A 57528-nucleotide genomic window follows, 5' to 3' on the forward strand; every position below is an offset into this window, starting at 1 on the left:
CGGGTGATCCGCCCCGGCATATCAGAACCTTGGCGCATGGCAGTATCGGCACGGCCGATTATGTCCCACAGCACAGAGCCGATGCAAAGTATGTCTGGTACGTCCCTCATGGCGCACCTTGTGCCCAGACCAGGCTGGTTGCGCAAGCCCCGTTAGGGGATGGGTTGTACGGCAGAGCGCAGCGGTGGTGTGGTGCGCTGTAGCGACAAGGCGCGCAACCGACTATTTCTGGGGAACCGCGAAAGTCAGGGATGCCCAAAGGCTTTCCCATTGCGGACTGTCTTTGGTCTTACCCACATCGGGGGCAGGGCGCAGCACGACTGAATCAACCATGTAAGTCATGCCAGGGACCACCGGAAACGTCGCGTGGCCGTTATCATCGGTACGGTATTTGGTAACCGTGACCTGTTTGTCGGCATCACGTTCGTAGACTTCGATCTGCACGTCCTGGCGGGGAGCCTGCTGATAGGTCAGAGCGATTTCCATCTGATCGTTAAAATCCGCGTCGTAGGGGTTGGTGATTGCCGTCAATTCGGTTTCCATACCCATCGCGCTGTCGTTGCCCCGCCCGTCGCCGACCGCGATCAGCGCTTTTGAATAGCGGCTGTAGCGTTCGCGCACGTGGTCTTGCGGATATCCCGCTGCCTGGTGTTCGGCGACGGCGGTTCTGAAGTCCTTGTGTTCGGTGAAGCCGACAAAGGTTTCCCAGTCGTCGTACACCAGAGAGGTCGGCGATGCCTCGTGAACCACGGTCAGCAATCCGTCGCGCGGCGGAGCGATAATACGCAACGCGGGGATGTCGCCCAGACGACCCGCGACCGGCACGACCTTGCCTTCAAAGCTGAGATCGAACCGGTTGGTGCGATTGGGAAAATACGGGAGCTTGGCCCCGTCGAAAAGCTGGCCGTTGCGCAAGTCGGTTGTCATTTCCGCACCGGGCTGTACTTGATATGCGGGTGCCTCTAGCCAATATTCGTGCGCCGTGGCCGCGGAAGCTGATACAGCACAGACGACTGCGATAACAAAACGGGATAAAAACATGCGCAAGACCTTTTCTAATCTGATGGTAAAGCTGACCTATGCGCTGATTTTGTCAAGTGCCGTGTTCGCGGGGTCCGGCGGAGGCGTCCGCGCGCATGAGGTCATGCCAACCATCGCGGACCTGTCGGTTTCGGACGGGAGCGCCCATTTGACGCTGCGCATCAACCTCGAAGCGTTTCTGGCCGGCATCGACCTGGATACGGTGGTCGATACAAATAACGCTGAAAATGCAGGGGATTACGACAGTTTGCGGGCGCAGCCCGCGGGCCAGATCGCGGCGCGTGCGCCTGAACTGCTTGACACCTGGAACAAATTGCCGGTGCTGCGGGCCGACGGACAACCCGCGGTGCTGGAAACAGTGTCGATCACCATTCCCGAAGATGTGAACATGAGCCTGCCGCGTGTCGCGCAATGGGAACTGTCGGCACCTGTGCCCCCCGCGACAAACGGCATCGTGGTATCCTGGCCAGCGGGGGCGGGGGCGCTGGTGGTGCGCCAGCAAGGCGTCGAGGAACCCTATACCGGGTATCTGGAGGGAGGGAGCCAAAGCCCCGAGATCGTTTTGGGTGGCGGTGGCCAGCAAACTGCATGGCAGGCTTTCACGACCTATATCCCTGTGGGCTTCGACCATATTGTTCCCAAGGGCCTGGACCATATCTTGTTCGTTTTGGGACTGTTCTTTCTCTCGAGCCATATCCGCCCGTTGCTGTGGCAGGTGTCGGCTTTCACCGCTGCCCACACCGTCACGCTGGCACTTGGTGCCATGGGCTGGGTGGCGGTGCCTGCGTCGATTGTCGAGCCGCTGATAGCCGCGTCGATTGTCTATGTCGCAGTCGAGAATATTTTCACTTCCAGACTGTCGCGGTGGCGTCCTTTGGTGATCTTCGGATTTGGCTTGCTTCACGGGCTTGGCTTTGCATCGGTGCTTGGCGCGTTCGGTCTGCCGCAAGATCAATTCATTCCGGCACTGATCGGCTTTAATATCGGGGTCGAGATTGGCCAGCTCACGGTCATCGCGATCATCTTTCTTTGTGTCTGGCAGGCACTGCGAGTGGCGCGGGGACAAGGCGCGGAGCGGATGGCGAAAGTGTTGTACCTGACGTTGGCCGCTGTGGCCCTGGGGCTGAGCCTGATGCCGATGCCGCGGCTCGCCCAAGTACTGGATGCGCCGGTCACACTGTTCCTGATCCCCGGGGCTTTGATTTTCGGCGCTTGCTTTCTGTCGGTACAGTTTCGGCATACCGCAGAGCCATATCGACGTTTCGTGGCCGTGCCGGCCTCGATCGGCATCGCGCTTGTCGGAGCGTATTGGTTTGTCGAGCGGGTGTTCCTGTAACACCCGCCGCGAGGCTTAGTTCATCGCGGCGATGAGATCCGCCAAAGCCGACACCGGGTCGTCAGTGTTCCAGATCTCTTCTCCGACACCGAAAAAATCCGTGTAGGGGCCGAGGCTGCGGATCAGGTCTGTATCCAGGCCGCCTTCGGCAACAACCGGCACTTCGATCACTTCGGACCACCACTGAAACAGGTCCAGTTCAGCATGGCTTCCGTCATCCAGCGCCGAGGCGAGCACCGGGCCGAAGCTGATATAGTCGGCACCGGCTTCGCCAGCGGCCATGCCGTCGTGCCGCGAGCCGCCGCAAAAGCTGCCGACAATCGCGTCTTCCCCCAAGGTTTTGCGCGCATGACGGACAGAGCGCGCAGCATCGGTCAGGTGTACACCGTCAAGCCCGATCCGTTCAGCAAGCAATGTGTGATCGGCTATCACCAGAGCAATGTCACGGGCATCGGTCACCCCCCGCATGGCGTCGGCCGCGCGCAGGAGGCGGTCTTCGTCGCGGGTGCTGAGGGCGAGCCGCACGCAGGCAACCGGGTGCACATCCAAGACGCGCGCCAACAGGTCGGGAAAGGCGGAGAGTTCGATCTCGGGCGGGGTAATAAGGTAAAGCTGCGGTTGATCGGGCGTATCCATGGCGGGCTGTCCTTTGCATTGTTGCGCGTCAATTAGCGGATCGGCACGGGAAAGAAAAACTTTTATGCCTTCGGCGAGGATTTTTTACCATTTGGAACAGGCCGGCCTGCTTGCGACGGCTGGTGGTGGGGGATATGAGGCGAAAATGGAAAACAGTTTGGAAAATCCCAAGATACCGGCGTTTGTGTTGGTGCGCCCGCAGATGGGTGAGAATATCGGTGCCGCTGCGCGGGCCATGTGGAACTTTGGGTTGGACCAGATGCGGATCGTTGCACCGCGTGACGGCTGGCCGAACCCGTCAGCCGTGGCGCTGGCGTCGGGTGCCGGACGATTGCTGGACCAGGCTGTGATTCATGATGATGTGGCGCATTCGGTGGGCGATGCGGCATTCGTGTTCGCGACAACGGCGCGGAGTCGTGATTTGACCAAGCCGGTTTTCAGCCCTGAAGCGGCGATGACCAGGGCGGCGGAACTGATTTCCCAGGGTCGAAGGGTGGCGGTCTTGTTCGGGCCGGAGCGGGCCGGGTTGGAGAATGATGACATAGCGCGCGCCAATGCCCTTGTTTCGGTACCTGTGAACCCCGAGTTTGCGTCGCTTAACCTTGCGCAATGCGTTTTATTGATGGGCTATGAGTGGATGCGGGCACAAGGTGCGGTCGTTCCCGAACAGGTGGAAATGGCCGGTACTGTGTGGGCTGAAAACAGTGAGATCGAGCATCTAGCGCGGCATTTTGAAGACCGGCTGGATGCGGCCGGTTTCTTTTACCCCGAGCACAAGGCCGCCAGCATGAAGGTCAATCTGCGCAATATGTGGTCACGTCTGCCACTGACGCGGGCGGATGTGCAAACGCTGCATGGTACCCTGCGACAGATGGTACGTTGGAAAGAGCGCGGCTAGACCTTTGGGGGCTTGTGGCTTAGTTCTGCGTAGAAACCAGCGGATAAGAGGCAACATGGCCGAGAAACGTAAGCTTTTCGAAGAAGTAGGCGACGCGCAGGTCGTGCGTCCGCCCGCAGATACCGGGATGATCGACAGGGGAAGAGGAGGAGCGCGGGGCGCCATTCGCCTGTGGCTTTTCGTGTTGTTTGCCCTTGTTTTCGTGATGATAGCGGTTGGCGGGTTGACGCGGCTGACCGATAGCGGGTTAAGCATTACCGAATGGAAGCCATTTACCGGAGCCATGCCCCCCTTGAGTGAGGCCGATTGGCAGGCGGAGTTTGCGAAATACCAGGCGATCGACGAGTTTCAGGTGCAAAACTCCTGGATGCAACTTTCTGATTTTAAGGCGATTTACTGGTGGGAGTGGGGGCATCGCCAGCTTGGCCGTCTGATCGGTATCGTTTGGGCGCTCGGCTTCCTGTGGTTCCTGGTGCGGCGGCAGATACCGGTCGGCTGGACCGGGCGGTTGCTGCTGCTGGGGGGGCTTGGCGGGCTGCAAGGGGCGATTGGCTGGTGGATGGTGTCGTCCGGGGTGACCGTTGGCCAAGCGGTTCTTGACGTGGCGAGCTATCGGCTTGCCACCCATCTGGGTCTGGCGTTCATCATTCTGGGGGTAATCACATGGTATGCATTACTGCTTGGGCGGACCGAACGGGATCTGATGCAGGCGCGCCGTACGAAAGAGCGCAGGCTGTTTGGCATGTCCACCGGGTTGCTGCACTTTGCTTTTCTCCAGATACTTCTGGGCGCTTTGGTGGCAGGTATTGATGCGGGGCGGTTTTTTATCGATTGGCCGCTCATGCAGGGACAGTTTTTTCCACCCGATGCGTTCAATATCGCTCCGGTTTGGCGAAATTTCTTTGAAAATCCGGGACTTGTGCAATTCATGCATCGCATGACGGGGTATCTGTTGTTCGCTTTTGCCATCGTGGTCTGGTTAAAGGGCCGAAAGTCGGCGCATGGCACAACCCGGGCTGCGTTCAATCTGATGCTGATCGCGATGGTCGCGCAGGTCGCGTTGGGCATTGTGACTGTTTTGAACGCGGCACCGGTACATATCGCGATTGTGCATCAGGCGCTTGCAGTTGTGGTGTGGGTTTTGATCCTGCGGGCCAGATTTTTGAGCGGTTATCCCGTTCCAACATCCCTGAGAGGACATAAACGATGACTGCCTTTGATGACCTGATGGCGTTCCAGCGCGAAACCGAAGCTTTGGCCCAGGTGGCAGGCCGCTTGAGTTGGGATCAGGAAACCGTGATGCCGCGCGGCGCAGCCCCGCAAAGAGCAGAAGAAACGGCAGCTTTGGAAACCGTACTGCATGCACGGCGGGTCGATCCGAAGGTTGGGGAGTGGCTTGCGATGATCGACGAAGCGCATCTGGACGATGTCGGGCGCGCCCAACTTCGCCACATCCGCCGCAGTCGCGAGCGCGCCATCAAGGTACCGGCGGCTTTGGCATCTCGCCTCGCGCGCGTCACATCGGAAGCGCAGGGTATTTGGGCCGCAGCACGGGCCGCCGAAGACGTTCAGGCCTTTGCGCCCACGTTGTCAGAGGTCATTACCCTGAAGCGTGAAGAGGGGCTGGCGTTGGCCGCGGGCGGCGACGTCTACGATGCAATGTTGGATGACTATGAACCGGGTGCAACCGGCGCGGAGCTTGAGGCGATGTTTGGTGCGTTACGGCCCGAACTGTCACACTTGCGCGAAGCCGTCCGAGAAGCTGAGGCACCCCCCCAGTTGGCGGGGCGGTTCGACGAAGCCGCGCAGATGAGGTTGACGCGACAACTGGCCAAGACCTTTGGGTATGACATGAGCATGGGGCGCGTGGATAAAGCCGTGCACCCGTTTTCTAGCGGGTCTGGGCTGGACGTGCGGATTACCACACGGACCAATGAGGTTGACCCCTTCAATTGCTTCTATTCCACGATCCACGAGGTCGGACATGCATGCTACGAACAAGGTATCGACAAAGCTTATTTACTGACACCGTTGGGGGCTGGGGTGTCGATGGGGGTCCACGAAAGCCAAAGCCGGATATATGAAAACCAGCTGGGCAGGAGCCGCGCCTTTACCGGCTGGTTGTATGGTCAGATGCGTGACGCATTTGGTGATTTCGGCGTGGCAGACGAGGATGTATTTTACCGCATCGTCAATAAAGTTTCCGACGGCTATATTCGCACCGAAGCTGATGAATTGCAGTATAACCTGCACGTTTTGTTGCGCTTTGACCTCGAGCGAGCGTTGATGCGGGGGGACCTTCAGGTAAGCGAGCTCGAGGCCGCTTGGAATGATCGCTTCAGCGCTGATTTCGGTTTTGAGGTCGACAAGCCGTCAAACGGGGTGCTGCAGGACGTACACTGGTCTGTCGGTTTGTTTGGTTATTTCCCGACATATACATTGGGGAATGTTTATGCTGGATGTCTCTATGATGCGCTGCGGGAGGAAATCCAGACGTTGGACGCCGATTTGGCCCGCGGAAACACGTCTGCCGCAACGGGGTGGCTAAGGCAAAAGGTGCAGGTTCACGGCGGTTTCCACGAACCCCGGCAATTGATTGCGCAAGCGGCCGGAAAGCCCGTCACTGAGGCGCCTTTGCTGGCATATTTGCAACGCAAGTTCAGCCAGCTCTACAGCCTTTAATACGCCAGCTTTATCTGGCGAAAGGTCGACCCAGATAATGCAGGTTTCTAGAGAGCTACACGTGTTTAAATCGCCTAAATCCAAATAATCACAGGTTTTTTTTGTGTACTTTGATCAGTTTTGAGATTGCGAACTCTCGAAATGACTTGGCATCCCGGGAAGAGAAGTGTAAGGCTGGTTTAAGAACGTTCCAAGTTACCGTAAATTCCGATGCAGATCGCGTTTTAGGTATTTGCCATGGTGGCTTGACTATGTAATATTAGAGCTAATATGTATTTGATTATAATCTGGAGATCAAAAATGAAACGTTTTACAGCCTTCGCAGCAGCCCTTTTGATGACGGCAGGCGCGGTTTCCGCGCAGGTTACAACACAGGTAGATGCTTCTATCGGTGCGTCAGGTGTTGCCGGTTACCCTGATACTGTTGTCGGTGCAAACGGCATCACATACGCATGTGCCCCTGCGACTACTATCGATGGTGTTCTGGCCCGTCGTTGCATCCAACCAGGTGCTGCCGGTTTTAATGCCATGAGCCCTGCCGCGATCGGCGTAGCCGCAGCAGTTGTAGTAGCTGTTGGCCTGATTGCAAACAACGATGATGACGCAACCACCACCACAACGACTACACCGTAATCCGTTAGTCTTTCAGTTACGTTAAGCCATATTTAAGATGCGCCGCTTGATAGCGGCGCATTTTTTTTGCCTTGCATTTTCATCCCCTGAGAATTTTCCTCTACAAATGAAAAAGCCGCGCAGTATTACAACTACGCGGCCTTTTTACGGTTTTTGCGGAATGCCCTAGGCGTCGTCTGCATCCGTTTCGACGGTCGCATCGCCTTGGTCAGCAATACGGGCCACACTTACCACGACTTCCCCGCGGCCTGTGTCAAATACCTTTACACCTCCTGCGCTCCGTGACCGGAAGGAGATCCCTTCTACTGGTACACGGATCGACTGGCCTTTGGACGTGGCCAGCATGATTTGGTCGTCCAGTTCGACCGGGAAGGAAGCGACGATGTCGCCGCCGCGCATTGCCCTGTCCATCGCCGCGACACCAAGCCCGCCTCGGCCACGTACCGGGTAATCATGGCTGGACGACAATTTTCCCGACCCTTTTTCGCTGATTGTCAGAAGAAGATTTTCCGCAGCAGACATCTGCGCATAACGTTCCTGCGAGATCGTGGCATTTGCATCTACTTCCTCATCCTCGGCAGGCGTGTCCGCATCGTCGGCAAGCCCGGCAACTGCCCGCCTCATCTTGAGATAGGCAGAGCGTTCGTCAGAGGTTGCGTCGAAGTGACGGAGGATCGACATGGAAACGACCTTATCGTCGCCGTTAAGCTTGATACCCCGGACACCGACCGAGGCGCGGCTGTTAAAGACGCGCACGTCTGTCGCCGGAAAGCGAATCGCCCGACCCGAGTTGGTAACCAACATGACGTCATCATCATTGGACGCGATGCGGGCATTGATCAAAGTGGTTGTTGCGTGATCATCTTCGAATTTCATCGCGATCTTGCCGTTGCGCATGACGTTTGTGAAATCCGACAGCTTGTTTCGGCGCACTGTACCTGCCGAAGTCGCGAATACGACCTGCAAATCATCCCAGTCTTTCTCATCACGATCAACCGGCATGATGGCGGCGATAGATACACCGACCGGAATCGGCAGGATGTTGACAATCGCTTTGCCTTTTGATGTGCGGCTGCCCTGCGGCAAGCGCCAAGTCTTGAGCTTGTAGACCATGCCATCCGTAGTGAAGAACAACAGCTGCGTATGGGTATTGGCGACGAAGAGGGTGGTAACGACGTCCTCTTCCTTGGTCTGCATGCCCGACACGCCTTTGCCACCGCGACGTTGGCTGCGGAAGTCGATCAACGGAGTCCGTTTGATATAGCCACCGGACGTCACAGTCACGACCATGTCTTCGCGGGCAATCAGGTCTTCGTCGTCCATGTCCCCGGACCAATCAACGATCTCGGTGCGCCGCGGAACGGCAAACTGATCTCTCACCTCGGCCAGTTCGTCCGAAATGATGCCCATGATCCGGTCGCGGCTCCCCAGAATTTCAAGGTATTCCTTGATTTTCTTGGCAAGCTCTTCCAGTTCGTCAGTGACTTCCTTGACGCCGATCTGGGTTAACCGCTGCAAGCGCAGCTCCAAAATCGCGCGGGCCTGCGCCTCGGACAGGTTATAGGTTCCGTCGTCATTGGCCGTGTGGGTCGGGTCATCGATCAAGGCGATGTAGGGCAGGATCTCTTCCGCGGGCCAGCGACGGGTCATCAGCTTTTCGCGGGCTTCGGCCGCATCGGCAGATGATCGGATCGTGGCGACCACTTCGTCGATATTTGTCACGGCGACGGCCAAACCACACAGGATGTGACTGCGCTCGCGTGCCTTGCGCAACAAGAACGCCGTGCGCCTTGCCACCACATCTTCACGGAAATCAATAAAGTAGGTCAGGAACTTGCGAAGGGTCAGCTGTTCTGGTCGGCCACCATTCAACGCAAGCATGTTACAGCCGAAATAGGTTTGCATCGGAGTAAAGCGGTAAAGCTGGTTCATCACGACTTCGGCTGTCGCATCGCGCTTCAGCTCGATCACTACCCGCACGCCATTACGGTCAGATTCGTCCTGTACGTGCGCAATCCCGTCGATCTTCTTCTCGCGCACCTGTTCCGCGATTTTTTCGATCATGGTGGATTTATTCACCTGATAGCAAATCTCGTCGATGATGATCGCAAAGCGGTCCTTGCGAATTTCCTCGACCCGGGTCTTGGCACGCATGATTACACTGCCGCGCCCCTCAAGATAGGCTTTGCGCGCGCCGGATCGGCCCAGCATGATGCCGCCGGTCGGGAAGTCAGGGCCGGGGATATACTCGATCAGCTCTTCCGACGTCAGGTCGGGGTTTTCGATCAAGGCTTGGCAGGCATCGATTACTTCGCCCAAATTATGCGGCGGGATATTCGTCGCCATACCCACGGCAATACCACCTGCACCGTTGACCAGCATGTTCGGGAAACGTGCAGGCAAAACAGTGGGTTCGCGTTCCTTGCCATCGTAGTTGTCGATGAAGTTGACGGTTTCCTTGTCCAGATCGCTGGTCATGAAAGACGCGACCTTGTCCAGGCGCGATTCCGTATAGCGCATGGCCGCAGCGCTATCGCCGTCCATTGAACCAAAGTTACCTTGACCATCAATCAGCGGCAGTGACATCGAGAAATCTTGCGCCATGCGCACCAGGGCGTCATAAATCGCACTATCCCCATGCGGGTGATATGAACCCATGACATCGCCCACCGATTTCGCGGATTTGCGGTATGTTTTGTCGTGGGTGATGCCTTTTTCATACATCGAATAGATGATGCGACGATGAACGGGTTTCAGGCCGTCACGCAGGTCGGGGATGGCGCGCGAGACGATGACGGACATCGCATAATCCAGATAGGATGTGCGCATCTCATGTTCGATCGTAACAGAAGGCCCATCATACACTGGGCGCTCTGCCGGAATTTCATCATCATTTTCAGGGGGTTCGGGCGTGTCAGTCACGTAATCTGCCTAGCTCTTGCTGGTTCTATATCTTGCGGTTTTATATAGCAGATGGGGTACATCGGGTGCAATGCCTGTGGTCTTTACACGGGACGTTGATCGCAGTTAATCGGACAAGCCCTTGATATCAAACAACACTAATTACGAGACCTCGGCCATGCCTCGGCGACCGGACGGGCAAAACGAAATCGGGGCGCGGTTTGTCAAGAAACCGGATACACAATGCATCCCGCATATCCGGGATGACTCCATGAACCCAACCTTTTGGATGAGCCCGCTGTTCCGCTGGCTAAGGCCCGACCAACCTTGGACCGGGGGAACAGACGCCAGCAGTCTCCATACGCGAAGGCGCGGTTGAAAACTGTCAGGCCGAGCAGCTTGCGCCGCCCAACACGCAGAACTTTGCGCAATGGGGGTGGTTAAGGGCAACATCCTTTTCGGCGGCTTCCAAGCTATCGCCCAGTTCAAATTCCGGCGTGTAGGGCAGCAAGGTACAGGCAAGGACCGAAGGTTTTTCCGCGCCCTTACGCTTGACCACCATGCGCGAGCTTGAGCACATGACGGCTAGCGGCGACTTTCCCAGGATGTCCCAGCAGGCCGTAGTAATCTCTGGGACTTCGACGCTTTGGTCCATTTCGGGAAAGAGGACCGTCATTCCGGGGTCGTTCGCATCAATGTCGAAACCATGCTCCAAGAAAAATGCGTTATATCCTGCGCGGCTGTCTGCATCGCTGTCGCCAAATACAGATCGGCCCGCCACCGCCATGCGTATCTTGTTGTCTCTTAGCCAGCGCATGCCCGTGAGAGTTTTTTCAAATGCACCGGCACCGCGTTCGGCATCATGCAGTTCGGCTTTGTAGTGATCGACCGATATCCGCAGGGTCAGCTTGTCCGGATAGGCTTCGTTCAAACGGGTCAGCCCCGCGAGAACCGATTTACGCATCATCGGACGCATGGCGTTCGTCAGAATCAACACCTCGTATCCCGCGGCAAGCGACGCTTCGCAGATCTCTATCATTTGGGGGTTCATGAACGGCTCACCGCCGGTGAATGCAATTTCGGTCACTGGCCAGTTTCGTTCGGAAATCTGCCCCAGATAGTCGCGTACCTCAGCCGCAGAAATATACACCAGGGCGTCGTTTGTCGGGCTCGATTCGATATAGCAGTTGACGCATTCGATATTGCACAATGTGCCGGTGTTGAACCAAAGGGTTTGAGGGTTGGTCAGGCTGACGGTAGCGCGGCGTTCGCCATTGACAGTCACCAAAGGGTTTTGAAATTTGCCGATATTGGCATCAAGACCATCTTTCATACGAAACCAAACCTTACTAATTTAATCTATCGAATTATGTATGCGAAGGTCGGTGGCAATAAAACCCTGTGTAATGCCGTGCACACACTTGTGAAACGCGGAAATATAAGTATGTTTGCGCTAACATTGTTTTTGGCAAGATAAACGTCGTAGTGTCGCGGCAAGGAGCTTACCCATGGTATCACGCGTCATTCCGGTTGATCCTTTCGACTTGGTAATTTTCGGCGGCACCGGTGATCTGGCGCGTCGCAAGATCCTGCCGGGCCTGTTTCGCCGCTTTTGCGCAGGTCAGATGCCCGACACTTCCCGGATCATCGGCGCGGCCCGGACAGAAATGGACAAAACCGGCTATCGTGAGATGGTTCGCGAGGCGATCGCGGAATTCAACGCGGACTTCGCGCATGAAAAACACCAGCTTGACGCATTCCTTGAACGGTTGGACTATGTCGCCATCGACGCCAAGGGCGAAGACGGATGGGCAGCGCTGCAACAGCTTATGGCCGGGTCGGATCGTATTGAAGCATACTATTTTTCCGTGTCGCCCTCGCTGTTTGGCGATCTTGCCGAAAGATTACAGCAATGGGGTATGGCGGACGCGCAAAGCCGTATCGTAGTCGAAAAACCCTTCGGACGCGATCTGCAAACTGCCAAGGCGCTGAATGCAACGCTCGCGAATTATTTCGACGAGGGTCAGATTTACCGAATTGACCACTATCTTGGTAAAGAAACCGTGCAAAACCTGATGGCGGTGCGCTTTGGCAATATGCTTTTCGAGCCGCTCTGGAACAGCCAGTATGTCGATCACATCCAGATCACTGTCGCCGAAACCGTCGGCGTCGGGGGCAGGGGCGAATACTATGATAAGTCGGGTGCCATGCGCGATATGGTGCAAAACCACCTGATGCAATTGCTGTGCCTGATCGCGATGGAGCCGCCCGCGCGGTTTGACCCCGACGCGGTACGCGATGAAAAGCTCAAGGTGATCCGCGCACTGGACCCGGTGCTGCCGCATCACATCGCGCGCGGTCAATACCAGGCCGAACCATGTAACGAGGCCGAGCAACCCGGCTATCGCACAGCGGTCGGTGACCCGCGGTCGCGAACCGAAAGCTTTGTCGCGTTGAAAACCCATATCAGCAATTGGCGGTGGGCAGGGACCCCATTCTATCTGCGCACCGGCAAACGGATGGCGACGCGATCATCCGAAATTACCGTCGTGTTCAAAGAAACTCCGCATTCGATTTTTACCGAAGACGCCGGCCGCCACCGCAATGTGTTGTCGATCCGTCTGCAACCGAACGAAGGCATCACGCTTGGTGTGACAATCAAGGAACCCGGACCTGGCGGGATGCGTTTGGTGGATGTGCCCTTGGATATGACCTTTGCCGAAGCATTGGGGCCGGAAGGCTCTGAACAGGTAGACGCTTACGAGCGTCTGATCATGGATGTCATCCGGGGCAACCAGACCTTGTTCATGCGTGGTGACGAAGTGGAGGCCGCGTGGGCATGGACCGACCCGATCATTCAGGGATGGGAAGCGCGCAATGACGTGCCCAAACCCTATGACAGCGGTTCGGATGGGCCGACAGACGCAAACGAGCTGATGCGGCGTGACCAGCGACAGTGGCGGGAGTACTCTACATGAATTTGATAGACTATGCTGATCGCGAGATCCTCGCGATGGATGTTGCCAATCTGATCGCGGGGGAGTTGAAGAACGCCCTGCTGGCCCATGACACGGTCAGCTTTGCCGTACCGGGGGGGACAACCCCGGGGCCGATCTTTGACAGTCTCAGCGGGGTCAATCTGGACTGGGCACGCGTCCAGGTCATGCTGAGCGATGAACGCTGGGTCGCATCGGACCACGAGATGTCGAACGCCCGGCTGTTGCGCGATCGCCTGCTGGTCGGGCGCGCGGCCGACGCGTCATTCACCCCGTTCTATATCGACGGTCTGACCTCGGCCGAAGCGGCTGAGACGCTCTCCCCCAAAATCGAAACCCAGCTGCCTTTGTCGGTGCTGTTGCTGGGCATGGGTACGGATATGCACACGGCCTCGCTCTTCCCCGGGTCAAACGGGCTGGAGGCCGCGATGGTACCCGACGCGCCGGCGGTCTGTCCGATCGATGTCGACGGGCAGGACATCGGGCGCATCACCCTGTCGCGCAGGGTGCTTGAAGGCGCAATGTCAAAGCATCTCGTGATCTTTGGCGATGAAAAACGCGCAGCGGTGGAACAGGCGCAAAGCCTGCCGGCCCTTCAGGCCCCCATCGGCGCAGTATTGAACGAGGCGACAGTACATTGGGCACCATGACAAAATTTGACGAATTGATCCGTATGCAGGCCGCGGTGCAAGACCGCTCTATCCTGTCCTTGTTCGACATACCCGACCGTGTCAGTCAGTTCAGCGCGCAGACCGGCGACATGCTGTTCGATTTTTCCAAAACCAACCTTGACCGCGACACGATAGATGCCTTGTTGGCGCTGATCGACAGCGCGAACGTGCCCGCGCGCCGCGATGCGATGTTCGCAGGCGAAAAGATAAACGAGACCGAAGACCGCGCGGTTCTGCACACAGCGCTTCGCAACCTTGACGGAGGGCCGGTAACCGTAGAGGGCGTCGACGTCATGCCGGGTGTTCTGGATACGCTGGACCGCATGCGTGGCTTTGCCGACAGGGTTCGGGCGGGCGATATAACCGACGTGGTAAATATCGGCATCGGTGGCTCAGATCTCGGGCCGGCAATGGCGGTGCGGGCACTCTCACCCTACCACGACGGACCCAGAACACACTTTGTATCGAACGTTGACGGGGCTCATATCTCGGACACATTGCGCGGCCTGGATGCAACCACGACCCTTGTGATTGTCGCCTCCAAGACGTTCACGACCATCGAAACCATGACCAACGCGCGCACGGCCCGCGCCTGGATGATGGAAAACGGAGGCGACCCCGCGCGACAGTTGGCAGCTCTTAGCACAGCCAAGGATAAAACCGCAGATTTCGGAATAGACCCCGGTCAGGTCTTCGGTTTTGAAGATTGGGTCGGCGGTCGTTACTCGGTCTGGGGGCCGATCGGCCTGTCGTTGATGATCGCCATCGGCCCGCGCGGCTTCCACGCATTTCTACGCGGCGCGCAATCAATGGATCGGCATTTTTGCGCCGCGTCACCACGCGAAAACCTGCCCATGTTGCTGGCCGTTGTCGGTATCTGGCACAATCAGATATGTGGCTATGCGACCCGCGCGGTGTTGCCATATGACCAACGGCTCGGGCTGTTGCCTGACTATCTGCAACAGCTTGAAATGGAATCGAACGGAAAAAGCACGCAGATCGACGGGACCGATGCGCCATTCAACACCGGCCCGGTAGTCTGGGGGGCTCCGGGCACGAACGGGCAACATGCGTTCTATCAGCTTATTCACCAAGGCACGCGGATCATCCCCTGCGAGTTCCTTATTGCAGCCAACGGTCACGAACCCGACCTGACCCACCACCACAAACTTCTTGTCGCAAATTGCCTTGCCCAGTCCGAAGCATTGATGCGGGGTCGATCCTTGTCCGAAGCGTCAACGCTCATGGCAGCGCGCGGGCTGACAGGCGCAGAACTTGATCGGCAGGCCCGACACCGGGTGTTTCCGGGAAACCGGCCCTCGACAACGCTGGCATATCCTCTGCTTGACCCGTTCACGTTGGGGCAGATCATCGCACTTTATGAACACCGCGTCTTTGTCGAAGGGATAATCCTCGGGATCAACTCCTACGACCAATGGGGCGTCGAGCTGGGCAAGGAACTCGCAACCTCGCTGCAACCGGTGATTGACGGCGCTCAGCCCCCTACCGGCAAGGATGGCTCAACGGCGGCTTTGGTCAATTTCATCGCTCGCCACGCGGACTAGCGGGCATTTTCATTTTGCCAGCTAAACTCCGGGGAGTTTGAGGGGCAGCGCCCCTCATCGCCCTCAAGTGAATTCATCGCGTTCCCTAAATCAAATCAGGATGACGCCCGACACGGTTGGCCAGCTTGGCTATCGTCAGCCCCTGAACGACAATCGAAAATACCACCACGATATAGGTGCTGGTAAGGATCAGCGGCTTCCATTCACTATCGGGGAGCGACAGGGCCAAAGCGACAGAGATGCCGCCTTTCAATCCGCCCCAGCTCATGATCCGGATAACACCGCTGTCGAAATTTCGGAATGGCCGCAAGATGCTGATCGGCACGGCGACGGCAACCAGACGTCCTGCCAATGCCAGCATGATCGACGCAATGCCTGTCAGCAGTATGTTACCGTCAAAGGCGACGGCGAAAACCTCGAATCCGATCATCAAGAACAGCACAGCGTTCAGAATTTCATCGACCATTTGCCAAAAGGCATCGACATATTTCCTGGTTTCCTCGGACATACCTTTTGCGGCACCCACGTCACCAATAAGCAAACCGGCGCACACCGCCATGATCGGTGCGGACACTTTCAACGCAACCGCCAGCTCGTACCCGCCGAACGCCAGGCCCAGGGTCAACAGCACCTCAAGCGCGTAATCGTCGATACGACGCATGACGCGAAAGGTCAGCCACCCCAGCACAAGCCCCAGCAACGCCCCGCCGCCCGCTTCTTGAATAAACAGCAACAGCATATCGAGGAACGAGGTGGTTTCCTGGGCGTGCTCTCCGGGTTGGGCAAACGCAAGCCCGACAAGGATCAAGAACACCACATAGCCTACGCCGTCGTTGAACAGGCTTTCCCCGGCAATTTTCGTTTCAATCGATTTGGGCAGGTCGGCTTCTCTGAGAACGCCCAGAACAGCCACCGGATCGGTAGGAGAAATCAATGCGCCAAACACCAGTGCCGTCAACAGCGGCATCCCGGTGAGCCAGGAAAAACCGACGCCTATGACGAAGGTGGACAGTGCAACGCCAAGTGTCGCCATCAGCAGCACGGCCAGCCATTCACGCCGCAGGTCGGAGGTTTTGACGTGAAGCGCCCCGGCAAACAGCAGCAAGCCCAGCATGCCTTCCAGCAGGGTCTCCGAAAAGTCAATGCTTGCGACCATTCCCCGCACGGAATCCGCAATACCGAGGCCCGGCCACACATAGTCCACGCCCAGCAATCCGAAAGAAGTGACCAAGGCCACGATCAAGATCCCGATCGCTGACGGCAGCTTGAGAAACAGATAGTTTATCGCGCCGAAAACGCCGGCGAGTACGATCAATAACGAAGTGATTTGAAGCACGGCCATGGGTGATGCTCTCGCGATAGACTTAAAGTTTGATGTCGTAGGTTACCCAGGGCGTGCGCTTTGCAAGCTTGTCGTAAACGTCGCGCCCGCGATAATTGTCTTCGGCGGTAATCCAGCGCACCACGCCCCAACCTTTTGCCGCGGCTTCCGCCTTGACCGCCTCGATCAATGCCTGTGCCGCTCCCGATCCGCGAAACGCCACATCGACAAACAAATCATCCAGAAAGCAGTTTGTTCCGGCGCGCAGTTGACTGACAAACGGACGAAAATGCGTGAACCCGATCACCGTACCGTTGGAGTTTTCGGCCACGATACAATTGCTGCCATGGTCCGGATCCATCAGCCATGAATATACGATGTCTCGCATCTCTTGGGTTTGGGTTACTTTGTAGAACGCAGCGTATTGCGCAAAAAGCGTTTCCCACGCGTGCCGGTCATCCTTGGTCATGGCTCTTGTTGCTATCGACAATGCAATACCCTCCTCGAGGTTTAGCCTTCGCTCTTGGACATTTCGTTGGTTTCAAAATACCGTTTCAGCCTGTCGGGCAAAAGATAGCGCCCGTTCCCGTCCGGGTCGAGCATCACCAAAACGCAGTCAAAAGTTGCCCGCAACTGCCCCTCCACCCAGACTTGCTGCGCCAGACCATAGGAGGTGTTGCGAAAACTGGTACATCGACACGTCACGATATAATCCTCGCGTTCCAAAAGTTCGTGAAGATACCTGATCGAACCGGACCGGATCACCACGCGCGGGCCAGGGACGTCAAAGAGCCCCCGCGCCACAAGCTGTTGGGTGTAGCGAATGCGCAAACGTTCAAACCATTCAAAATAGACCGTGTTGTTCACGTGGTTATTGGTGTCGAGATCAGAGAATCGCACCTGATCTGCCATCGCCAAAGGCTGTGGTTCGGACAACCCGGCGGCCCGTTGCTGGTCCGCGCTAAGCGGTGTGTGGTAAATAACTGTCATGTACCCTGCGTAAGTGTCTCCTACAGCGCTTGCAAGACATGGATGTATTGTCCAGATTGCAGCCAACTTACAATCGGGAGGATGCGCCATGCTTGGCCAAATGATGAATAAACCGCTGTTGATCTCAAGCTTGATCGAACATGCACAACGGTACCATGCGGCCGGCGAGATATATTCCGTCAAGACCGGCGGGGGGATTGAAGAAACCTCGTGGGGGCAGGTGGGTGCCAATTCCCGTGCCTTGGCATCGGCGCTGACGAAACTCGGGCTGGAACCGCAAGCGCGTTGCGGCACAATCGCCTGGAACAACCGCCGCCATCTCGAGATTTATTTTGGCGTGTCAGGGGGCGGGTTTGTCTGTCACACCATCAACCCGCGTCTGTTTCCCGAACAGCTTGTCTATATCCTGAACCATGCTGAAGATAAGGTTTTGTTTATCGACAAAACCTTTGTACCGCTTGTTGCCGCCATTCGGGACAAGCTTGACCATCTCGAACACATTGTTCTGATGGAAGGCAAGGATGACGAGGCCGCGTCGCAGCTTCCGGGGCTGAAGTTTTATGATGATCTGATCGAAAGCGGCGATTCTGCATTTGTCTGGCCCGAACTTGACGAAGCGACCGCCTCGAGCCTGTGCTACACGTCCGGCACAACGGGTAACCCCAAAGGCGTACTTTATTCCCATCGGTCCACGGTTCTGCACAGCTTTGGAATCAACCTTGCCGACAGCATCGGTATCGCCGCCAAGGATGTGGTTCTGCCCGTTGTGCCGATGTTTCATGTCAATGCTTGGGGTGCCCCTTATGCCTGCGCGATGGTAGGTGCCCGCATGGTTATGCCTGGCCCCGGGTTGGATGGCCCTTCGCTGGTGAAACTGATCGACACCTATCAGGTGACGCTGGCGCTTGGGGTTCCCACGATCTGGCTCGGCCTTCTGAACGAGGCCTCCAAAAGCGGCAGCACCCTTGGCAGCCTGAAGCGCACCGTTGTCGGGGGATCGGCATGCCCGCCCTCGATGATGACCACGTTCCGCGAGAAATATGGCGTAGAAACCATTCACGCCTGGGGGATGACTGAAATGTCACCTGTCGGCAGTATCAACCAGCCGCTGGCGAAACATATGAGTTTGTCGGAAGCCGAACAGCACAAGCTGCGTGAGAACCAGGGCCGTCCCGTCTATGGGGTGGAGCTTGAAATTCTCGACGAGGCAGGCAACCCCGTGGCCCATGATGGTAAAACCCAGGGTGATCTGGTGACCAGGGGATACTGGATACTCGATTCCTATTTCCGCAAGACCCGCGAGGAAACACTGACCGGCGACGGCTGGTTCGATACGGGCGACGTGGCGACAATGGACGCCGACGGATACGTCACGATTCGTGACCGGTCGAAGGATATCATCAAATCGGGCGGCGAATGGATCAGTTCGGTAGAGCTTGAAAACATCGCGATCGCACATCCGCAGCTTTCGGATGCAGCCGTGATCGGTGCACGTCACGAAAAATGGGATGAACGCCCCATTTTGATTGCCGTCAAAACCGAAGGGCAAGATCCTTCCGAGGCAGATATCCTCGCTATTTTCGATGATAAGATCGCGAAATGGCAGATACCTGATCGTGTGGTTTTCACCGATAGCCTGCCACGGAATGCTACTGGCAAGGTTCTCAAACGCGATCTGCGCGAAGCGTTCGGGGAAGTCCTCATAGCTAAATAATTCCGATACCGGCATGGGGCGCGCTTGCGAGCGTTCCAGGGTCGGAGAAGTCAAAAGATCGCGTCGGTCCTGTCGGAAGGGTTTTCAAGGCCCTTTCGACATACAAATCCGCCAAACTACATCCCGTCAGAATGTCGGCATCTGCGGTGGCAGATTCTCCAACGTTTTCGGGCCTATCGTGGCTCGGCCACCCAAAACGCCGATTAAACGTGCGTAGCACACGTTGTCGCTTGGAAAATAACCTGAACCTCATGATGCACACAGGGGGGGGGCAGCTTGGGTCTGATCTGCGCAATTACGGCTCATCCCGCCGGTAAAACGCGTGCGAGAGTTGCAGACATGCTCTGATCGTGGAAATCTATTCCGAACGCGCGGGCCTCAAGTTCATACTAATATATTTCAATAGTTTAAGCGCGGTTTCGCGCCAAGGTTACACGCTGTTGTCGCTTTTGGATGCGTGCTTGGAGGTGTTGAAAAATTTACCGTCGGTATACGCCAACGCTATCCGGCATTAAGAGCTAAACCACAGACGGCGCACCACAAGCTCATGATATCCAAGAGAAGTATCAACGTCGATCAGGCAGGAAAGGCGGTGAATGGTAGGCCCGGCAGGACTTGAACCCGCAACCAAAGCGTTATGAGCGCTCTGCTCTAACCAGTTGAGCTACAGGCCCGCCATGGCGGTTTCGTATTCGGACGAGGCGGCGGCGTCAAGTCATAGAAAAGCCTTGAACCTTGTTAGGTGCATTGCACGCCTGCGCAGGGTGCTATAACCCGTTTTCGCAAAGGTAACAGGCGGCGGGGACGTGTCATGACCAACACCAAAAATTCAATCACCTACGCAGATGCCGGGGTTGATATTGACGCGGGCAATGCACTGGTCGAACGTATCAAGCCCGTAGCCAAGCGGACCAACAGGCCCGGCGTGATGGCCGGTCTTGGGGGGTTTGGGGCATTATTCGACCTGAAGGGTGCCGGGTATGTTGACCCGATCCTGGTTGCCGCAACTGACGGCGTGGGTACCAAACTGCGAATCGCGATCGATACCGGCAATGTGGACGGTGTCGGCGTGGATCTGGTTGCGATGTGTGTAAACGATCTGGTCTGTCAGGGCGCGGAACCGCTGTTCTTTCTCGACTATTTCGCGACGGGCAAGCTCGAGACTGAACAAGCCGCCAGAATCATCGAAGGTATCGCAAAAGGCTGCGAAGGCTCAGGCTGCGCCCTGATCGGGGGAGAAACCGCCGAGATGCCAGGAATGTACACCGAGGGCGACTTCGATCTGGCCGGGTTTGCCGTCGGCGCGATGGAGCGCGGGGCCGATCTGCCACGCGATGTCGCTCCTGGTGATGTACTGCTGGGTCTTGCCTCGGATGGGGTGCATTCCAATGGATATTCATTGGTTCGCAAACTGGTCGAAATGTCGGGCTTGGGCTGGGATGCGCAGTGCCCGTGGTCAGATGGATCACTGGGACAAGTGTTGCTGACGCCGACGCGGCTGTATGTGAAACCCGCATTGGCCGCCGTGCGGGCAGGGGGCGTTCATGCGCTTGCCCATATTACCGGCGGTGGGCTGACCGAAAATCTACCGCGTGTCTTGCCCGAAACCATGGGCGCGCAAATAGATCTGGATTCCTGGGACTTGCCCGGCGTTTTTAAATGGATGGCCGAAACCGGGAGTATTTCCGAGGCCGAGATGCTCAAGACCTTCAACTGCGGGGTAGGGATGATTTTGGTCGTTGCCGAAGATCAGGCAGAGACGCTGCAAAACTTGCTTGCCGAGGCCGGAGAAGCTGTTCACGTGATGGGTAAGGTCACGCAGGAAGCCGGAATCACCTATACAGGGCGGATGCTGTGACCAAACGGGTCGCAATTTTCCTTTCAGGCGGCGGATCAAACATGCGGGCGCTGGTTGAGGACATGACCGGGGATCACCCGGCGCGGCCCTGCGTGATCGTGTCAAATGCCCCTGAATCCACTGGGATCACCTGGGCCCAGGAACGTGGGATTCCTACGGAAGTTGTGGATCACAGGCCCTTTAAGGGGAACCGAACAGCATTCGAGGCGCAGTTGACGGCGCAACTTGAACCGCACGCGCCAGACATAATCTGCCTTGCGGGTTTCATGCGTATGCTGACACATGAATTCACCGACGCATGGGCGGGCAGGATGATCAATATACATCCTTCGTTGCTGCCGCGTTACAAAGGCTTGCATACCCATGCACGGGCCCTTGACGCGGGTGACAAAATGCACGGCTGTACCGTACATGAAGTGACGGCGGCCCTGGATGATGGTCCGATTCTGGGGCAGGCCACGGTGCCAGTGTTAAACGGGGACACTCCGGAGGCATTGGCAAAACGCGTATTGATACAGGAACATCGGCTTTATCCTGCGGTGTTGCGGCGATTTGCGGCCGGTGATCGCGGGCTTTTGATGCTGGAAAATTGACGCGGTGCCATATGGCGCTGAATTTATGAGTTTATTCATTGCCTCTTGGCAAACCACTGTTCAAAGTAGTTCCATGAAAACAATCACCACAACCGACGCGCTGGAAGCCTTTTGCCTTGAGGCCGCCAAACATGATTACGTAACTGTCGATACAGAATTTCTCCGCGAAAGAACCTACTACTCCAAGCTGTGTCTGATCCAGCTGGCGATGCCGGGTACGGACGATTCAGGTGCTGTACTGGTTGACCCGCTGTCGGACGATCTGTCGCTGGAGCCGCTTTATACGCTGTTTCGCGACGCGTCGGTGGTCAAGGTGTTCCACGCGGCCCGGCAGGATCTGGAAATATTCTTTGTCGATGCGGGCGTCTTTCCCCAACCGTTGTTCGATACGCAGGTGGCGGCGATGGTCTGCGGTTTTGGCGAACAGGTCGGGTACGAGACCCTCGTGCGCAAAATCGCCCATCAACCGCTTGATAAGACGTCACGTTTCACCGACTGGTCGCGTCGTCCCCTAAGCGAGGCGCAGGCTAAATACGCGCTGGCCGACGTGACCCATCTGCGCCAGATCTATGAATTCCTGTCGCGCAAGCTGGAGCAGTCGGGCCGGGAAAGATGGGTCGCTGAAGAGATCCAGAATCTGACCAGTCCCGAAACATATGTCACCCCGCCTCGAGAAGCGTGGAAACGCGTCAAAACCCGCACGACCAGCCCGAAATTTCTGGCGGTCGTGCAAGAGCTTGCCGCCTTTCGCGAAGAATATGCGCAAACGCGAAACATTCCGCGTTCCCGGGTCTATAAGGATGACGCCATGGTAGAGCTTGCAAGCAACAAGCCGAAAAACCATGAAGAATTGGGACGTGCGCGGCTGTTGCTGCGCGATGCCCGCAAAGGCGAAATTGCCGATGGCATTCTGAAAGCCGTGGCCGCAGGTGTTAACCGCGCGGCCGCTGATATGCCACAGCCCGACCGCAGCCGTGAAAAACTTCAGGTTAACCCCGCTTTGGCAGATTTGCTCAGGGTGTTGCTCAAGGCAAAGTCCGAGAATGCCGGCGTCGCTGCCAAGTTGATCGCACCGGCGGCAGATCTTGATGGTATCGCCGGTGGGTTACGCGATGTGCCGGCTCTCAAGGGGTGGCGCAACGAGGTCTTCGGGGAAGACGCGCTGCGCCTGTGCAAAGGCGAAATCGCCCTGACGGCAAAAGGTTCCGACGTCAAGGTTGTAGAAGTCTGACATCGCGCGCAGTCTGTGCGAGAGGCTGCGCGGTTCCGACGGCTCGGCCGCCATATGACGGATTGTCACCGGCTGGAAGTAAGAGCGTTGCGCTGGCCTTCGATGCGGATAGTGTGAACCTCGGCCAATTGTTGGTCGGTCAATGTGCGGGCGACAATGACTTCGCGCGTTGCCGCGGCCCCGATAGGGGTCTGGGACGCTGGTTCTACCCCCTCAAACCGATAGGTCAAAACCCCGTCCACCGGCAGTTCGTCTTTATTCTGGGGAACCAACTGGACGTCATACAGGCCCTGTCGGGCTGCCAAGCCAGTTGCGCGCAGCAATATGCCCCCCGGGACCCGTTCGATCGTAAGGTCGGTAATCTGATCGACGGGGCGACCGTTATAGACAGCGTTGGAGTTGCGCTTTCTGGAGAAGATGCTGGAAGTCTGTGGAATCAGGGGGTTGGCTTGGGCTGAACTTTGGGCAATCGGCTCTGATCGGGCCTTGCCAAACCAATTGAACGGGTTCACCCGACTGTCGCGCACCGTGGCGCAACCCGTCAAGACGAGGGTCGATAGCAAAAGGGCTGAGAAGGTCTTGCGCATAAGGTCCGCCGTAGAAATTACCGTGATATTTGACTAACCTATCATGCGTCCCTTGGGAAGGGGGTGGACCTTTGACAATACGCAACCTAGGTCTGTGGCAGTGGAATAGAGGGTTGAGCCGTGGCTACAGAGGCATTTGAAGAACTGGTCGAAGATTTCGAGTTTCTCGAGGAATGGGAAGACCGCTATCGCCATGTGATTGACCTGGGCAAAGCGATGGACCCTTTAGCGGAAGAGTTGCGGGTCCCAGCCACCAAGGTGGATGGCTGCGCGAGTCAGGTTTGGCTGCATGCACAATTCGATGACGGGGTGTTGCATTTTGATGGTGCGAGCGATGCGATGATCGTTTCGGGGCTGATTGCGGTGCTGCGCAAGTTGTACAACGGATTACCCGCACGGGAAGTGGGGCAAATCGATGCGCGTGCGGAGATGGGTCGGCTGGGTCTAAACGAGCATCTTTCTGCACAACGCTCCAACGGGCTGACCGCGATGATAGAGCGCATTCGCGAGACCGCGGCCCAGGAATGTGAGCGCCAATAGCACCGGTGCGTCGGGTGCAATGGTCGTGCCAGTTGAGTTTATTTGGCAAAATGAAAATTACAGGGTCTTGAGCGCGTTTTCGAGATCGCCATATCCGGTGAAGCGTCGTTCGAAAGTCAGACCCAAGGTGGCCGCACAGGCCTTTGCCTTTTCGGTCAGGTCGGGGTCGTCGGTCTGGGCCTGATAGACGAGTTTTTCGTAATTGCCGAAATACATGTCGCGCAGTTCGGGATGCTTGTCCAGACCCATGGGTTTGATGATGAACGAGTTGAACTGGCGTACTAGGAAATCTGTCAGATAAAAAGTCGTGATTTCAGTTTCAGAGGTGGCGGAGAACCGATCGTTGCCTTCGAAAAAACTGTAACAGTGCGGACCCGCGATCATCTGCACGCCGAGTTTTTGACATGCGGCATCCAGAAGCCCGCCGGTCCCGCAGTCTGCGTAAACCACGAAGAATTCGTCATATTTTTCACGATGCAGAGTTACGGTGTCGATTACCGCTTGGGTAATTTTCTCGGGGTAGAGGTGAAGCTTGGCGGGCAGGCAGGTCAGGTCAAGATGCGTCCAGCCATTGGCGGCCTTGAGGTCTAGGATCTCGCGGGCCAAAGCGCCGCAGGCGATCAGCAGGATACGCCCCTTGTGGCGTTCAAGCGGTAGCCCGGTTTCGGTCAGGTCGCTGTCAGAAAGGGTTTTCATTCATTCCTCCAACACAAAAGGCCTCTCCGGTGGGGAGAGGCCTTTGAATTCAGATCCACACGCCTAAGCTTTGGCGCTGTTGTGTTTCCGGCCCACCCACTCTTTGGCGGTTTCGACTGCAACCGCGGCGTCGCGGCAGTAAGCGTCCGCGCCGATGGCTTTGCCAAATTCCTCGTTGAGGGGGGCCCCGCCCACCAGAACGATGTAATCCTCGCGGATCCCCTGTTCAACCATCGTATCGATCACGACTTTCATATAGGGCATGGTCGTCGTCAACAGCGCCGACATTCCGAGAATATCCGGGGCTTCGGTCTCCATCGCCTCCAGATATTTCTCGACGGAATTGTTGATGCCCAGATCGACGACTTCGAATCCCGCACCTTCCATCATCATCGACACAAGGTTTTTTCCGATATCATGAATGTCACCCTTGACCGTTCCGATTACCATCTTGCCAACGCGCGGTGCCCCGGTTTCGGCCAGAAGTGGTTTAAGGATCGCCATGCCACCCTTCATCGCATTCGCGGCCAGAAGCACCTCGGGGACGAAGAGGATACCGTCACGAAAGTCGGCCCCGACGATGGTCATACCGCCGACAAGCGCCTTGGTCAGCACGTCGTAGGGTGCCCAGTCTCGGCTGATCAGGATATTGACGCCTTCTTCGATCTCTTCGCGCAGACCGTCGTACAAATCGTCGAACATCTGTTGGACAAGCTCTTCATCGTCCAGATCGGCAAGGATAATTTCGTCTTCTTCCGACATTGTCGTTCCTCATCGGTTAATGTGCCCGCGCGGGCCTGTGTTCTTTTGTCATGGAATCACCGGAAACTTCGTGCTTTTTGCGACACGGACGGCTTCAAGTGCGACGCATATATTTTGTGTCAGATAAGTCCATTTATGGCGCTTAACAATGGCTTGGCGCGGGATACTTGACGATGTTCCCAATTTGTTCCAAAAGATTCGGATGGATCATGAACACCGCAGATACAAGTTGGCCGGACGGGGTTGTTCCAGCAATCATGCCGGACGGTTTGAGGCTTTGGCAGTTGCGGCTGTCGATGACGGATGGGACGGTGATGCAGAGCCGTTTCCGGTGCTGCGGACCGAGGTCCGGCTGGAGGTGCCGCGCAGCGTAATCACCTATAACAAATCGCCTGATTTGCCATTCGACAGGTCAATCAACCCTTATCGGGGCTGCGAACACGGCTGCGTCTATTGCTTTGCGCGACCAAGCCATGCCTATCTGGGGATGTCGCCGGGGCTGGATTTCGAAACCCGGCTGATCGCGCGGCCCGATGCCCCGGACGTCCTGCGGCGCGAGTTGGCTGCAAAGCGCTATGTCGCCGCTCCGATTGCGATCGGGACCAACACCGATCCTTATCAACCCATCGAGAAAGAGCATCGGATCATGCGCAGCCTGTTGCAGGTGTTGTCGGATGCCAACCATCCGGTGGCAATCGTGACGAAGGGCAGCCTGATCGAAAGGGACATCGACATTCTGGCGGATATGGCGCAGCGCGGACTGGTGAGGGTCGGCATATCGGTCACGACGCTGGATGCGAAGCTCGCCCGGTTGATGGAGCCGCGCGTTCCGGCACCCAAGCGCAGGCTTCAGGTCATTCATGCATTGTCCCAAGCCGGTATTCCCGTGCGTGTGATGGCGTCACCGATGGTGCCTGCGTTGTCTGACCCGGAACTGGAAGCGATTCTGGAAGCCGGGCGGGACGCCGGGGCACGGACGGCGAGTTGGATCATGTTACGGTTGCCAAGAGAGGTGTCGCAGTTGATGCAGGATTGGCTGGCTCAGCACTATCCTGATCGTGCGGGCCGGATCATGGCCCGGTTGTGCGAGATGCACGGTGGCAAGGAATACGACGCCCAGTGGCACAGGCGGATGCGCGGAGAGGGACCCTATGCCGAGATCATCCAGCAACGGTTCAAGCTGGCAGTGAAAAGGCTGGGGTTGGCCACCCTGTCGCCACCCATGCGGTGCGATCTGTTTCGCCCGCCGAAAGTGGCGAGCGCCCAGTTGGATTTGTTCTGACCGCGGGGTCAGCCCCGTCGGCGACCTCGGCGGGGGGTGCGTGCCGGGCCTTCGCCGTCGGTACCGTCGCTGGCGGACGAAAACGGCCCGAGCGCCTGGACTATTTCATCCAGGGTGGGTGCATCCTTTTTGGGGCGGCTGTCGAGGGCGGCGCGCATGTGCACAAGGTGCTCTGGCATGGTACCGCAACAGCCGCCGATGATCGACGCGCCGCAATTGCGCGCCATCTCGGCGTAGTCGGCCATCAGTTCCGGGGTCCCGTCATAGTGAATGTGGCCTTCGTGGTATTTCGGGATACCTGCATTGCCTTTGGAAACGATTGGCGTTGGCTTACCCTTGGAGGCAAAGCCCAAAACGGTGCGCAGCACATCGGACGCACCGGTGCCGCAGTTGGCCCCGTATGCCAACGGCATGTTGTCCAGTTGATGCACCATGTCCACCATTGCTTCCGATGTCATGCCCATCATGGTGCGTCCCGCTGTGTCAAAGCTCATCGTGCCAACCCAATCAAGGCCGGCAAGCTTGAAGCCTTCGGCGGCGGCGCGGTATTCTTCGGGAGCGCTGATGGTTTCAAGCCAGCCGACATCGGCACCGCCCGCTTTCAATCCGTCAGCGGTCTCGTGAAACATCTCGACCGCCAGCGCATGGGTCAACGGTCCTACGGGTTCCATTATCTCGCCGGTGGGGCCGACAGAGCCCGCGACGATGACCTTGCGGCCTGCTTTGTCCGCGACTTCCCGGGCCAGTTCGGCCGAAACGCGGCTCAGCTCGTGAGCCCGCTTTTCAGCGTTATGCAGTTTCAGACGTGACGCATTTGCGCCAAACGAATTGGTCAGGAAGATGTCGCTGCCTGACTCGACCGCGCCCCGGTACAGCTTGATGATGTTTTGAGGTTGGTCGGTGTTCCACATCTCGGGGGCGTCGCCGGACATCAGCCCCATATTGAACAAATTTGTGCCAGTGGCACCGTCAGCCAAAAGCGTGCCTTTTTCCGCCAAAAGATCTGTGAGAGGGTTAGACATTGAAAAGCTCCGCGAAATGGGTGATTGGGCGTGATCTCATGATGACCAAGGTGAGACAACCTCATTATTCTCATGATCGTCATGAGGCAAGCCTACGGATGCGCCACGACGTGCGCCCGGTGCGGGCGTGTGCTTGCGTGACGGGGACGCTTGGACTATGTGACACGACAAAGGGCCGGTGATAGTCGCGCGGGCCCGTTGTCTGGAAGGGATGTGGATGGCCCGTCGCACTAAAATCTATGAAGGCAAGGCCAAGATTTTGTATGAAGGGCCTGAGCCGGGGACGATTGTCCAGTATTTCAAGGATGATACCACTGCCTTTAATGCAGAGAAGAAGGCCGTGATCGAAGGGAAGGGCGTGTTGAACAATCGCCTGTCCGAGTTCTTCATGACCGGCCTGAACAATATCGGCGTTCCAACCCATTTCATCAAGCGGTTGAACATGCGGGAACAACTGGTGCGTCAGGCCGAGATTATTCCGCTTGAAATCGTCGTGCGCAATTATGCGGCGGGCACGCTGTCGGCCCGGTTGGGCATTGAAGAGGGCATGCAGTTGCCGCGCCCCATTGTCGAATATCATTACAAGAACAATGATCTGGGTGATCCGCTTGTCACCGAGGAACATATTGCCGCTTTTGGCTGGGCGGGTCAGCAGGATATGGAAGATATCCTGAGCCTGTCGCTCCGGGTGAACGACTTCATGTCGGGCGTGATGATGGCTGTCGGTATTCGTCTGGTGGACTTCAAGATCGAGGTCGGGCGTGTGTATGAGGGTGATTTCCAGCGACTGATCGTGGCCGACGAGATCAGCCCCGACAGTTGTCGGTTGTGGGATATCGAAACCGGGCGTCACCTTGACAAGGACGTGTTCCGCCGCGATCTGGGTTCGCTGACCGATGCCTATACAGAAGTTGCCCGACGTCTGGGCGTGATGCCCAAGACATCGACACCGATAATGAAACCCACGTTGATCAATTAGGCTAGCGTGGAATATGAGTTTATTTTGCAAAGTGAAACAGGGGGACGCGCCATGAAGGCACGGGTACATGTAATGTTGAAGAATGGTGTGCTGGACCCACAGGGTGAAGCGGTGCGCCATGCGCTTGGGGCGATGGGCTTTGCCGGCGTCAACGGGGTGCGTCAGGGCAAGGTGATCGAGCTTGATCTGGACGAAGGCGCCAGCAAAGCTGATGTCGAGACAATGTGCGAGAAGCTGCTGGCGAATACGGTTATCGAATCCTATAGCGTGGAGATGATCTGATGCACGCAGCCGTCATCGTGTTTCCCGGCTCTAACTGTGACCGCGATCTGGCGGTGGCATTCGAGGCGGCGGGCGCCAAAGTCTCGATGGTTTGGCACAAGGACACCGCTCTGCCCGACGGGGTGGACATCGTCGGCGTCCCTGGTGGATTTTCCTATGGCGATTATTTGCGCTGCGGCGCGATCGCCGCAAATTCCCCGATTTGCCGAGAGGTTGCTGCTCATGCGGGGCGCGGCGGCTATGTGTTGGGAATTTGCAATGGTTTTCAGGTGTTGACCGAAACGGGTTTGCTGCCCGGGGCATTGTTGCGCAATGCCGGGTTGAAATACATTTGCAAGACCGTCGGTTTGAAGGTGGCGACCGCTGACAGCGATTTCACGTCGGGATATGACGCCGGATCCGTGATCAACATCCCGATTGCCCATCACGACGGGAATTACTTTGCTGATAGCGAAACCATTGCGCAACTGCACGCCGAGGACAGGGTAGCCTTCAAGTACACCGAGAATCCCAATGGGGCCCAGGCAGACATCGCAGGTATCCTGTCGGAAAATCGTCGTGTCCTTGGCATGATGCCCCACCCCGAACGGGCCGCTGACGCGGGGCATGGCGGGACTGACGGAACGGCGCTCTTCCGCGCATTGGCGGGAGCGCTGGTCACGGCGTGACTTGAGTGCGCGGGTGAGGTTGCGTAGATTGGACTGGTATGGACCGGTCTGCCACCTTTAATACCAAATCAGTTTCTGTCAGCTGGCGTGTCCGGCTGGCTGTTGCTTTGCTGTTGCTTATCGCCATCGCAACGATTTCCATTACCAACAAGCTGCTGACCGACCGCTTTACCGAAAGCACCCGTAATCGGGCGGAATTGCGGATCGCGTTGTACAGCGGCAACCTGTTGGCTGAACTTCGCCAAAACGCGATCGTGCCGCAGTTGCTGTCGCGTGATCCCGCGCTGATCGAAGCTTTGACGAGAGCGGATTATTCGCTTTCCACGCAGCGGCTGATTTCGTTCGTGGAGGAAATAGGTGCCGCGTCACTCGTGCTGTATGACATTGACGGGCGCACCGTGGCGGCAACAGACCGCAACCGGCTTGGCGCATCGCACCGGCAAGAAGCGTATTTCGTCGACGCCATCCGGTCGAATTCAACGGTGTTCAGCGTAATACCGCGAAGCACCGGAGGCTACCGGTTTTTCTATTCTCGCCGCATTCAGGAAGGCGGCACCACCTTGGGTGTGATCGCGGCCGAGGTCGACCTTCAGCGTTTTGAACGTGCCTGGGCGGGGATATCCGACGCCGTGATTGTCACAGACAGCACAGGCGACATCATTATGGCGACTGAACCGCGCTGGCGCGGATTGACCGAGACCGAGGCCCTGTCGAACCAGACGCCGCAAAGTGCGATCGAGCGCGCGATCAAGGCCACCGCGGACTGGACGGCTTTGCCGCCCGATGCCTACCTTCGGGGAGAGGCCGTGATGCGGTTGTCGTCGCGGATCCCGTTTCGGGGCTGGCGGATCACCAGTTACACGACCTATGCATCGGTGCGAGAAAAAGTGAACGGGGTGTTGGCGCTGGAGGTGATGGGGTTTGCCATTCTTCTCGCGTTGACGTTCTATGCGCTCAGCCGGCGCACTGCGGGCCGGGCAGCTTTGTTTCAGCGTGAATCGGCAGAGTTGCGGGCGTTGAACGTCGCGTTGCAGCGCGAAATAGCGGAGCGTAAACGGGTGCAGCAGACGCTTGCTGTGGCCGAACAGACCCTTGAGCAATCCAGCAAGTTGGCCGCTTTGGGGGAAATGTCTGCGGCGGTGAGCCATGAATTGAACCAACCGTTGGCCGCGATGAAAACGTATCTTGCGGGGGCACGGTTGCTGATGCAGCGCAATCGGCTGGAGGAAGCCCTGTCGTCGTTCGGGCGAATAGACGATTTGATCGAACGGATGGGTGCTATCACACGCCAGCTCAAAAGTTATGCCCGCAAGGGGCAGCAGCAATTTTCCCCGTTCGATATGGGCGAAGCGCTGGCGTCTGCCTTGTCAATGATGGAACCGCAGCTACGTCAACGTCAGGTACAGATAAATCGGATCCTGCCGGCTGCGCCGGTTCAGGTGATGGGGGACAGGATGCGGATTGAACAGGTTTTGGTGAACCTCTTGCGCAATGCGATTGATGCCACCAAATCAGAACGTAACCCAAAGGTGGATATTATTCTATCGGCGGGAGAAACGGCGACGTTGACAGTGCGTGACAACGGCCCGGGTATCGAAGATCTCGATGCGCTGTTCGAACCGTTTTATACCACCAAGCAACCCGGTGATGGTGTCGGGTTGGGGCTTGCCATATCGTCGGGCATCGTGACCGATCTGGGTGGCAGGCTGACAGCGCGCAATGGCCAGAATGGCGGCGCGGTTTTTGAGATGCAGCTGCCCATTATGGACAGCGCGGAAAATTCACAGGCGGCGGAATAGAAAATGGCTCAGGCAATGAAGATCGCAATCGTTGATGACGAAAAAGACATGCGTCAGTCAATAAGCCAGTGGTTGGCGCTTTCGGGCTATGACACGGAAACCTTTGGCAGTGCCGAAGATGCCCTGAAGAGCCTGGGGCCCGATTACCCGGGTATCGTCATATCGGACATCAAAATGCCGGGGATGGACGGCATGCAATTCCTCAAAAAGCTCATGGGGACCGATAGCGCCTTGCCCGTCATCATGATCACCGGTCACGGCGACGTTCCGATGGCAGTCGAGGCGATGCGCGTCGGCGCGTTTGACTTTCTGGAAAAGCCGTTCAACCCGGACCGGATGAGCGAGCTTGCCAAAAAGGCAACCAATGCGCGGCGTCTGGTCATGGATAACCGCGCGTTACGCCGGGAATTGTCAGACGGCAACCAGCTTATGAAAAAGCTGATTGGCGGTTCTCCGGTGATGGAACGTCTTCGCGAGGATATTCTGGATCTGGGCCAGGCGGATGGTCACGTGCTGATTGACGGGGAAACCGGGACGGGCAAGACCCTGGTGGCGCACGCGCTTCATGCTGTCGGGTCGCGGGCGGGCAAGAAATTCGTCCTTGTCAGTTGCGGGGCACTGGAAGAGGACGCGTTGAGCAAGCGGTTGTTTGGACCGATGATGCCCGAAGACGCACAATTGCCCGCGATCGAAGAGGCGCGGGGAGGCACGCTGGTACTCGAAGGGATCGAGGCGCTTAGCGAAACCCTGCAAGCGCGCTTGTTGAGCGCGATCAACGAGCAGGGCACGCCAGCCGAAACCCGGATTGTGGCCATATCCAACCTGCAAGAGGCCGGGCGCACGTCAGAGGATGCTTTGCGGTCGGATTTGTTTTACCGTCTGGCTGCGTTGCGCATTACCGTGCCGCCACTGCGTCAGCGCGGCGAAGACATACTGGTGCTGTTCACGCGCCTGAGCGAAGAATTTGCCGACGAATACGGCTGCGAAACACCGCAGGTATCAGCGCAGGAGGCCGCGCAATTGTTGCAGGCTCCTTGGCCGGGCAACGTTCGTCAACTTATTAATGTGGCGGAACGGGCGGTGCTGCAATCGCGGCGTGGATCGGGGTCCATCGCATCGTTGCTGATGTCGGACCACGAGGAAATGCAGCCTGTGATGACGACAGACGGCAAGCCTTTGAAGGAATACGTCGAGGCGTTCGAGCGCATGCTGATCGATAATACGATGCGCCGCCATAAAGGCTCAATCGCCAGTGTCATGGAAGAGCTATGCCTGCCGCGGCGGACGCTGAACGAGAAAATGGCAAAATACGCGTTGCAACGCTCGGATTATTTGTAAGGGCACCTCTGGATGAGCTTGACGGCCACTGCATCACGACCCTGTCGTGCAGTGGCCTTCGGGTGACGTGATTATCGCGCGGCGTCTTGGTCGTGCGTAGGAGGAATTTGCGGGAACGATGGACAAATCCGGGTTGCCGGATCGTCATCACCGAACGCCTTGCAATCCTGGGCTGTGCGTTCAAACCGCGCAGATGGCGATTACCCATTGTCATTTGATCGTATCTGCCCTTAATTGGGAGGGAGGGTGTACCGCGTCTTTTGACCCGGTATCACGCCTCTAGACAGTTTCGCTGCCCCGGAGAACCCGCAAGTGGTGTCCAGGCAGACCGATTAGGCCCTTAAAAAAGGCCAAAGAACCGCTGACGGTTGCACCGAGCTATAGCCCGGATCAAACGCAGTACCTTAATGGACATGGATGGCGCGGTTACGCGGTGCCCATGTCGGAGAAGAACCGCGATGACGCGCGCAGACGCCACGAGCAGACAGACATGCGGCCTTTGGGGCCCTGTTTTAGCCGCGTCACCTATCGCCCTGACAAGACATACCCTGCCGCGCGGTGCCCCACCGGGCCTTTTGCGTGCGCAGCTGTGCAAAATGGATTTATGCCTAAGAAAATGCTTATCGATGCCACCCACGCTGAGGAAACTCGCGTCGTTGTGGTTGATGGAAACAAGGTCGAGGAATTTGACTTTGAATCAGAAAACAGACGCCAGCTAGCCGGCAATATCTACCTCGCGAAAGTCACGCGGGTCGAACCTTCGTTGCAGGCCGCCTTCGTTGATTATGGCGGGAACCGACATGGGTTTCTGGCCTTTTCGGAAATCCACCCGGATTACTATCAGATTCCGGTAGCCGACCGTTTGGCGCTGATGGAAGAAGAGCGCGCCTATGCCGAAGCGCAAGCCGCCAAGGACGAGGAAGACGAAAAGCCCAAGCGTCGGACCCGGTCGCGCAGTCGCGCGAAGCCCAAGGCCGAAGATGCGGTCAGCGATGATGCCACGGTCAGCAAGGAAATGGACAGTGAGCAAGTCGAAGGCATGCAAACCGTTGATTTCTATGACGAAGAGGGTTCTTCTCCGATGGAGCGTGTCGCGGAGACACCTGTCGAAGAACCTGAAGCCGAGGATGTCAACGATGATGACGACAGCGATGAGGATCAAGAGGACGACACTCGGGCGAAGGATGCGTCCGACAAGGATGACAGCATTGAATCGGTTGCCGATGATGATGCCGATGAGCTGCGCAATGTTCGCAAGCCCCGTCCCAAGCGCTACAAGATCCAGGAAGTCGTAAAGGTCCGCCAGATCCTTCTGGTTCAGGTTGTCAAGGAAGAGCGTGGCAACAAGGGCGCGGCCCTGACAACCTATCTGTCGTTGGCCGGCCGCTATTGCGTTCTCATGCCCAACACCGCACGTGGCGGTGGTATCAGCCGCAAGATTACCAACGCCGCGGACCGCAAGAAGCTCAAAGAGATCGCCAACGAAATCAAAGTACCGAAAGGTGCCGGTCTGATCGTCCGCACCGCTGGTGCGCAGCGCACCAAGGCCGAGATCAAGCGCGACTACGAATACCTGCAACGCCTGTGGGAACAGATCCGCGAGCTGACGCTGAAATCCATCGCGCCCGCCAAGATCTATGAAGAAGGCGACCTGATCAAACGCTCGATCCGCGACCTTTATAACCGCGAGATCGACGAGGTGTTTGTCGAAGGTGAACGCGGTTATCGCATCGCCAAGGACTTCATGAAGATGATCATGCCGTCCCACGCCAAGAACGTGAAGCTCTATAGCGAAACGCTGCCCTTGTTCGCGCGCTATCAGGTCGAAAGTTACCTGTCGGGCATGTTCAACCCCACTGTGCAGCTGCCTTCGGGCGGGTATATCGTAATCGGTGTCACCGAAGCGCTTGTCGCCATCGACGTGAACTCGGGCCGGGCCACCAAAGAAGGCTCCATCGAACAGACCGCGACCAAGACCAACCTTGAAGCCGCCGCCGAAGTCGCCCGCCAGCTGCGTCTGCGCGATCTGGCCGGTTTGATCGTCATCGACTTTATCGACATGGACGAGCGTCGCAATAACGCCGCCGTTGAAAAGCTGATGAAGGAAAAGCTGAAAACCGACCGTGCGCGTATTCAGGTGGGCCGCATCTCCGGCTTTGGCCTGATGGAAATGTCGCGCCAGCGTCTGCGCCCCGGTATGATCGAGGCGACAACACAGCCTTGCCACGCCTGCCACGGTACCGGTCTGATCCGGTCGGACGACAATCTTGCGCTGTCGATCCTGCGCCAGATCGAGGAAGAGGGCACCCGCAAGCGGTCGCGCGAGGTGTTGATCACCGCGCCCGTGGGCATTGCCAACTTTCTGATGAACCAGAAGCGCGAGCACATCGCCCATATCGAAGGGCGCTATGGCATGGCCGTGCGCATCGAAGGTGACCCCAGCTTGGTCAGCCCCGACTTTAGTCTGGAGAAATTCAAGACGGCAACACGGGTTGTGTCGGTGGTGGAGCACGTCGTTTCCGTCGACACGTCGATCATGGACGAGATCGACCAGAGTGATAATGACGATTCCGCCAACGAAGAAACGGATGAAGCGGAAGCCACCCGTAGCGATGGTCAAAATGGCAACGCCGTGAAGAAAAACGATGCCGGCAGCGACGATGACAACGACGCCGAAGGCAAACCCAAACGCCGTCGCAGGCGCCGGCGTCGGCGTGGGGGCAAGTCCAACGGTGACGATAATGGTAGCGACGAAAACACCAACGATAACAACTCAGTGTCAGAGGATGAGAAGCCATCCGACGCCGTTGCCGACACGTCAGGTGACGACACGAGCACGGACGACACGAGCACGGACGACGCGAGCAAGGACGATGCATCTGGCGACGCGGAAAAGCCTGCGGACAAACCAAAACGGACCCGCAGCCGTACTCGCAAACCCAAGGCTGAACCGACGTCGGATGCAGATGCAGTGACCACAGCCGAAGCAGAAGACGACGCGCCCGCCAAAGCCAGTCCTCGGCCCAAGCGGACACGTACGCGCAAGCCCAAGGTAGCCGCTGCGAAGGCGGATTCGGAACAACCCGAACCCGATAGCAAGCCGGACGAGAAACCCGAGCCGGACCAGAAACCCGAGCCTGTCGAGCCACCAAAGCCCGTCGAGAAACCCGAGCCGGAAATCCAGCCTGACGAGACCCCCGAACCGGAAATCCAGCCAGAGCCTGCGCCAGAGCCGGCAGAGGAGCCGACGCCGGTGCCTGCACCGGAGCCCGCCGAAATTGAGCAACCAACGACACCGACCGAGATGCCGGATTCGACACCAACAGAAATTCCGCCTGTTCAAGAGGTAAAGCCGGAACCACCGTTAACCGAAATCCCGCAGCCGGGGGTCGCTCCCGCGCCTGAACAGATTTCGGAAAAGCCAGCTAAGCCAAAGCGACGCGGCTGGTGGTCCCTAGGGGGGTAAGTTTTCCGCGAAACCAACAAAAAAGGGCAGGCCGCGAGGGCTGCCCTTTTTTCGTTCACTCTTTGCGAAAAAGTCCGCTTATTTTTTCCGGATCACATAAATTTGCGGTGAACTGTCCAGATCGGTTCTGACCAGTTCATGACCCGCTTCCATGCAAAAATGTGGCATGTCAATGATCGCGGCGGGGTCGTCTGCCTGAACCGTCAGCTCTTCGCCCGACTTTAACGCTTGCAGGCGTTTACGGGCCTTCAAAACCGGAAGGGGGCACAGCAGCCCGGTGGCATCAAGGGTATATAAATCGCTCATTTGCTTCCCATAAGACACATGTTTCAAGGCGTCCACAACCTTGTGAGACAGGGCCGCCCCGACACGGCGTGACGCGACCGCAAATGCGCGCTAAGGCTTTCGGCATGTTCGGGCTTGAAATCATCGACGCGGGTTTGCTGCCCGCAATCTTTATCGCGCTTTCGGCGGGGATTGTCAGCTTTCTAAGCCCTTGCGTGCTGCCAATCGTACCTCCCTATCTTGCCTATCTAAGCGGGGTGTCATTGGCCGACATGTCTTCGATTGGTACGGCGCGGCGCAAAGCTGTTTTGACAGCGCTGTTTTTCGTCATGGGGCTCAGCACGGTATTTTTAATACCTGGTTTTACGGCGTCTGTGTTCGGTGCTTTCTTTTTGCAATACCAGATCGCGTTCGCTCGTATTTCGGGGGTGATCGTGGTGATTTTCGGGCTCCATTTTATCGGGTTGTACCGGATCCCGCTTCTTGACCAAGAGGTAAGAATGGATGTCGGCGACCAAGGCGGGACGATATTTGGTGCCTATGTTCTAGGGCTCGCCTTTGCGTTCGGATGGACGCCGTGCATCGGCCCGCAGCTTGGCGCGATCCTTTCACTGGCCGCATCCGAAGCCTCGGTGGCGCGGGGTACGTTGCTGTTAGGTGTGTATGCCGCGGGTCTGGGTATCCCGTTTCTGTTGGCGGCGATGTTCATCACCCGCGCCTCGCGTCTGCTGACCCGGGTCAGGCCATATGCCAAAGCGATTGAACGCGGCATGGGGGTGTTGCTGGTTATCGCTGGGCTGGCTCTGCTTAGCGGGCTGTTTTCCTCGTTCTCCTTTTGGATATTGGAGAGCTTTCCTGCTTTGGGGTACTTGGGTTAGGCGCCTTACTCTTGCCCTAAATACTGTCTAATGTCGGCTCAAACGCAGGTATGAGATGTCCGAAAATTTTGAACAGACAGTTAGAACCCGACAGGTATTCTACATCCCCGGGTATGACCCGATACACCCGCGCCGATACCGCGAGCTTTATCGCAAGGAAGGCTCGGAACAGGCCCGCATTTCTGACTATCAGATTGGCTTGAAACCCAAAAAGACCAAGGGAAATTACGGGTGGTGCGTCACATCTCATATAGATGGCGCGGATGTCGATACGCAGGTCGAGGTGCTGGTCTGGTCCGACATCGTGCGCATTTCGATGAGCAATTCAATTCTGGCGACCTACCGACAACTGGTGCAAACCGCGTGGGTGTACATCGCATCCGGGGCGCTGTGGCGGTTGATGCAGTTGCGCAAGGGGCCGGTGATTGCGGCGCTCTATCCCGTCGGGATGTTGCTGTTGCAGTTGTTGGTCGCCATCGCGTCGGGGCTGCTCTTTTACAAGGCGGTTACGTTCTTTTGGGGCCCACCGTGGTTCAAAGGCATGGCTGGAGCGCTTGGCGTAGTTGTGGGTTGGTACGTCCTGAAGTGGTTCAAGAAGAAAGATGGCAAGTTTTTTGCCTATTATCTGATGCACGATTACGCGTTTGGTGCGGCGACCCGCGGTGCATACCCCCCCGAGCTGGAGACAAGAATAGACGCGTTCGGCGATGAGATCGCCAAAGCGTTGACATCGGATGTCGATGAAGTGTTGGTCGTCGGTCATTCGTCAGGTGCGCATCTGGCCGTATCGATCTTGGCTGATTTGATCCGTGCGGGCAGGGTCCCGCGGAATGGGCCGGCCCTGGGGTTTTTGACATTGGGACAAGTCGTCCCGATGGTGTCGTTTCTGCGCGATGCCCATCGTTTGCGGGCCGATCTGCGATATCTATCGCTGCGTGACGAACTGTGCTGGGTCGATGTGACGGCACCGGGCGACGGTTGCGCCTTTGCCCTGTGTGATCCGGTCGCTGTTTCTGGCGTTGCACCCAAGGGAAAACGCTGGCCGCTGGTCTTTTCCGCCGCCTTTACGCAGTCGCTAAGCCCGGCGCGGTGGCGGGCGCTTCGTTGGCGGTTCTTCCGGCTGCATTTCCAGTATCTTTGCGCATTCGATATGCCCAAAGACTATGATTATTTCCAGATTACCGCAGGTCCGCACAGTCTGTCAGAACGCTACGCCGGCCGGCCTGCATCTCGTTCACGGGTGGTCAAACCGGTGAACAAGTTCACGTCGACCGCGCCATGATGCAACCGCCCAAGCCAGACAGCCGCCCCGACAAAGTGTCGCTGTGGCGCTATGCCCGCCTGTTTCGTCAAGACATCCTATCGGCACAGCCGGCGCGGTTGTATCGCGCCTGGATGGCGGAATTCAAGACACCGTTCTTCCGCAGCTATCTTATTAACCAGCCAGAGCTGATCAAAACCGTGCTAAAGGAACGGCCCGATGATTTTCCAAAATCTGACCGGATCGGCGAAGGACTTCGGCCTTTGCTGGGCCGTTCGGTGTTTTTGACCAACGGCGCGGTCTGGAAACGGCAACGCAGGATCATCGACCCCGCCTTTGAAGGGGGGCGTCTGCGCGAAACCTTTCCCGCAATGTGGGATGCCGCGGAGTCGATGGCAAAAAGATTCGAGCATCTGACGGATCAGGACGTCGAAATCGAAGCCGAGGCCAGTCATGCCGCCGCTGACGTGATTTTTCGAACCCTGTTCTCGATCCCTATTGATCACCATGTCGCGCGCGAGGTGTTCGACGAGTTCAAAACCTACCAACGCAGCCAGCCGATACTGAACATCGCGGCATTCATTCCGCTTCCGCGTTGGATCCCCCGCTTGTTTCGCCGCGACACCCTTCGCAGTGCTACCTTGATCCGACGGCTCATCACCACTTTGACAACCCAACGGATGGCAGAGATCAATGCCGGAACCGCCCCGCTGGATCTGGCGACCAAGATAATGACCACCGTCGACCCTGTAGAAGGCAAAGCTTTCACCACCGAAGAAATGGTTGACCAGGTGGCCATCTTCTTTTTGGCCGGACACGAAACCAGCGCCTCGACTTTGGCATGGGCGCTGTATCTTTTGGCGACCCACCCCGACTGGCAAGACCGGCTGGCCGACGAGGCGCAGCAGATCGAAACTTGCGATTTCGCCGTCATGTCCAAGCTGCGGCTAAGCCGGGATGTCTTCCGCGAGGCGTTGCGGCTCTATCCACCGGTCCCGATGATGGTCCGAGAGGCGAGCTGCCCCGAACGGTTTCGCGACCGCGACGTGAAAGCCGGGTCGCAATTGGTTATCAGTCCTTGGCATTTGCACCGGCACGAACGGCTTTGGGATAATCCTGACGGCTTCGATCCAAATCGCTGGCACACTGAAAACGGCCAGAAGTGCCAGCGCGAAGCGTATCTGCCCTTTAGCGCCGGTGCGCGCGTGTGCCCCGGAGCCGGTTTCGCCATGGTCGAAGGCCCCTTGCTGCTTTCAAGGTTGTTACGAGATTTCAAGGTTGAACCGATCACGAACCGGGCACCCGTTCCCGTTGCCCATCTGACTGTACGGTCAAAAGATGGCATTTGGCTGCGCATTGTCCGACGCTAACGATATATCATCATGCGTACAGATAGGTTAAACGATCACGCAACGGAATCAAAAAGGGCCAACAGGATCATGAGCACGACAGACGCGCAACGCACACAGATGAAGGACGGCAAGGGCTTTGTGGCTGCTCTGGACCAATCAGGTGGGTCCACACCCAAGGCGCTAAGCCTGTATGGTGTCGAGCCGTCGGACTATTCCGGTGATGCCGAAATGTTCAAGGCCATGCATGATATGCGCGCACGGATCATTCTAGCGGATGATTTCACCAGCGACAAAGTTATCGGCGCGATTTTGTTTGAACGCACCATGGACGATACGATCAACGGCAAACCGGTCGCCGATCTGTTGTGGGACGACCGCGGCGTTGTACCTTTCTTGAAAATTGACAAAGGGTTGGAAGACGAAGCAAACGGCGTACAACTGCTTAAACCGATGCCTGATCTTGATGCATTGCTGAAGCGTGCCAAGGCAGCCGGTATATTTGGCACCAAAGAGCGGTCTGTCATTCATGGCGCAAATGCCGAAGGCATCGCGTCTGCGGTGGCACAGCAATTCGCTGTCGCCAAATCTGTGTGTGATGCGGGGCTCGTGCCGATCATCGAACCCGAGGTGAATATCCATTCAGACAGCAAAGCCGAATGTGAAACAATACTGAAGGCAGAGCTAGAGAAGCATCTCTCTGCACTACCGGAAAACGAAATCGTAATGCTCAAGCTGACGCTTCCCGAAGTGTCCGGCCATTACGCAAGTCTTGCCGATCATCCGAATGTGCTGCGTGTCGTGGCGCTTTCGGGTGGCTATTCGACGGATGTAGCGTGTACGCGACTAAGTCAGAACCCCAAGATGATCGCCAGCTTTTCCCGTGCATTGACGGAAGGGTTGAATGTCAGGATGTCGGACAACGAGTTTAATGCAGCTTTGGGCAAGAACATCACAAAGATCTACAACGCCTCCATCGCGTAAGGTTCCACGACGCGCGACATGCATCGGTGATGCACCGAAAAAGACCGCGCCCGGCAATTGTGTCGGGGGCGGGTCACGGCGCAGCATGATCTTTTGACCATCGACGCTTCGTTTCAGAGGCAAGGGGGGCGCGCTACCTGCGCCGCTTTATTGCCGCGTCATCAGACAGTTATCGTTCCTTTAACGCCCGCAGCACATAAACGCGGATCGCTGAGGCCAGTCCCGCCTCGACGCCCCGGTCCGCATCTATCTGGGCAACCAATGCGTTGATCGGCATCTCTTTTTGTCGAGCCAGATCGCGCAATTCGTGCCAGAACGCATCTTCCAGTGAAATCGAAGTACGGTGACCCCGAAGGGTCACCGAATGTTTTACCGGGCGCGCGCTCATTTTTCGCGCTTATGCGCTTCCAGGTTGCGGGCGATCTGTTCGGCGCGCGCCTTAAGCTGGTCCTTTTGTGCTTTGCTCTGGCCAAACTGGACCGCGTTTTCATCAGCACGGGCCTTGCGCGACGCGCGGTTCCGCTCTTTCTTTACCTTGTTGAGATTGATAGGGGCGCTCATTCTTTTGGTCCGATCATATGTTCCGGCCGCACCACGCGGTCGAATGTTTCGGCATCGACAAAGCCCAAGGCAATTGCTTCTTCCTTAAGGGTCGTACCGTTTTTGTGGGCCGTCTTGGCAACTTTCGTCGCATTGTCATAGCCGATCGTCGGGGCCAGCGCTGTGACCAGCATCAGGCTTTCCTTCATCAGCTTGTCAATCCGAGCCTCGTTCGCCTCGGTGCCGACGACCATATTATCGGTGAATGCCGATGCGCTGTCACCCAAAAGCTGCATGGATTGCAGAACGTTGTAGCTCATCATCGGGTTGTAGACGTTCAGCTCGAAATGCCCCTGCGATCCTGCAAATCCGACCGCCGCATCGTTGCCCATCACATGCGCACAGACCATCGTCAACGCCTCGGCCTGCGTCGGGTTCACCTTGCCCGGCATGATCGACGACCCCGGCTCGTTTTCCGGCAGGATCAGTTCGCCCAGACCCGAGCGCGGACCGGATCCAAGAAGCCGCATGTCATTGGCGATCTTGAACAACGATGCCGCCACGGTTTTCAGCGCGCCCGAGAACATGACCATCGCGTCATGGGCGGCCAGCGATTCAAACTTGTTTGGCGCTGTCACAAAGGGCAGGCCGGTTATATCGGCCATGTGCGCTGCAACCGCTTCGGCCCAGCCCTTCTTGGTGTTCAGCCCGGTACCCACGGCCGTCCCGCCTTGTGCCAGCTCGTATATATCCGGAAGGCATGCCTGCACGCGTTCGATGCCCTTCTTGACCTGATGCGCATAACCCGAAAATTCCTGACCGAGGGTCAGCGGTGTCGCATCTTGGGTATGGGTGCGACCGATCTTGATGATGTCCTTGAATTCTTCGGATTTAGCCGTAAGCGCGTCGTAAAGTTTTTGCAGGCCGGGGATCAACACGTCGCGCGTCTGCATCGCGATTGCCACGTGCATCGCCGTCGGGAACGTGTCGTTCGAAGACTGACCCATGTTGCAATGGTCGTTGGGGTGCACCGGGGTCTTTGACCCCATCTCGCCGCCCAGCATCTCGATGGCGCGGTTTGAGATGACTTCGTTGGCATTCATGTTGGACTGCGTGCCCGAACCGGTCTGCCACACGACCAGCGGAAAGTTGTCGTCAAATTTGCCCTCGATCACCTCGGTCGCAGCCGCGACGATGGCATCGGCTATGTCGCGCTCCAGATTACCTTGTTGAAGGTTCTCCATCGCACAGGCTTTCTTCACCACCCCCAGGGCACGGATGATCGGTACGGGCTGTTTCTCCCAACCGATCGGAAAATTGATGATCGACCGCTGGGTCTGAGCGCCCCAATACTTGTCGGACGGCACTTCCAAGGGGCCAAAGCTATCGGTTTCTGTACGGGTATCGGCCATGAGGCGGCTCCTGATCTAGCGCTTGCATTGGATCAGGGTTTAACCCGCACAGTCGCGCGGCGCAATTGCGCTTTGGGGTCGGGCCAGGATCAAACCTGGCACAACCTGACGGCTATTTGCGAAAACTATCCAGCGAAACGATTTCCGCGGCTTTCGGCGCATCCTCGGGGACTTCCAGCTCGCTCTCATCTTCTTGCAACAACGGCGCATCCGACTCCGCGCTGCTTTGTTGCTGTTCAAACTTGAGCCCGAATTCCACTGACGGATCCACAAAGGTGCGGATCGCGTCATAGGGGATATACATCGGTTCGGGTGCATCGCCAAAGTTCAGGGTGATCGAAAAACCTTCCTCACCGACCTCAAGCTTATCGTACCAATGTTGAATAACGACGGTCATTTCGCCGGGGTAGCGGTCCGATAACCAATCTGCCAATTCCGCATCAGGGTGGGACGTGTCAAACGAGATGAAGAAATGATGGCCGCCTGGCAACCCATGTGCGGCCACGTCAAGCAAAACCTGGCGGATCAACCCGCGCATGGCATCGTGCATCAGATTGCCATACTCAATGCTTCGGCTCATTCTTCGTTCTCCAACCCCATCTGGACAAGATCAGCATACGTGATTTCACCACGGTGAAAAGGGGGGTGAAGAATTATAGCCCTAGATTTCGAAACCAAACCTTACTGGGGCAAATACAACTATGGATATCAGTCCAACCGCTACCGGATAACGCCGCCTAGCAACGCCGATTTTGTTGAACTTGATGTCACCTGCGTGACAAGTCTCACGTAATGGTTCGATCGAATGCCCCCGATGTTCATTGATCAGCCAACCCTGGTAGGTGCGCATTCCGGTCAATTCCAAATGGTCCTAAATCCTCGCCGAAGGCATCTTTCTTCGTAGAAAAAACAGGGCCACGCAATTGTTTCCACACCACATCAACACGGCCGCACCCGCAGATGCTCCCGCAAGGTGTGTCACAAAACGCTGTGTGGTTCAGGGGGGTAAAGTGCAGGTTTCTGTTGCCAGGTACCTGCGAACCCCGCCTTAGGTCGCTAAACGTAAGGACTTAAGTTTCAATAGTTCCGGTCGCTTACGCGGCCATCGCCATTGGAGCACGATTGTCATTTGCAATTGTACATTTTACGCCGATAACGGTGGCAGTCAGCCGAGATAAAGCTACATCTTTAGACGTTCGTCGATCCTATTTCGACCCCATGATCCGCAAATGACGGATGTTTGGTGGAGTCGCCGGGTACCGCCCCCGGGTCCGAACCGCGTATTACATGCGCGTTTATACCCATAGTCCCGAAGGACATTTCAAATATAGGACCCGCGGCAGACTTTGCAAGCTGCAAACCGCAGAAATCCGCAAGGGGTGTGGCTTTGTAAACGGGACGGTGACAACGTGCATTTCACCCTTGATACGGCGAACACGGCTATCATGGGTCTGGTCCGAACCGATCGGGTGAATGATCTCTCGATATCGAAAGTTCGCAGGCGATTATCTGCGATTTACATCTTGGGCTCCGGACGCTTTCGTTGCTCGAACACGCGTCGCGCAAGGTTTTGCGTTTCGACCTCCAGCGCTGCCAGCCCATCGCTTGCACCGACGCCATCCTGGGCCTCGATCGCATCGGCGATATCGCGGTGCAGGGTGACGATGGCGCTTCGGGAACGCGCGGTGAAAGTGATCATGTTCATCAGGGGCTGCATCGCCTCGACGGCTCCGGCAAGCTGATAGGACAGCACCGGGTTGTCGGCACCGTCGACAAGAGCGCGGTGAAACGCAACGTCAGACGCGCAAAACGCCTCGTCTGACAGGCCTGCTTCACCTTGCCGCTCAATTTCTTCTCGCATCATGTTGATATGAATTGAATTTCTTCGTTTTGCCGACAGCGGGGCGCAAGCCCTTTCAAGGGTAAAGCGGGCTTCACAGGCCGTTTCAAAGCTGACGTCGTTCATGGATAACAACAGGATCGACGTGGTAATCTGCTGCGCATGCGCGGCTTCGAAACTGATCCGGTTGACAAACGCCCCGCCGGTGGCACCGCGCTGCGTGCGGATCAACGACTGGGCTGCCAGTCTTTTCAAGGCTTCGCGAACCGTCGCCCTAGAGACATCGAACTGCAACGACAGTTCCGCCTCCGATGGCAGGCGTTCATCGACGATCAGGTCACCGCTGACGATGGCATCGCGGATGCTTGCGGCGATCTGCGTTGGCAGATCAGTGGAGAGTTCGGAGCTCGATTTCATATGTCTTACAATTTGTGTTTGGAAAAACTTTAATTGTCTGACAATACTTTTTCAAGCAGCGAGTCGCACGGCGCGGGGGGGGTAGAACTTATTATGGTACCGACATTACGTTCCGCGCTCTGGCTGGGGTTTTTCAGCCTAATCCTGGTTGCCTGGATCGTCATGTATGCCATGAGCACCGGGATGGGGCTTGACCTGTTGGGGCGGCCCGACAGTTTCGGGCAGGCAATGCGCGCCATGGACCCTGCGATGGAAATGTCGATGCCGATGGCCCGCTTTGGCCCTCTGGCCGCGATGTGGGCCACGATGATGGCAGCGATGATGTTGCCCACGATGGTACCGACGTTGCGCAGCTATCAGGATTTGATGCACAGTGCGACCGGTACCCAGGCGGGCTGGCTGGGGGTCTTGCTTGGCTATTTTGCCATGTGGCTGCTGTTTGCACTGTTGATCGCCAGCGTGCAGATGGTTCTGTTACATGGTGGGGTAATCGACATGTTGGGGATCGCCAGGTCCCGTTGGGTGGCGGCGGCGCTGTTACTTGCGGTGGGGCTGTTCCAGTTCACCCGCACCAAGGAAATTTGCCATGGGGTGTGCCATTCTCCAATGATGTATTTCCTGGGCAATTGGCAACAAGGTTTTACCGGCGGGCTTCGTATGGGGCTCACACTCGGCTCGTATTGTGTCGGGTGCTGTTGGGGGATGATGGCCCTGGGCTTTGTCGGCGGCGTGATGAACCTGGCATGGATGGGGCTTGCCACGCTTTTTATGGTCTTGGAAAAGCTGCCCCAGATTGGCCATAGGATAATAAAACCAATGGGTTTTCTGCTGATCCTCGCTGCGGTCGGGGTGGCGGGGTGGCCTGTGATTTCAGGAGGATGAGATGGTAACCAATAAACGACCCGACGCAGACCGGCTGCCGATTAGCCAGCGGATAGATCAGCGTATGCCCAACCCGAAGCGACGCGAGGCCACGCCCACCGAATGGCAGATCAAGGGAGAGCTCTTTTTGAACTGCTCGTGCGAAATGTTCTGTCCTTGCGTCGTCAGTCTGGGGGCGCACCCGCCCACGGAGGGGCACTGTCATGCGTGGATGGCCATCGCGATAGACGAGGGTCATTTTGAGGGTGAAAACCTGTCGGGCCTCAATGTCGGCCTGCTGGTCGATATTCCGGGTCGCATGGGCGAAGGCAACTGGAAAGTCGCCGCCTATGTCGACGAGAACGCCAGTGGCAAAGCCTATAACGGGCTGCTCCAGATTTTTTCAGGTGCCGCGGGTGGCACAACGGGGTTGTTCACCATGTTGGTCTCCGAGATCATCGGAGCCGAACGTGCCCCGGTCAAGATCATCCGCGACGGAAACAAGCGGTCGATCCAGATTGGCCGCAAGATCGCCGGCGAGATCGAGATGATCGCCGGTAAATCACCGGATCACCCCGTGATGATCTCGAACTCCAAATACTGGATGGGCCCCGATATCATCGCGGCGCGGGGCCTTAAATCCAAGGTGCGCGATTACGGACGGGTCTGGGACTTCGGTGGCAAGTCGGCCGAAATCTGTCCGATCAACTGGCAAGGGCCTGCTGCATGATCAGCAGCGGTTATGTCCGGACCATGGCGCGGTACAACAGTTGGCAGAATGACCAGCTGATATCGTTGCTGCTCGACATGCCGGCTGACGAGCTGACGAAGGATCGGGGCGCATTTTTCGGTTCCATTCTTGGAACCGCGAACCATCTGCTGTGCGGTGATATGCTGTGGTTGTCGCGGCTTGATCCGTCAATGGCCCCCCCTTTTGCAGCGCCTGATCAATGGCCCCGGCTGCACGACGATGCGCGTGGCTGGGCAACAGATCGCCACCGGGTCGATGGCAAGCTGCACCGGTGGGCCGACAAGCAACGCGAGATTGATTTGGTCGGTGATGTGATGTGTAAGCCAGTGACGCGCGGCACAGCCTTCAGCATATCGCGCGCAATGGTGGTGGTTCAGATGTTCACCCATCAAACCCATCATCGCGGCCAAATTCATGCCATGCTTACCGCAGCCGGTCAGACCGCACCGATCAGTGATATCATCCATATGCCGGAGATCGTTTAACATGGCACTCATTTCCCCTTCGCGCCGCGTGCGGCGCACGATGTTTTCGGACGGTGTCGAAGCAGCGGGCGTCAAGGCGTACACTGTTTACAACCGGATGCTGTTGCCGACGGTGTTTGAAAGCGTGCAGGAAGATTACCATCACCTGAAGGAAGCTGTGCAGGTGTGGGATGTTGCGTGCGAACGACAGGTCGAACTGCGGGGCCCCGATGCCGCGCGGCTGATGCAGATGTTGACGCCGCGGGATCTGCGGGGGATGTTGCCGGGCCGATGCTTTTACGTGCCCATCGTCGATGAGACCGGCGGGATGCTGAACGACCCTGTTGCTGTAAAACTTGCCGAAGATCGCTGGTGGATTTCGATTGCCGACAGTGACCTGATGCTGTGGGTCAAGGGGATCGCGAACGGTTACCGGCTCGATGTGCTGATTGACGAACCCGATGTCAGCCCGCTTGCGGTCCAGGGGCCAAAGGCAGATGCGCTGATGGCGCGGGTGTTTGGCGACGCGGTGCGTGATATCCGGTTCTTTCGCTTTGGGATGTTTGACTTTCAAGGGCGGTCCCTTGCCGTCGCACGCTCCGGGTATTCAAAGCAGGGCGGGTTCGAGATCTATGTCGACGATACGCGCATCGGGATGCCCCTGTGGAACGCGTTGTTCGAGGCCGGAAGAGATCTGGACGTTCGGGCCGGATGCCCCAACCTGATCGAACGGATCGAAGGCGGTTTGCTGAGCTATGGAAACGACATGACCGACGACAACACGCCGCACGAATGCGGATTGGGACGGTTTTGCGATACGCAGACCGCCATCGGTTGTATTGGGCGTGACGCGCTTTTGCGGGTGGCCAAGGAAGGCCCGACCAAGCAGGTGCGTGCGCTTGCGCTGGAAGGTGGTCCGGTCCCGCCCTGTGACCGGGCCTGGGACATCGAGGCGAACGGCAAGCGGATCGGACAGGTGACCTCGGCGGCGTATTCGCCTGATTTCAAGACCAACGTCGCCATTGGTATGGTTCGGATGACACATTGGGACAGCGGCACACAGGTACAGGTTCGCACCACCGACGGGGTGCGGGATGCTGTGGTGCGAGAGGGTTTTTGGCTTTAGCGTGGGCCGAGAGAGATGGGACCGAGGGGCCAGCCCCTCGGGCTCCCCGGAGTTTTTTGGCAAAATGAAAAGGGACGGCCTCAGGTGCGTTCCGGATTGGAGAGACGATGTTTGATGCACTGATTGTGGATAAAGACGAGGAAACCGGCAAAACCAGCGCTGCGGTGAGACAGATTGGTCTGGATGATCTGCCCGACGGCGAAGTGACCGTGGCTGTTGAATATTCAACGGTGAACTATAAAGACGGGCTGTGCATCGGACCCGGCGGCGGTCTGGTGAGGAAATATCCGCACGTTCCGGGAATTGATTTTTCCGGCACGGTAGAGGCTTCGTCGGATGACCGATACGCCCCGGGAGACAAGGTGGTGTTGACCGGTTGGCGGGTCGGCGAAGCGCATTGGGGTGGATATGCGCAAAAGGCGCGGGTCAAGGCTGATTGGCTGGTGCCTTTGCCCGAGGGACTGGACAGCCGTCAGGCAATGGCGGTGGGGACTGCCGGGTTGACCGCGATGCTTTCGGTGATGGCTTTGGAGGACCATGGTCTGGCGGTTGGTCAAGGGCCGGTTCTGGTCACCGGGGCCGCTGGGGGTGTCGGATCGGTCGCGGTGGCTATATTGGCGTCGCTTGGGCATGAGGTCGCAGGCGTGACGGGGCGGCCTGAAACCGCCGATTACCTGGCGGGGCTCGGGGTGAGCCAGATTGTGCCCCGCGCAGACATCAACGAGACGGTCAAGCGCCCCTTGGAGGGGGAGACCTGGGCCGGATGCATTGACGCTGTCGGGGGCGCGATGCTCGCCCGTGTGCTGGGGCAGATGAAATACGGGGCTTCGGTGGCCGCCGTGGGCTTGGCCGGAGGGGCGCAGTTGCCCGCGACCGTTATCCCGTTCCTGCTGCGCGGCGTAAACCTGTTGGGGATCGATTCAGTGATGCAGCCTTATGACAACCGTGTTCGCGCATGGGGGCGCATCGCCCGTGATCTGCCCATGTCCAAGCTTGAGGACATGGTCGTACCGGCCACGCTGAAAGATTTGCCGACCCTTGGCAAAGACATCCTGCAAGGTCAGGTCCGGGGGCGGGTTGTCGTAGACGTCAACGGCTGAGCAGGGCGGCGAATACGGTTGAGGCAGCCCGGTCGCGCCGCGGCTGCCTTGATTTGGCCAGCAGGTCCTGGACGAAATGGTGCCGGCGAAAGCTGCGGAAGGTGATCCGGAGGAACGATGAGGGGCAGGCGCCGATGTGCGGTATTTTTGTCTTGAAAATAACCTTGGCGTGCTAACTTCAGACATATCCCTGATGAGAAGCTAGGTGTGTCTGGAAAATCCCCCGTAATTGTATGGTTTCGCCGTGACCTGAGGTTGACCGACCATCCCGCGTTAGACATGGCAGCCCAGTCGGGCAGACCCGTCATACCGCTTTTCATTCGTGATGATCAGATCGACGATCTTGGGGCCGCCCCTAAATGGCGGTTGGGGTTGGGCATCGAAACCCTTGCCGATCGTTTGGCGGCAATCTCCAGTCGTTTGATTTTGCGCCAGGGCAAAGCGCTTGATGTGATACGCGCGGTGGTGGCGCAGACCGGCGCGGCGGCGGTGTATTGGACGCGGCTGTATGACCCAAACAGTATCCAACGTGACGCGCGGATCAAGAACGCCCTGATAGAGGAGGGTGTCGATGCGCGGTCTTTCGGCGGCCATCTGATGTTTGAACCGTGGACGGTAGAGACCAAGGCGGGCGGATATTACAAGGTCTATACCCCATTTTGGAACGCTGTGAAGAACAGGGGTGTCGGTGCCCCAGTCGGGGGGCCTGCGGCGTTGACCCAGCCTGCCACGTGGCCCGACAGCGACGACATTGCGCAATGGAAGATGGGGGCGGCCATGCAGCGTGGCGCAAGGATCGTGCGGCCCTTTGTCCAGTTGGGCGAAGACGCGGCCCAAGCGCGATTAGAGAAATTTATCGCTCATGGTATCGCGGAATATCGTAGAAACAGAGACCTGCCGGGGGTGGATGGCACGTCAAACCTGTCTGAAAACCTCGCCTTGGGAGAGATCAGCCCGCGTCAGTGCTGGCATGCTGGTCAACGCGCCTTGAACGAGGGCAAATCAGGTGCCGAGACCTTTCTGAAGGAGTTGGTATGGCGCGAATTTGCGTATCATCTGATGTACCACACGCCGCGTATCCTGACCGAAAACTGGCGCGAGGAATGGAAAAGCTTTCCCTGGAACCAGGATGAGCGCCGCGCAGAGGTCCAGGCCTGGAAGCAGGGCCGCACGGGCGAGCGATTTGTCGATGCAGCGATGCGAGAACTTTATGTCACGGGTCGCATGCACAACCGCGCTCGCATGATCGTGGCGAGCTATCTCACCAAACACCTTATGTGTCACTGGCGGATCGGGCAAAAATGGTTCCAGGAGTGCCTGATCGACTGGGACCCCGCCAGCAACGCCCTTGGATGGCAGTGGTCAGCGGGGTCGGGGCCGGACGCTACCCCGTATTTCAGGGTCTTCAACCCGGAAACGCAGCTGGCCAAGTTCGACAGTGACGGCGCGTATGTACGCCGCTGGATCGCCGAGGAATACTCGGAACCGCATACTGATGCGTTGGCATTTTTCCAAGCGATTCCAGAGAGATGGAACATGAAGCCGTCGGACCCGTACCCCGACAAGATTATTGCCCTGGATGACGGCCGCACCCGGGCACTGGAAATCTACAAAAGCCGAAACTTTTAACATTTGTTAACGTGGCTTCCCCACATGTTGTTTACACTCGCGCAGACCACTTTGCGCACAGGAGATCGAATGATTTTGACCAGTACCGAGGGCCAGAGCGGTCTTCCCAGATATTTTGCGCGGGTATTTGCCATGGCACAGGGCATGCGCAAGGGGCAGATTGATTTCGTACTGCCTGACGGGCGCGTGTTCAGAGCGACTGGCGCGCAGCCCGCAGCGCGGGCCGAAATCTACATTCACAACAACGACTTGTTCGCGCGGTTGATCCGCGATGGCGATCTGGGCTTTAGCGACGCATATCTTGATGAGTGGTGGAGCACGCCGGATCTTCAGGCGTTTATGGATGTGGCCCACGCCAATGAAGATATATACGATTCATTTCCGGGGATGGGGCTGGTTCGAAAATATGAATCCCTGCGCTTCTGGCTGCAACGCAACAGCAAGAAGCAAGCGCGCAGAAACATCAGCTATCACTATGATCTGGGGAACGATTTTTACAAGCTGTGGCTGGATGATACGATGACGTATTCAAGCGCGCTGTTCACAGACCAGGGACGCCAATCGCTTGAAGCGGCACAGGTCGCGAAATATGCGTCCATGGTCGATCAGATGGGTGTTAGTCGCGGTGACCATGTTCTTGAAGTCGGGTGTGGCTGGGGTGGGTTCGCCGAGTATGCGGCAAAGGAACGCGGATTAAAGGTGACCTGTCTGACAATCAGCGAAGAGCAGTTTAAATATGCAACACAACGTATTGAAAAAGCAGGTATATCTGATCTAGTTGACTTTAAGCTTCAAGATTATCGCGATGAACGTGGTGTGTATGATGGAATTGCAAGTATCGAGATGTTCGAGGCTGTCGGCGAACAGTATTGGCCCTCTTATTTCAATATGTTGAGAGACAGACTTAAACCAGGCAAGCTTGCGACTTTACAGATTATTACCGTGCCCGACCGGCGCTGGAAGATATACAAGCGAGGTGTTGATTTCATTCAAAAATACATATTTCCGGGCGGCATGTTGCCTAGTCCGAGCATGCTAAAGTTTCAGATTGAGAAATCAGGGTTAGCGGTTGAAAAGTCTATAGAATTCGGAAAAAGCTATGACGTGACGCTTCGCCAGTGGCATAAGGCGTTCAATGATCGGTGGGACGACATCGCGGCAATGGGTTTTGATGAGCGTTTCAAGAGAATGTGGAATTTCTATTTGACCTCATGTGCGTCAACCTTTGACAGCGGCAATTGCGATGTGACACAAATTACGGTGAAGCGTCCCCTTTAACGGGCGCTGCACTCAGTTCAAGGAACCCTAGATGCCAACTGCTGCCCGCTTGACCGCTGCGATATGCCTTGCGGTGCTGGCCGGCGTGTTATCGGTAATGATCATGCCGCTGATGCCTGAACACACACAGTTCGGCTATTTTATCCCGATCAATATGGCGCTTGGTCTTTTGGCGGGCTGGACGGTGATGGGCCCTCGCGCAAGCTTGGGGGTCACTGCGGGCATCAACAATGGTCTGACGGGCGTATTTGTCCTTATATTATGGGGGCTTGCGACACATAGTGTACGTGAGATGTTAAAAAAGGCCATGCTTCGCCACTATGCCGGATTGGGCGAAGGATTAATCGCATCGATCAGTATCGGTGCCGAATATTTTATGGTCATTGCGACCCTACCTATAGCTGTGACGGCGATTGTCGGCGGTGCCTTGAGCGGCTTGATCACCAACCTTGTTAACAGAAGATTTCCTTAGAATATGGCTGCGCTATTTTTCTATGGGACGCTACGGCATATCCCATTGCTCGAGATCGTACTGGGGCACCGCTTTGGTGATTTACATGTTACCGATGACCGCCTGGGCGACCACGCGGTGTTGGCCGTCGCCGAAGGGCCGTTTCCCTGTATAGAGGCTGCGGCAGGCCAAATTGCGACCGGCGTGCGGGTCGAAGGGTTAACGGGGCGAGACATCGAGCGACTGAATTTCTACGAAGGTAGCTTTGCCTATGACCTGCGCGAGATGGAACTGGTCAGCGGGCAGATGGCATTGGTGTACTTTGCGCACGCCGACCGTTGGTCCACGGTCGGGCCTTGGTCGCTGGAACAATGGCAGGCAGAGTGGGGCGATCTAAGCTGCTTTGCTGCGATCGAAGTAATGGACTACTTCGGTAAGTATTCGGTGGATCAGGTCGCACGGATGTTCCCGATGATCCGCACCCGAGCAGCGGCGATGGTCAACGCACAACACTCACGTCACGGGGGTGGGACCCTGCATGGTCGCGTCGATGTTGATCGGATTGACCGAGTTTACACCAATTATTTCGCGCTCAACGAATATCATCTCAGCCATGAACGTTTTGACGGTACCATGTCGAATATGCTGGAACGGGCGGTATTCGTCGCGTCGGATGCAGCGCTGGTTTTGCCTTACGACCCGCAGCGTGATCGCGTATTGCTTGTTGAACAGCTACGCATGGGGCCGGTGGCGCGCGGTGACCGATCCGTGTGGCAGATGGAGCCGATCGCGGGCCGTGTCGACCCTGGCGAAACGCCCGCCGCGGCGGCGCACCGCGAAGCCGCGGAGGAGGCGGGGATTTCGCTGCAATCCCTGGAGCCAGTGGCCGAGGTCTACGCCTCGCCCGGCGATTCAACCGAGTTTTTCTATATCTATGTGGGGCTTACCGACCTTCCTGATACGGTGACCGGGGTGAATGGGCTTGCGTCGGAAGCCGAAGATATCCGGTCGCATCTATTCAGCTTTGCGGCATTGATGGATTTGGTTGACCGGCAAGAGGCCGCCAATTCGCCACTGGTAATTGCCGCCTATTGGCTGGCCCGGCACCGCGAACGCTTGAGGTTGCGCCCCCCGGGGGCTAAACCGGATGTAACTTGATTTAGGAGCACCCCATGCACGTCGCATCTGATCTGGCACAGGCCATTGGCAATACACCTCTTATTCGTCTGCGTCAGGCAAGCGAGGATACCGGCTGCGAGATTTACGGCAAGGCCGAATTCATGAACCCTGGCCAGTCGGTCAAGGACCGTGCTGCACTGTTCATCATCAAGGACGCCATTGCCAAGGGGACGTTGAAACCGGGCGGCACCATCGTCGAAGGTACGGCGGGCAACACCGGCATCGGGCTGGCGCTGGTCGGCGCGTCGATGGGATTCAAGACTGTCATCGTGATCCCTGAAACGCAAAGTCAGGAAAAGAAAGACATGTTGCGGTTGGCGGGTGCCGAACTGGTCCAGGTGCCGGCCGCGCCTTACCGCAACCCCAACAATTTCGTGCGCTATTCCGAACGGCTGGCGAACGAACTGGCCCGCACCACCAACGAAGGGGTGATCTGGGCCAACCAGTTCGACAATGTCGCGAACCGTCAGGCCCATATCGAAACCACCGGCCCCGAGATATGGGAGCAGACCGGCGGCAAGGTTGACGGGTTCTGCTGCTCGGTCGGGTCGGGCGGCACATTGGCCGGTATCGGCATGTCGTTGCAGCCAAAAGGCGTCAAGATCGCGTTGGCGGATCCCGACGGGGCAGCTCTGCACAGCTATTACACGACCGGCGAACTGGTCGCCGAAGGTGGTTCGATCGCCGAAGGGATCGGTCAGGTTCGCATCACCAAAAACCTTGAAGGGTTCACACCCGATTTCAGCTATAACATATCTGACGCCGAAGCGCTGCCCTATGTGTTCGACCTGTTACAGAACGAAGGCCTGTGCCTGGGCGCTTCCTCGGGGGTCAACGTTGCCGGTGCTGTGCGCATGGCCCGCGACCTGGGACCCGGAAAAACCATCGTTACCGTATTGTGCGATTTCGGCACGCGGTATCAGTCAAAGCTGTTCAATCCTGACTTCCTGCGCGACAAGGGTCTGCCGGTGCCAAGCTGGCTTGACCGTGCGCCTCTTTCGATCCCCGGCGTTTTCGAAGATCAATGATATCGCAGATGAAAGCGGTTCTGGCGGGGCTGATCTTAGCCCTGCTGTTGGCCGCAGGCGTTTCTGCCCAAACGGAAGCGACGCAGGAAATAGACCTGTGGGAAAACGTTGCCACCCGGGCCGAAGCCGCCGTCGCCGAACCGACAAGCACCGACACGGTACTGGAAACCCTGCGTTCGCGCATCACAACGTTTCGTGCCCAGTTTGACGCTGCGCGTGGCACAAATTCAGACCGTATTGCTGCTTTGCGCGATCAACTTGCTGCACTGGGGCCTGCACCTGAAGGCAAGGATGCCGAACCCGAAGCGCCCGAGGTGGCAAAAACCCGCAGCGAAATCAACCAGCAACTCAACACCTTGCTTGCGCCTGTCCAAATGGCGGAGCGCGATTACCTGCGGGCCGATGGGCTGATCCGCGAAATTGACAAGATCATTCGCGACCGGCAGACCGCCAAGCTCCTCAGCTCGACGCCGTCGCCGCTGAACCCGGCGCATTGGGCCCCCGCAGTCAAAGCGCTTTCTAAGGCCTTTGGTGCGATGTGGGTAGATCGCGGCAATGACAGCGCCACGCGCACCTTTGCAGAATTTCGCGACAAGTTGCCGATTGTCATCGTTTCGGGCCTGTTCGGGCTGTTGCTGCTGTTTCGTGGCAGGCTGTGGGCCGCCAAGATCGTGGGCACGCTCCGCCAGCATCAGGCGCGCGGTCTGGGTATATGGCGTTTCATTATATCATTGCTGCGAATCCTGTTCCCGCTGGCCGGTCTTTGGCTGATATCGATTGCTGCCGGTCAATCGGGGTATCTCGGGGTGCGGGGCATGGAGGTCGCGCAGCTTTTGCCTGTTTTGGGGCTGGTGGTCTTTGGGTTCCGTTGGGTTTCGGAACGTGTGTTTGCCCGCGACGATGAGGAAGCGTTGCTGCTGTTGCCCGACGGCCAACGCAAACGTGCGCGGCTTTTGGTAAACGCAATAACCATCGTCATGATCATATCGATCATCACGGATGCGGTGGTGGATTTTGATGATCCATCTGCGGCCACCCGCGCGGTCATCGAGTTTCCGTTCACGTTGCTGATCAGTCTGGCACTGTACCGGATTGGCAAAATCCTGCACGGGTATTTCGAGCCCAGTGAAGAACCGACCGACACCGATGTCGCGACCAAGAGCACCACCTATTCGCGCATCGTGCGCAGTCTGGGCATAGGGGCGATCATCGTGTCGGTGCTGGCCCCGGTTTTGTTCGCGATCGGCTATCAGAATCTGTCGGATGCGATTTTGCGGCCCTACGTGACCACGCTGGTTCTGCTGGGGATCATCGTGGCGTTGCAGCGTTTTCTGGCAGACGTTTATGGTGCGATAACAGGGCAGGGCACAGCGGCACGTGATGCCTTGATGCCGGTATTTTTTGGACTGATCCTCATCTTGATCGCGACGCCTTTGCTGGCGCTGATCTGGGGCGCGCGGGTCGCTGACCTCACGGAGTTGTGGTCGTCATTCAGCCAAGGCTTTACCATCGGTGGAAGCCGTATCTCGCCAACCAACCTTCTGACTTTCGCGATTATCTTTTCGGTCGGTTATCTGGTTACACGCTTGTTGCAAGGTACGTTACGCAACAACGTTTTGCCCAAGACGCAGATCGATATAGGCGGACAGAACGCGTTGCTGTCGGGTCTGGGCTACGTCGGGATATTTCTGGCTGCGCTGGTGGCGATCACGGGGGCGGGGATCGACCTGAGCTCGCTTGCGATTGTGGCCGGGGCATTGTCGGTTGGTATCGGCTTTGGCCTGCAAAACATCGTCAGCAACTTTGTGTCCGGCATCATTCTTCTGATCGAGAGGCCTATATCCGAAGGTGATTGGATAGAGGTCGGGGGAAAATCCGGTTATGTGCGCGACATTTCCGTACGCTCGACGCGGATTGAAACCTTTGACCGGACTGACGTGATCGTGCCCAATGCCGATCTTATCAGCGGTACCGTGACCAATTTCACACGCGGAAACACCGTGGGTCGTGTGCTTATTCCTGTCGGCGTCGCCTATGGCACGGATACCAAACGTGTCGAAGCGATCTTGCGCGAAATCGCCGAGGCGCAGCCGATGGTATTGGCCAATCCCGCGCCGAATGTGCTGTTTTTGAACTTTGGCGCGGATGCGCTTGAATTCGAGATCCGCGCGTTTCTAAGAGACGTGAACTGGATGATGGCCGTCAAAA

At 57.3% G+C, this 57528-nt stretch carries 53 protein-coding genes, 1 tRNA gene and 1 other RNA gene (2 of these 55 running past the window's edge); 35 read left to right on the forward strand and 20 right to left on the reverse strand.

The genetic code is table 11. The features are described 5' to 3' along the window. On the reverse strand, window positions 1-110 hold the 5' portion of the coding sequence (locus AC13DE_RS18615; RefSeq protein ID WP_446297760.1) for a PfkB family carbohydrate kinase. The gene continues 775 nt to the left of window position 1, outside the view; 110 of the gene's 885 nt are visible here — the first part of the coding sequence; the start codon lies at window positions 108-110; the stop codon falls past the left edge of the window. Between the two features lie 112 nt (window positions 111-222). Continuing rightward, window positions 223-1041 carry a DUF4198 domain-containing protein gene (locus AC13DE_RS18620; protein ID WP_483048675.1) on the reverse strand — a complete coding sequence of 273 codons (819 nt, stop codon included), beginning with the start codon at window positions 1039-1041 and terminating at the stop codon, window positions 223-225. On the opposite strand from AC13DE_RS18620, the gene AC13DE_RS18625 reads away from it, so the two are divergent. Beyond that, window positions 1040-2377: a HupE/UreJ family protein gene (locus AC13DE_RS18625; RefSeq protein ID WP_483048676.1), complete on the forward strand. Its 1338-nt coding sequence runs from the start codon at window positions 1040-1042 to the stop codon at window positions 2375-2377. The two genes, AC13DE_RS18620 and AC13DE_RS18625, sit on opposite strands and share 2 nt — an antisense overlap. 15 nt (window positions 2378-2392) lie before the next feature. Here AC13DE_RS18625 and AC13DE_RS18630 read toward each other — a convergent pair whose 3' ends face one another. Beyond that, the gene (locus AC13DE_RS18630; RefSeq protein ID WP_446312731.1) at window positions 2393-3013 is read right to left on the reverse strand and encodes a thiamine phosphate synthase; all 621 of its coding nucleotides are present in this window, start codon (window positions 3011-3013) and stop codon (window positions 2393-2395) included. Between the two features lie 145 nt (window positions 3014-3158). On the opposite strand from AC13DE_RS18630, the gene AC13DE_RS18635 reads away from it, so the two are divergent. The 4 genes from AC13DE_RS18635 to AC13DE_RS18650 all read left to right on the forward strand — a co-directional run bounded on the left by AC13DE_RS18635 (window position 3159) and on the right by AC13DE_RS18650 (window position 7226). Continuing rightward, window positions 3159-3911, forward strand: a complete 753-nt coding sequence (locus AC13DE_RS18635; RefSeq protein ID WP_483048677.1) for an RNA methyltransferase — start codon at window positions 3159-3161, stop codon at window positions 3909-3911. 55 nt (window positions 3912-3966) lie between these two features. Further along, window positions 3967-5121 carry a heme A synthase gene (gene ctaA, locus AC13DE_RS18640; protein WP_483048678.1) on the forward strand — a complete coding sequence of 385 codons (1155 nt, stop codon included), beginning with the start codon at window positions 3967-3969 and terminating at the stop codon, window positions 5119-5121. Continuing rightward, a complete protein-coding gene (locus AC13DE_RS18645; RefSeq protein ID WP_483048679.1) occupies window positions 5118-6593 on the forward strand; it encodes a carboxypeptidase M32 in 1476 nt (491 codons plus the stop codon). The genes ctaA and AC13DE_RS18645 overlap by 4 nt, the downstream gene beginning before the upstream one ends. 300 nt (window positions 6594-6893) lie before the next feature. After that, window positions 6894-7226 (forward strand): hypothetical protein, encoded by a 333-nt coding sequence (locus AC13DE_RS18650; protein ID WP_446297753.1) that lies wholly within the window; start codon window positions 6894-6896, stop codon window positions 7224-7226. 165 nt (window positions 7227-7391) lie between these two features. On the opposite strand, the gene gyrA is transcribed toward AC13DE_RS18650, so the two are convergent. Then, complete coding sequence (gyrA, locus tag AC13DE_RS18655) at window positions 7392-10148, reverse strand: DNA gyrase subunit A (protein ID WP_483048680.1); 2757 nt, start codon at window positions 10146-10148, stop codon at window positions 7392-7394. A 364-nt stretch (window positions 10149-10512) separates the two neighbouring features. Continuing rightward, window positions 10513-11460 (reverse strand): radical SAM protein, encoded by a 948-nt coding sequence (locus AC13DE_RS18660; RefSeq protein ID WP_483048681.1) that lies wholly within the window; start codon window positions 11458-11460, stop codon window positions 10513-10515. A 175-nt stretch (window positions 11461-11635) separates the two neighbouring features. Here AC13DE_RS18660 and zwf point away from each other — a divergent pair, with 175 nt between their 5' ends. Genes zwf through pgi form a run of 3 tightly spaced genes read left to right on the forward strand, consistent with a single transcriptional unit; the run spans window position 11636 to window position 15359 of the window. Beyond that, window positions 11636-13105: a glucose-6-phosphate dehydrogenase gene (zwf, locus tag AC13DE_RS18665; protein ID WP_446306467.1), complete on the forward strand. Its 1470-nt coding sequence runs from the start codon at window positions 11636-11638 to the stop codon at window positions 13103-13105. Continuing rightward, a complete protein-coding gene (pgl, locus tag AC13DE_RS18670) occupies window positions 13102-13773 on the forward strand; it encodes a 6-phosphogluconolactonase (RefSeq protein WP_483048682.1) in 672 nt (223 codons plus the stop codon). Before zwf ends, pgl begins: the two co-directional genes overlap by 4 nt. Continuing rightward, entirely contained in the window at window positions 13770-15359 is a 1590-nt protein-coding gene (pgi, locus tag AC13DE_RS18675) for a glucose-6-phosphate isomerase (protein ID WP_483048683.1), read from the forward strand. Before pgl ends, pgi begins: the two co-directional genes overlap by 4 nt. Window positions 15360-15444: 85 nt before the next feature. Here pgi and AC13DE_RS18680 read toward each other — a convergent pair whose 3' ends face one another. The 3 genes from AC13DE_RS18680 to AC13DE_RS18690 are packed head-to-tail and all read right to left on the reverse strand — an operon-like array spanning window position 15445 to window position 17670. Continuing rightward, window positions 15445-16701, reverse strand: a complete 1257-nt coding sequence (locus AC13DE_RS18680; RefSeq protein WP_446313690.1) for a cation:proton antiporter — start codon at window positions 16699-16701, stop codon at window positions 15445-15447. A gap of 22 nt (window positions 16702-16723) precedes the next feature. Beyond that, on the reverse strand, window positions 16724-17149 hold the full coding sequence (locus AC13DE_RS18685) for a GNAT family N-acetyltransferase (protein WP_483048684.1): 426 nt from the start codon (window positions 17147-17149) through the stop codon (window positions 16724-16726). A gap of 41 nt (window positions 17150-17190) precedes the next feature. Beyond that, window positions 17191-17670: an acyl-CoA thioesterase gene (locus AC13DE_RS18690; RefSeq protein WP_483048685.1), complete on the reverse strand. Its 480-nt coding sequence runs from the start codon at window positions 17668-17670 to the stop codon at window positions 17191-17193. 88 nt (window positions 17671-17758) lie between these two features. Here AC13DE_RS18690 and AC13DE_RS18695 point away from each other — a divergent pair, with 88 nt between their 5' ends. Then, entirely contained in the window at window positions 17759-19384 is a 1626-nt protein-coding gene (locus AC13DE_RS18695) for a long-chain fatty acid--CoA ligase (protein ID WP_483048686.1), read from the forward strand. Between the two features lie 597 nt (window positions 19385-19981). Here AC13DE_RS18695 and AC13DE_RS18700 read toward each other — a convergent pair. Next, a tRNA-Ile gene (locus tag AC13DE_RS18700) sits at window positions 19982-20058 on the reverse strand. A 137-nt stretch (window positions 20059-20195) separates the two neighbouring features. Between AC13DE_RS18700 and purM the strand changes: the two genes are divergently transcribed. From purM to rnd, 3 genes are all read left to right on the forward strand, one after another. Next, window positions 20196-21242, forward strand: a complete 1047-nt coding sequence (gene purM, locus AC13DE_RS18705; RefSeq protein ID WP_483048687.1) for a phosphoribosylformylglycinamidine cyclo-ligase — start codon at window positions 20196-20198, stop codon at window positions 21240-21242. Next, window positions 21239-21835, forward strand: coding sequence for a phosphoribosylglycinamide formyltransferase (gene purN / locus AC13DE_RS18710; protein ID WP_446313670.1), 597 nt, complete (start codon window positions 21239-21241; stop codon window positions 21833-21835). Before purM ends, purN begins: the two co-directional genes overlap by 4 nt. A 73-nt stretch (window positions 21836-21908) precedes the next feature. Then, window positions 21909-23066, forward strand: coding sequence for a ribonuclease D (rnd, locus tag AC13DE_RS18715; RefSeq protein WP_446298210.1), 1158 nt, complete (start codon window positions 21909-21911; stop codon window positions 23064-23066). A gap of 65 nt (window positions 23067-23131) precedes the next feature. On the opposite strand, the gene AC13DE_RS18720 is transcribed toward rnd, so the two are convergent. Beyond that, complete coding sequence (locus AC13DE_RS18720) at window positions 23132-23653, reverse strand: hypothetical protein (protein ID WP_446298209.1); 522 nt, start codon at window positions 23651-23653, stop codon at window positions 23132-23134. A 120-nt stretch (window positions 23654-23773) separates the two neighbouring features. On the opposite strand from AC13DE_RS18720, the gene AC13DE_RS18725 reads away from it, so the two are divergent. Beyond that, the gene (locus AC13DE_RS18725) at window positions 23774-24193 is read left to right on the forward strand and encodes a SufE family protein (RefSeq protein ID WP_483048688.1); all 420 of its coding nucleotides are present in this window, start codon (window positions 23774-23776) and stop codon (window positions 24191-24193) included. 57 nt (window positions 24194-24250) lie between these two features. On the opposite strand, the gene AC13DE_RS18730 is transcribed toward AC13DE_RS18725, so the two are convergent. Continuing rightward, a complete protein-coding gene (locus AC13DE_RS18730) occupies window positions 24251-24889 on the reverse strand; it encodes a DUF1638 domain-containing protein (protein WP_446313668.1) in 639 nt (212 codons plus the stop codon). A 63-nt stretch (window positions 24890-24952) separates the two neighbouring features. Beyond that, window positions 24953-25651 (reverse strand): corrinoid protein, encoded by a 699-nt coding sequence (locus AC13DE_RS18735; RefSeq protein WP_446298206.1) that lies wholly within the window; start codon window positions 25649-25651, stop codon window positions 24953-24955. A 202-nt stretch (window positions 25652-25853) separates the two neighbouring features. On the opposite strand from AC13DE_RS18735, the gene AC13DE_RS18740 reads away from it, so the two are divergent. Beyond that, on the forward strand, window positions 25854-26933 hold the full coding sequence (locus AC13DE_RS18740) for a PA0069 family radical SAM protein (protein WP_483048689.1): 1080 nt from the start codon (window positions 25854-25856) through the stop codon (window positions 26931-26933). A gap of 8 nt (window positions 26934-26941) precedes the next feature. Here AC13DE_RS18740 and bmt read toward each other — a convergent pair whose 3' ends face one another. Beyond that, the gene (gene bmt, locus AC13DE_RS18745; RefSeq protein ID WP_446313667.1) at window positions 26942-27955 is read right to left on the reverse strand and encodes a betaine--homocysteine S-methyltransferase; all 1014 of its coding nucleotides are present in this window, start codon (window positions 27953-27955) and stop codon (window positions 26942-26944) included. Between the two features lie 217 nt (window positions 27956-28172). Here bmt and purC point away from each other — a divergent pair, with 217 nt between their 5' ends. From purC to AC13DE_RS18775, 6 genes are all read left to right on the forward strand, one after another. Continuing rightward, on the forward strand, window positions 28173-28934 hold the full coding sequence (purC, locus tag AC13DE_RS18750; RefSeq protein WP_483048690.1) for a phosphoribosylaminoimidazolesuccinocarboxamide synthase: 762 nt from the start codon (window positions 28173-28175) through the stop codon (window positions 28932-28934). Between the two features lie 51 nt (window positions 28935-28985). Then, a complete protein-coding gene (gene purS / locus AC13DE_RS18755; protein ID WP_446298202.1) occupies window positions 28986-29216 on the forward strand; it encodes a phosphoribosylformylglycinamidine synthase subunit PurS in 231 nt (76 codons plus the stop codon). Next, window positions 29216-29884, forward strand: coding sequence for a phosphoribosylformylglycinamidine synthase subunit PurQ (purQ, locus tag AC13DE_RS18760; protein ID WP_446298201.1), 669 nt, complete (start codon window positions 29216-29218; stop codon window positions 29882-29884). Before purS ends, purQ begins: the two co-directional genes overlap by 1 nt. A gap of 38 nt (window positions 29885-29922) precedes the next feature. Beyond that, on the forward strand, window positions 29923-31683 hold the full coding sequence (locus tag AC13DE_RS18765) for a sensor histidine kinase (protein WP_483048691.1): 1761 nt from the start codon (window positions 29923-29925) through the stop codon (window positions 31681-31683). Window positions 31684-31686: 3 nt separating this feature from the next. Beyond that, a complete protein-coding gene (locus AC13DE_RS18770; protein WP_446298199.1) occupies window positions 31687-33021 on the forward strand; it encodes a sigma-54-dependent transcriptional regulator in 1335 nt (444 codons plus the stop codon). Between the two features lie 604 nt (window positions 33022-33625). Continuing rightward, window positions 33626-36487, forward strand: coding sequence for an Rne/Rng family ribonuclease (locus tag AC13DE_RS18775; RefSeq protein WP_483048692.1), 2862 nt, complete (start codon window positions 33626-33628; stop codon window positions 36485-36487). A gap of 78 nt (window positions 36488-36565) precedes the next feature. Here the strand turns inward: AC13DE_RS18775 and AC13DE_RS18780 are convergent, their stop codons facing one another. Further along, entirely contained in the window at window positions 36566-36793 is a 228-nt protein-coding gene (locus AC13DE_RS18780; RefSeq protein ID WP_446315706.1) for a sulfurtransferase TusA family protein, read from the reverse strand. 104 nt (window positions 36794-36897) lie between these two features. Between AC13DE_RS18780 and AC13DE_RS18785 the strand changes: the two genes are divergently transcribed. The 4 genes from AC13DE_RS18785 (at window position 36898) to AC13DE_RS18800 (ending at window position 41244) form a co-directional block, all read left to right on the forward strand. Continuing rightward, a complete protein-coding gene (locus AC13DE_RS18785; protein ID WP_483048693.1) occupies window positions 36898-37650 on the forward strand; it encodes a cytochrome c biogenesis CcdA family protein in 753 nt (250 codons plus the stop codon). Window positions 37651-37705: 55 nt separating this feature from the next. Next, window positions 37706-38932, forward strand: coding sequence for a hypothetical protein (locus AC13DE_RS18790; protein WP_483048694.1), 1227 nt, complete (start codon window positions 37706-37708; stop codon window positions 38930-38932). Next, window positions 38929-40281: a cytochrome P450 gene (locus AC13DE_RS18795; RefSeq protein ID WP_483048695.1), complete on the forward strand. Its 1353-nt coding sequence runs from the start codon at window positions 38929-38931 to the stop codon at window positions 40279-40281. Before AC13DE_RS18790 ends, AC13DE_RS18795 begins: the two co-directional genes overlap by 4 nt. Before the next feature lie 69 nt (window positions 40282-40350). Beyond that, window positions 40351-41244 carry a fructose bisphosphate aldolase gene (locus AC13DE_RS18800; protein WP_483048696.1) on the forward strand — a complete coding sequence of 298 codons (894 nt, stop codon included), beginning with the start codon at window positions 40351-40353 and terminating at the stop codon, window positions 41242-41244. A gap of 169 nt (window positions 41245-41413) precedes the next feature. Here AC13DE_RS18800 and AC13DE_RS18805 read toward each other — a convergent pair whose 3' ends face one another. The 6 genes from AC13DE_RS18805 to AC13DE_RS18830 all read right to left on the reverse strand — a co-directional run bounded on the left by AC13DE_RS18805 (window position 41414) and on the right by AC13DE_RS18830 (window position 45453). Further along, window positions 41414-41632 (reverse strand): ribbon-helix-helix domain-containing protein, encoded by a 219-nt coding sequence (locus tag AC13DE_RS18805; RefSeq protein ID WP_446297338.1) that lies wholly within the window; start codon window positions 41630-41632, stop codon window positions 41414-41416. Continuing rightward, complete coding sequence (locus AC13DE_RS18810; protein WP_446313658.1) at window positions 41629-41805, reverse strand: DUF4169 family protein; 177 nt, start codon at window positions 41803-41805, stop codon at window positions 41629-41631. The genes AC13DE_RS18805 and AC13DE_RS18810 overlap by 4 nt, the downstream gene beginning before the upstream one ends. Beyond that, the gene (gene fumC / locus AC13DE_RS18815) at window positions 41802-43196 is read right to left on the reverse strand and encodes a class II fumarate hydratase (RefSeq protein ID WP_483048697.1); all 1395 of its coding nucleotides are present in this window, start codon (window positions 43194-43196) and stop codon (window positions 41802-41804) included. Before fumC ends, AC13DE_RS18810 begins: the two co-directional genes overlap by 4 nt. 112 nt (window positions 43197-43308) lie before the next feature. After that, window positions 43309-43776 (reverse strand): SspB family protein, encoded by a 468-nt coding sequence (locus AC13DE_RS18820; RefSeq protein WP_446297335.1) that lies wholly within the window; start codon window positions 43774-43776, stop codon window positions 43309-43311. Between the two features lie 429 nt (window positions 43777-44205). After that, window positions 44206-44552, reverse strand: a transfer-messenger RNA (tmRNA) gene (gene ssrA / locus AC13DE_RS18825). 160 nt (window positions 44553-44712) lie between these two features. Beyond that, on the reverse strand, window positions 44713-45453 hold the full coding sequence (locus AC13DE_RS18830; RefSeq protein WP_446297334.1) for a FadR/GntR family transcriptional regulator: 741 nt from the start codon (window positions 45451-45453) through the stop codon (window positions 44713-44715). 93 nt (window positions 45454-45546) lie between these two features. Between AC13DE_RS18830 and AC13DE_RS18835 the strand changes: the two genes are divergently transcribed. The 11 genes from AC13DE_RS18835 to AC13DE_RS18885 all read left to right on the forward strand — a co-directional run. Next, window positions 45547-46335 (forward strand): DUF2182 domain-containing protein, encoded by a 789-nt coding sequence (locus AC13DE_RS18835; RefSeq protein WP_483048698.1) that lies wholly within the window; start codon window positions 45547-45549, stop codon window positions 46333-46335. Between the two features lies 1 nt (window position 46336). Beyond that, on the forward strand, window positions 46337-47044 hold the full coding sequence (locus tag AC13DE_RS18840) for a DUF1326 domain-containing protein (RefSeq protein ID WP_483048699.1): 708 nt from the start codon (window positions 46337-46339) through the stop codon (window positions 47042-47044). Beyond that, the gene (locus AC13DE_RS18845; protein ID WP_483048700.1) at window positions 47041-47550 is read left to right on the forward strand and encodes a DinB family protein; all 510 of its coding nucleotides are present in this window, start codon (window positions 47041-47043) and stop codon (window positions 47548-47550) included. The genes AC13DE_RS18840 and AC13DE_RS18845 overlap by 4 nt, the downstream gene beginning before the upstream one ends. A gap of 1 nt (window position 47551) precedes the next feature. Continuing rightward, window positions 47552-48655, forward strand: a complete 1104-nt coding sequence (locus AC13DE_RS18850) for a dimethylsulfoniopropionate demethylase (RefSeq protein ID WP_446297330.1) — start codon at window positions 47552-47554, stop codon at window positions 48653-48655. A 107-nt stretch (window positions 48656-48762) separates the two neighbouring features. Further along, entirely contained in the window at window positions 48763-49755 is a 993-nt protein-coding gene (gene acuI / locus AC13DE_RS18855) for an acryloyl-CoA reductase (RefSeq protein WP_483048701.1), read from the forward strand. A 207-nt stretch (window positions 49756-49962) separates the two neighbouring features. Further along, window positions 49963-51384 (forward strand): cryptochrome/photolyase family protein, encoded by a 1422-nt coding sequence (locus AC13DE_RS18860; protein ID WP_483048702.1) that lies wholly within the window; start codon window positions 49963-49965, stop codon window positions 51382-51384. A gap of 69 nt (window positions 51385-51453) precedes the next feature. Further along, complete coding sequence (locus tag AC13DE_RS18865) at window positions 51454-52662, forward strand: class I SAM-dependent methyltransferase (protein WP_483048703.1); 1209 nt, start codon at window positions 51454-51456, stop codon at window positions 52660-52662. A gap of 31 nt (window positions 52663-52693) precedes the next feature. Beyond that, the gene (locus AC13DE_RS18870; protein WP_483048704.1) at window positions 52694-53134 is read left to right on the forward strand and encodes a TrgA family protein; all 441 of its coding nucleotides are present in this window, start codon (window positions 52694-52696) and stop codon (window positions 53132-53134) included. A gap of 3 nt (window positions 53135-53137) precedes the next feature. After that, a complete protein-coding gene (locus AC13DE_RS18875; RefSeq protein ID WP_483048705.1) occupies window positions 53138-54271 on the forward strand; it encodes an NUDIX domain-containing protein in 1134 nt (377 codons plus the stop codon). Window positions 54272-54285: 14 nt separating this feature from the next. Next, window positions 54286-55320 carry a cysteine synthase A gene (locus AC13DE_RS18880; protein ID WP_446297325.1) on the forward strand — a complete coding sequence of 345 codons (1035 nt, stop codon included), beginning with the start codon at window positions 54286-54288 and terminating at the stop codon, window positions 55318-55320. Between the two features lie 8 nt (window positions 55321-55328). Next, window positions 55329-57528, forward strand: the 5' portion of a protein-coding gene (locus AC13DE_RS18885) for a DUF3772 domain-containing protein (RefSeq protein ID WP_483048706.1). 119 nt of this gene lie beyond the right edge of the window; 2200 of the gene's 2319 nt are visible here — the first part of the coding sequence; the start codon lies at window positions 55329-55331; its stop codon lies off the right edge, out of view.

The organism is Sulfitobacter sp. L-8 (assembly GCF_056859255.1).

Bases quoted from the DNA above. Each gene is read 5' to 3' on its own strand.
- AC13DE_RS18800 (WP_483048696.1), top strand. From the start codon at position 40,351: ATGAGCACGACAGACGCGCAACGCACACAGATGAAGGACGGCAAGGGC.
- bmt (WP_446313667.1), bottom strand. From the start codon at position 27,955: ATGTCTAACCCTCTCACAGATCTTTTGGCGGAAAAAGGCACGCTTTTG.
- AC13DE_RS18735 (WP_446298206.1), bottom strand. From the start codon at position 25,651: ATGTCGGAAGAAGACGAAATTATCCTTGCCGATCTGGACGATGAAGAG.
- AC13DE_RS18720 (WP_446298209.1), bottom strand. From the start codon at position 23,653: ATGCGCAAGACCTTCTCAGCCCTTTTGCTATCGACCCTCGTCTTGACG.
- AC13DE_RS18820 (WP_446297335.1), bottom strand. From the start codon at position 43,776: ATGAGCCGAAGCATTGAGTATGGCAATCTGATGCACGATGCCATGCGC.
- purQ (WP_446298201.1), top strand. From the start codon at position 29,216: ATGCACGCAGCCGTCATCGTGTTTCCCGGCTCTAACTGTGACCGCGAT.
- ctaA (WP_483048678.1), top strand. From the start codon at position 3,967: ATGGCCGAGAAACGTAAGCTTTTCGAAGAAGTAGGCGACGCGCAGGTC.
- AC13DE_RS18645 (WP_483048679.1), top strand. From the start codon at position 5,118: ATGACTGCCTTTGATGACCTGATGGCGTTCCAGCGCGAAACCGAAGCT.
- AC13DE_RS18790 (WP_483048694.1), top strand. From the start codon at position 37,706: ATGTCCGAAAATTTTGAACAGACAGTTAGAACCCGACAGGTATTCTAC.
- AC13DE_RS18730 (WP_446313668.1), bottom strand. From the start codon at position 24,889: ATGAAAACCCTTTCTGACAGCGACCTGACCGAAACCGGGCTACCGCTT.
- zwf (WP_446306467.1), top strand. From the start codon at position 11,636: ATGGTATCACGCGTCATTCCGGTTGATCCTTTCGACTTGGTAATTTTC.
- AC13DE_RS18625 (WP_483048676.1), top strand. From the start codon at position 1,040: ATGCGCAAGACCTTTTCTAATCTGATGGTAAAGCTGACCTATGCGCTG.
- AC13DE_RS18765 (WP_483048691.1), top strand. From the start codon at position 29,923: ATGGACCGGTCTGCCACCTTTAATACCAAATCAGTTTCTGTCAGCTGG.
- AC13DE_RS18795 (WP_483048695.1), top strand. From the start codon at position 38,929: ATGATGCAACCGCCCAAGCCAGACAGCCGCCCCGACAAAGTGTCGCTG.
- AC13DE_RS18835 (WP_483048698.1), top strand. From the start codon at position 45,547: ATGGTACCGACATTACGTTCCGCGCTCTGGCTGGGGTTTTTCAGCCTA.
- AC13DE_RS18620 (WP_483048675.1), bottom strand. From the start codon at position 1,041: ATGTTTTTATCCCGTTTTGTTATCGCAGTCGTCTGTGCTGTATCAGCT.
- pgl (WP_483048682.1), top strand. From the start codon at position 13,102: ATGAATTTGATAGACTATGCTGATCGCGAGATCCTCGCGATGGATGTT.
- AC13DE_RS18880 (WP_446297325.1), top strand. From the start codon at position 54,286: ATGCACGTCGCATCTGATCTGGCACAGGCCATTGGCAATACACCTCTT.
- AC13DE_RS18690 (WP_483048685.1), bottom strand. From the start codon at position 17,670: ATGACAGTTATTTACCACACACCGCTTAGCGCGGACCAGCAACGGGCC.
- fumC (WP_483048697.1), bottom strand. From the start codon at position 43,196: ATGGCCGATACCCGTACAGAAACCGATAGCTTTGGCCCCTTGGAAGTG.
- AC13DE_RS18875 (WP_483048705.1), top strand. From the start codon at position 53,138: ATGGCTGCGCTATTTTTCTATGGGACGCTACGGCATATCCCATTGCTC.
- AC13DE_RS18850 (WP_446297330.1), top strand. From the start codon at position 47,552: ATGGCACTCATTTCCCCTTCGCGCCGCGTGCGGCGCACGATGTTTTCG.
- AC13DE_RS18785 (WP_483048693.1), top strand. From the start codon at position 36,898: ATGTTCGGGCTTGAAATCATCGACGCGGGTTTGCTGCCCGCAATCTTT.
- AC13DE_RS18865 (WP_483048703.1), top strand. From the start codon at position 51,454: ATGATTTTGACCAGTACCGAGGGCCAGAGCGGTCTTCCCAGATATTTT.
- acuI (WP_483048701.1), top strand. From the start codon at position 48,763: ATGTTTGATGCACTGATTGTGGATAAAGACGAGGAAACCGGCAAAACC.
- purM (WP_483048687.1), top strand. From the start codon at position 20,196: ATGACCAACACCAAAAATTCAATCACCTACGCAGATGCCGGGGTTGAT.
- AC13DE_RS18740 (WP_483048689.1), top strand. From the start codon at position 25,854: ATGGATCATGAACACCGCAGATACAAGTTGGCCGGACGGGGTTGTTCC.
- rnd (WP_446298210.1), top strand. From the start codon at position 21,909: ATGAAAACAATCACCACAACCGACGCGCTGGAAGCCTTTTGCCTTGAG.
- AC13DE_RS18680 (WP_446313690.1), bottom strand. From the start codon at position 16,701: ATGGCCGTGCTTCAAATCACTTCGTTATTGATCGTACTCGCCGGCGTT.
- AC13DE_RS18685 (WP_483048684.1), bottom strand. From the start codon at position 17,149: ATGACCAAGGATGACCGGCACGCGTGGGAAACGCTTTTTGCGCAATAC.
- AC13DE_RS18780 (WP_446315706.1), bottom strand. From the start codon at position 36,793: ATGAGCGATTTATATACCCTTGATGCCACCGGGCTGCTGTGCCCCCTT.
- AC13DE_RS18660 (WP_483048681.1), bottom strand. From the start codon at position 11,460: ATGAAAGATGGTCTTGATGCCAATATCGGCAAATTTCAAAACCCTTTG.
- AC13DE_RS18870 (WP_483048704.1), top strand. From the start codon at position 52,694: ATGCCAACTGCTGCCCGCTTGACCGCTGCGATATGCCTTGCGGTGCTG.
- pgi (WP_483048683.1), top strand. From the start codon at position 13,770: ATGACAAAATTTGACGAATTGATCCGTATGCAGGCCGCGGTGCAAGAC.
- AC13DE_RS18695 (WP_483048686.1), top strand. From the start codon at position 17,759: ATGCTTGGCCAAATGATGAATAAACCGCTGTTGATCTCAAGCTTGATC.
- AC13DE_RS18635 (WP_483048677.1), top strand. From the start codon at position 3,159: ATGGAAAACAGTTTGGAAAATCCCAAGATACCGGCGTTTGTGTTGGTG.
- AC13DE_RS18650 (WP_446297753.1), top strand. From the start codon at position 6,894: ATGAAACGTTTTACAGCCTTCGCAGCAGCCCTTTTGATGACGGCAGGC.
- AC13DE_RS18630 (WP_446312731.1), bottom strand. From the start codon at position 3,013: ATGGATACGCCCGATCAACCGCAGCTTTACCTTATTACCCCGCCCGAG.
- AC13DE_RS18810 (WP_446313658.1), bottom strand. From the start codon at position 41,805: ATGAGCGCCCCTATCAATCTCAACAAGGTAAAGAAAGAGCGGAACCGC.
- AC13DE_RS18805 (WP_446297338.1), bottom strand. From the start codon at position 41,632: ATGAGCGCGCGCCCGGTAAAACATTCGGTGACCCTTCGGGGTCACCGT.
- purC (WP_483048690.1), top strand. From the start codon at position 28,173: ATGGCCCGTCGCACTAAAATCTATGAAGGCAAGGCCAAGATTTTGTAT.
- AC13DE_RS18770 (WP_446298199.1), top strand. From the start codon at position 31,687: ATGGCTCAGGCAATGAAGATCGCAATCGTTGATGACGAAAAAGACATG.
- AC13DE_RS18775 (WP_483048692.1), top strand. From the start codon at position 33,626: ATGCCTAAGAAAATGCTTATCGATGCCACCCACGCTGAGGAAACTCGC.
- AC13DE_RS18845 (WP_483048700.1), top strand. From the start codon at position 47,041: ATGATCAGCAGCGGTTATGTCCGGACCATGGCGCGGTACAACAGTTGG.
- AC13DE_RS18840 (WP_483048699.1), top strand. From the start codon at position 46,337: ATGGTAACCAATAAACGACCCGACGCAGACCGGCTGCCGATTAGCCAG.
- AC13DE_RS18830 (WP_446297334.1), bottom strand. From the start codon at position 45,453: ATGAAATCGAGCTCCGAACTCTCCACTGATCTGCCAACGCAGATCGCC.
- purS (WP_446298202.1), top strand. From the start codon at position 28,986: ATGAAGGCACGGGTACATGTAATGTTGAAGAATGGTGTGCTGGACCCA.